The organism is Acidimicrobiales bacterium (assembly GCA_016716005.1).
GTDB lineage: Bacteria > Actinomycetota > Acidimicrobiia > Acidimicrobiales > JADJXE01 > JADJXE01.
This window is the reverse complement of the sequence record JADJXE010000001.1, coordinates 385,001-441,538: the sequence shown is the minus strand read 5'-3', so window position 1 is coordinate 441,538 and position 56,538 is coordinate 385,001. Positions and strand designations below refer to the sequence as shown.

General features: G+C 74.8%; 61 protein-coding genes and 1 riboswitch (2 of these 62 only partly in view). Of the genes, 57 read left to right on the top strand and 4 right to left on the bottom strand.

Features of this window, described 5'->3' with window-relative positions; all coding sequences use genetic code 11:
• From IPM45_02230 to pyrF, 24 genes are all read left to right on the top strand, one after another.
• On the top strand, positions 1-1,139 hold the 3' portion of the coding sequence (locus tag IPM45_02230; protein ID MBK9178386.1) for a replication-associated recombination protein A. It extends 169 nt beyond the left edge of the window; only the last 1,139 of its 1,308 coding nucleotides appear in the window; the start codon falls outside the window, past its left edge; the stop codon is at positions 1,137-1,139.
• Positions 1,136-1,492 carry a hypothetical protein gene (locus IPM45_02225; GenBank protein MBK9178385.1) on the top strand — a complete coding sequence of 119 codons (357 nt, stop codon included), beginning with the start codon at positions 1,136-1,138 and terminating at the stop codon, positions 1,490-1,492. Before IPM45_02230 ends, IPM45_02225 begins: the two co-directional genes overlap by 4 nt.
• Positions 1,492-1,779: a hypothetical protein gene (locus IPM45_02220; protein ID MBK9178384.1), complete on the top strand. Its 288-nt coding sequence runs from the start codon at positions 1,492-1,494 to the stop codon at positions 1,777-1,779. The genes IPM45_02225 and IPM45_02220 overlap by 1 nt, the downstream gene beginning before the upstream one ends.
• 34 nt (positions 1,780-1,813) lie before the next feature.
• The gene (gene alaS, locus IPM45_02215) at positions 1,814-4,411 is read left to right on the top strand and encodes an alanine--tRNA ligase (GenBank protein MBK9178383.1); all 2,598 of its coding nucleotides are present in this window, start codon (positions 1,814-1,816) and stop codon (positions 4,409-4,411) included.
• On the top strand, positions 4,408-4,878 hold the full coding sequence (gene ruvX / locus IPM45_02210; GenBank protein ID MBK9178382.1) for a Holliday junction resolvase RuvX: 471 nt from the start codon (positions 4,408-4,410) through the stop codon (positions 4,876-4,878). Before alaS ends, ruvX begins: the two co-directional genes overlap by 4 nt.
• Positions 4,879-4,928: 50 nt before the next feature.
• Complete coding sequence (gene mltG / locus IPM45_02205; GenBank protein MBK9178381.1) at positions 4,929-6,029, top strand: endolytic transglycosylase MltG; 1,101 nt, start codon at positions 4,929-4,931, stop codon at positions 6,027-6,029.
• A gap of 23 nt (positions 6,030-6,052) precedes the next feature.
• A complete protein-coding gene (locus IPM45_02200; protein MBK9178380.1) occupies positions 6,053-6,928 on the top strand; it encodes a shikimate dehydrogenase in 876 nt (291 codons plus the stop codon).
• 89 nt (positions 6,929-7,017) lie between these two features.
• Positions 7,018-8,025 carry a DUF4388 domain-containing protein gene (locus IPM45_02195; GenBank protein MBK9178379.1) on the top strand — a complete coding sequence of 336 codons (1,008 nt, stop codon included), beginning with the start codon at positions 7,018-7,020 and terminating at the stop codon, positions 8,023-8,025.
• A 13-nt stretch (positions 8,026-8,038) separates the two neighbouring features.
• Complete coding sequence (locus IPM45_02190; protein MBK9178378.1) at positions 8,039-8,725, top strand: prepilin peptidase; 687 nt, start codon at positions 8,039-8,041, stop codon at positions 8,723-8,725.
• Positions 8,726-8,757: 32 nt separating this feature from the next.
• Positions 8,758-9,927, top strand: a complete 1,170-nt coding sequence (aroC, locus tag IPM45_02185) for a chorismate synthase (GenBank protein MBK9178377.1) — start codon at positions 8,758-8,760, stop codon at positions 9,925-9,927.
• Between the two features lie 42 nt (positions 9,928-9,969).
• Entirely contained in the window at positions 9,970-10,470 is a 501-nt protein-coding gene (locus IPM45_02180; protein MBK9178376.1) for a shikimate kinase, read from the top strand.
• Positions 10,467-11,468, top strand: coding sequence for a 3-dehydroquinate synthase (locus IPM45_02175; GenBank protein MBK9178375.1), 1,002 nt, complete (start codon positions 10,467-10,469; stop codon positions 11,466-11,468). Before IPM45_02180 ends, IPM45_02175 begins: the two co-directional genes overlap by 4 nt.
• Positions 11,465-11,914: a 3-dehydroquinate dehydratase gene (locus IPM45_02170; GenBank protein MBK9178374.1), complete on the top strand. Its 450-nt coding sequence runs from the start codon at positions 11,465-11,467 to the stop codon at positions 11,912-11,914. Before IPM45_02175 ends, IPM45_02170 begins: the two co-directional genes overlap by 4 nt.
• Positions 11,915-11,943: 29 nt before the next feature.
• The gene (locus IPM45_02165; protein MBK9178373.1) at positions 11,944-13,032 is read left to right on the top strand and encodes an aminopeptidase P family protein; all 1,089 of its coding nucleotides are present in this window, start codon (positions 11,944-11,946) and stop codon (positions 13,030-13,032) included.
• Between the two features lie 32 nt (positions 13,033-13,064).
• Entirely contained in the window at positions 13,065-13,628 is a 564-nt protein-coding gene (gene efp, locus IPM45_02160) for an elongation factor P (protein ID MBK9178372.1), read from the top strand.
• On the top strand, positions 13,625-14,059 hold the full coding sequence (gene nusB, locus IPM45_02155) for a transcription antitermination factor NusB (GenBank protein MBK9178371.1): 435 nt from the start codon (positions 13,625-13,627) through the stop codon (positions 14,057-14,059). The genes efp and nusB overlap by 4 nt, the downstream gene beginning before the upstream one ends.
• The gene (locus IPM45_02150) at positions 14,059-14,604 is read left to right on the top strand and encodes a GNAT family N-acetyltransferase (protein MBK9178370.1); all 546 of its coding nucleotides are present in this window, start codon (positions 14,059-14,061) and stop codon (positions 14,602-14,604) included. Before nusB ends, IPM45_02150 begins: the two co-directional genes overlap by 1 nt.
• Before the next feature lie 113 nt (positions 14,605-14,717).
• Positions 14,718-15,236, top strand: coding sequence for a bifunctional pyr operon transcriptional regulator/uracil phosphoribosyltransferase PyrR (gene pyrR / locus IPM45_02145; protein ID MBK9178369.1), 519 nt, complete (start codon positions 14,718-14,720; stop codon positions 15,234-15,236).
• A gap of 25 nt (positions 15,237-15,261) precedes the next feature.
• Positions 15,262-16,188 (top strand): aspartate carbamoyltransferase catalytic subunit, encoded by a 927-nt coding sequence (locus tag IPM45_02140; GenBank protein ID MBK9178368.1) that lies wholly within the window; start codon positions 15,262-15,264, stop codon positions 16,186-16,188.
• A complete protein-coding gene (locus tag IPM45_02135) occupies positions 16,181-17,461 on the top strand; it encodes a dihydroorotase (protein ID MBK9178367.1) in 1,281 nt (426 codons plus the stop codon). The genes IPM45_02140 and IPM45_02135 overlap by 8 nt, the downstream gene beginning before the upstream one ends.
• 5 nt (positions 17,462-17,466) lie before the next feature.
• Positions 17,467-18,552 (top strand): glutamine-hydrolyzing carbamoyl-phosphate synthase small subunit, encoded by a 1,086-nt coding sequence (carA, locus tag IPM45_02130; protein ID MBK9178366.1) that lies wholly within the window; start codon positions 17,467-17,469, stop codon positions 18,550-18,552.
• Positions 18,553-18,554: 2 nt separating this feature from the next.
• Positions 18,555-21,845, top strand: coding sequence for a carbamoyl-phosphate synthase large subunit (gene carB, locus IPM45_02125; protein MBK9178365.1), 3,291 nt, complete (start codon positions 18,555-18,557; stop codon positions 21,843-21,845).
• Between the two features lie 70 nt (positions 21,846-21,915).
• Positions 21,916-22,779, top strand: coding sequence for a dihydroorotate dehydrogenase (locus tag IPM45_02120; protein MBK9178364.1), 864 nt, complete (start codon positions 21,916-21,918; stop codon positions 22,777-22,779).
• A 160-nt stretch (positions 22,780-22,939) separates the two neighbouring features.
• Positions 22,940-23,560: an orotidine-5'-phosphate decarboxylase gene (gene pyrF / locus IPM45_02115; GenBank protein ID MBK9178363.1), complete on the top strand. Its 621-nt coding sequence runs from the start codon at positions 22,940-22,942 to the stop codon at positions 23,558-23,560.
• Between the two features lie 9 nt (positions 23,561-23,569).
• On the opposite strand, the gene IPM45_02110 is transcribed toward pyrF, so the two are convergent.
• Positions 23,570-25,645, bottom strand: coding sequence for a GGDEF and EAL domain-containing protein (locus IPM45_02110; protein ID MBK9178362.1), 2,076 nt, complete (start codon positions 25,643-25,645; stop codon positions 23,570-23,572).
• Positions 25,646-25,731: 86 nt separating this feature from the next.
• On the opposite strand from IPM45_02110, the gene IPM45_02105 reads away from it, so the two are divergent.
• The 6 genes from IPM45_02105 to IPM45_02080 all read left to right on the top strand — a co-directional run bounded on the left by IPM45_02105 (position 25,732) and on the right by IPM45_02080 (position 31,248).
• Positions 25,732-26,046: an integration host factor gene (locus IPM45_02105; protein ID MBK9178361.1), complete on the top strand. Its 315-nt coding sequence runs from the start codon at positions 25,732-25,734 to the stop codon at positions 26,044-26,046.
• 14 nt (positions 26,047-26,060) lie between these two features.
• Positions 26,061-26,603: a guanylate kinase gene (locus IPM45_02100; protein MBK9178360.1), complete on the top strand. Its 543-nt coding sequence runs from the start codon at positions 26,061-26,063 to the stop codon at positions 26,601-26,603.
• 98 nt (positions 26,604-26,701) lie between these two features.
• On the top strand, positions 26,702-26,986 hold the full coding sequence (gene rpoZ / locus IPM45_02095) for a DNA-directed RNA polymerase subunit omega (GenBank protein MBK9178359.1): 285 nt from the start codon (positions 26,702-26,704) through the stop codon (positions 26,984-26,986).
• Positions 26,987-26,996: 10 nt separating this feature from the next.
• Positions 26,997-28,289: a bifunctional phosphopantothenoylcysteine decarboxylase/phosphopantothenate--cysteine ligase CoaBC gene (gene coaBC, locus IPM45_02090; GenBank protein ID MBK9178358.1), complete on the top strand. Its 1,293-nt coding sequence runs from the start codon at positions 26,997-26,999 to the stop codon at positions 28,287-28,289.
• The gene (locus tag IPM45_02085) at positions 28,286-29,479 is read left to right on the top strand and encodes a methionine adenosyltransferase (protein ID MBK9178357.1); all 1,194 of its coding nucleotides are present in this window, start codon (positions 28,286-28,288) and stop codon (positions 29,477-29,479) included. The genes coaBC and IPM45_02085 overlap by 4 nt, the downstream gene beginning before the upstream one ends.
• Positions 29,480-29,532: 53 nt before the next feature.
• Positions 29,533-31,248, top strand: coding sequence for a hypothetical protein (locus IPM45_02080; GenBank protein MBK9178356.1), 1,716 nt, complete (start codon positions 29,533-29,535; stop codon positions 31,246-31,248).
• Here the strand turns inward: IPM45_02080 and IPM45_02075 are convergent.
• On the bottom strand, positions 31,245-31,796 hold the full coding sequence (locus IPM45_02075; GenBank protein MBK9178355.1) for a TrmH family RNA methyltransferase: 552 nt from the start codon (positions 31,794-31,796) through the stop codon (positions 31,245-31,247). The genes IPM45_02080 and IPM45_02075 overlap by 4 nt on opposite strands.
• A complete protein-coding gene (locus tag IPM45_02070) occupies positions 31,793-32,413 on the bottom strand; it encodes a methyltransferase (GenBank protein MBK9178354.1) in 621 nt (206 codons plus the stop codon). Before IPM45_02070 ends, IPM45_02075 begins: the two co-directional genes overlap by 4 nt.
• 19 nt (positions 32,414-32,432) lie before the next feature.
• On the opposite strand from IPM45_02070, the gene def reads away from it, so the two are divergent.
• The 10 genes from def (at position 32,433) to IPM45_02020 (ending at position 40,282) form a co-directional block, all read left to right on the top strand.
• Positions 32,433-32,978: a peptide deformylase gene (gene def, locus IPM45_02065; protein ID MBK9178353.1), complete on the top strand. Its 546-nt coding sequence runs from the start codon at positions 32,433-32,435 to the stop codon at positions 32,976-32,978.
• A gap of 10 nt (positions 32,979-32,988) precedes the next feature.
• A complete protein-coding gene (locus tag IPM45_02060; GenBank protein ID MBK9178352.1) occupies positions 32,989-33,918 on the top strand; it encodes a methionyl-tRNA formyltransferase in 930 nt (309 codons plus the stop codon).
• Positions 33,915-35,117, top strand: coding sequence for an SAM-dependent methyltransferase (locus tag IPM45_02055; GenBank protein ID MBK9178351.1), 1,203 nt, complete (start codon positions 33,915-33,917; stop codon positions 35,115-35,117). Before IPM45_02060 ends, IPM45_02055 begins: the two co-directional genes overlap by 4 nt.
• A 10-nt stretch (positions 35,118-35,127) precedes the next feature.
• On the top strand, positions 35,128-35,616 hold the full coding sequence (locus IPM45_02050; protein ID MBK9178350.1) for a MogA/MoaB family molybdenum cofactor biosynthesis protein: 489 nt from the start codon (positions 35,128-35,130) through the stop codon (positions 35,614-35,616).
• A 63-nt stretch (positions 35,617-35,679) separates the two neighbouring features.
• Positions 35,680-35,809, top strand: a riboswitch (FMN riboswitch).
• Positions 35,810-35,887: 78 nt separating this feature from the next.
• On the top strand, positions 35,888-36,856 hold the full coding sequence (gene ribD, locus IPM45_02045) for a bifunctional diaminohydroxyphosphoribosylaminopyrimidine deaminase/5-amino-6-(5-phosphoribosylamino)uracil reductase RibD (protein MBK9178349.1): 969 nt from the start codon (positions 35,888-35,890) through the stop codon (positions 36,854-36,856).
• Between the two features lie 9 nt (positions 36,857-36,865).
• Positions 36,866-37,456 (top strand): riboflavin synthase, encoded by a 591-nt coding sequence (locus IPM45_02040; GenBank protein MBK9178348.1) that lies wholly within the window; start codon positions 36,866-36,868, stop codon positions 37,454-37,456.
• An 11-nt stretch (positions 37,457-37,467) separates the two neighbouring features.
• Positions 37,468-38,730 (top strand): bifunctional 3,4-dihydroxy-2-butanone-4-phosphate synthase/GTP cyclohydrolase II, encoded by a 1,263-nt coding sequence (locus IPM45_02035; protein ID MBK9178347.1) that lies wholly within the window; start codon positions 37,468-37,470, stop codon positions 38,728-38,730.
• Positions 38,727-39,200, top strand: coding sequence for a 6,7-dimethyl-8-ribityllumazine synthase (locus IPM45_02030; protein ID MBK9178346.1), 474 nt, complete (start codon positions 38,727-38,729; stop codon positions 39,198-39,200). The genes IPM45_02035 and IPM45_02030 overlap by 4 nt, the downstream gene beginning before the upstream one ends.
• The gene (locus IPM45_02025) at positions 39,201-40,076 is read left to right on the top strand and encodes an ATP phosphoribosyltransferase (GenBank protein MBK9178345.1); all 876 of its coding nucleotides are present in this window, start codon (positions 39,201-39,203) and stop codon (positions 40,074-40,076) included. It begins immediately after the preceding gene.
• A 2-nt stretch (positions 40,077-40,078) separates the two neighbouring features.
• Positions 40,079-40,282, top strand: coding sequence for a cold shock domain-containing protein (locus IPM45_02020; protein MBK9178344.1), 204 nt, complete (start codon positions 40,079-40,081; stop codon positions 40,280-40,282).
• Positions 40,283-40,298: 16 nt separating this feature from the next.
• On the opposite strand, the gene IPM45_02015 is transcribed toward IPM45_02020, so the two are convergent.
• Positions 40,299-40,727, bottom strand: a complete 429-nt coding sequence (locus tag IPM45_02015; GenBank protein MBK9178343.1) for a hypothetical protein — start codon at positions 40,725-40,727, stop codon at positions 40,299-40,301.
• Positions 40,728-41,005: 278 nt separating this feature from the next.
• On the opposite strand from IPM45_02015, the gene IPM45_02010 reads away from it, so the two are divergent.
• The 17 genes from IPM45_02010 to IPM45_01930 all read left to right on the top strand — a co-directional run.
• Positions 41,006-41,632, top strand: coding sequence for a translation initiation factor IF-3 (locus tag IPM45_02010; GenBank protein MBK9178342.1), 627 nt, complete (start codon positions 41,006-41,008; stop codon positions 41,630-41,632).
• Positions 41,633-41,650: 18 nt separating this feature from the next.
• A complete protein-coding gene (gene rpmI, locus IPM45_02005) occupies positions 41,651-41,845 on the top strand; it encodes a 50S ribosomal protein L35 (protein ID MBK9178341.1) in 195 nt (64 codons plus the stop codon).
• A gap of 39 nt (positions 41,846-41,884) precedes the next feature.
• Entirely contained in the window at positions 41,885-42,247 is a 363-nt protein-coding gene (gene rplT, locus IPM45_02000) for a 50S ribosomal protein L20 (GenBank protein ID MBK9178340.1), read from the top strand.
• Positions 42,248-42,354: 107 nt separating this feature from the next.
• Positions 42,355-43,068 carry an RNA methyltransferase gene (locus tag IPM45_01995; protein MBK9178339.1) on the top strand — a complete coding sequence of 238 codons (714 nt, stop codon included), beginning with the start codon at positions 42,355-42,357 and terminating at the stop codon, positions 43,066-43,068.
• A 33-nt stretch (positions 43,069-43,101) separates the two neighbouring features.
• Positions 43,102-44,499, top strand: coding sequence for a glutamate decarboxylase (locus IPM45_01990; protein ID MBK9178338.1), 1,398 nt, complete (start codon positions 43,102-43,104; stop codon positions 44,497-44,499).
• A 58-nt stretch (positions 44,500-44,557) separates the two neighbouring features.
• Positions 44,558-45,589: a phenylalanine--tRNA ligase subunit alpha gene (pheS, locus tag IPM45_01985; GenBank protein MBK9178337.1), complete on the top strand. Its 1,032-nt coding sequence runs from the start codon at positions 44,558-44,560 to the stop codon at positions 45,587-45,589.
• Positions 45,589-47,940 (top strand): phenylalanine--tRNA ligase subunit beta, encoded by a 2,352-nt coding sequence (locus tag IPM45_01980; GenBank protein ID MBK9178336.1) that lies wholly within the window; start codon positions 45,589-45,591, stop codon positions 47,938-47,940. The genes pheS and IPM45_01980 overlap by 1 nt, the downstream gene beginning before the upstream one ends.
• A gap of 49 nt (positions 47,941-47,989) precedes the next feature.
• On the top strand, positions 47,990-49,006 hold the full coding sequence (locus IPM45_01975; GenBank protein MBK9178335.1) for an N-acetyl-gamma-glutamyl-phosphate reductase: 1,017 nt from the start codon (positions 47,990-47,992) through the stop codon (positions 49,004-49,006).
• Positions 49,003-49,863: an acetylglutamate kinase gene (gene argB / locus IPM45_01970; GenBank protein MBK9178334.1), complete on the top strand. Its 861-nt coding sequence runs from the start codon at positions 49,003-49,005 to the stop codon at positions 49,861-49,863. Before IPM45_01975 ends, argB begins: the two co-directional genes overlap by 4 nt.
• Before the next feature lie 92 nt (positions 49,864-49,955).
• A complete protein-coding gene (locus IPM45_01965; GenBank protein ID MBK9178333.1) occupies positions 49,956-51,083 on the top strand; it encodes an acetylornithine transaminase in 1,128 nt (375 codons plus the stop codon).
• Positions 51,080-51,979: an ornithine carbamoyltransferase gene (gene argF / locus IPM45_01960; GenBank protein MBK9178332.1), complete on the top strand. Its 900-nt coding sequence runs from the start codon at positions 51,080-51,082 to the stop codon at positions 51,977-51,979. The genes IPM45_01965 and argF overlap by 4 nt, the downstream gene beginning before the upstream one ends.
• Positions 51,976-52,509 carry an arginine repressor gene (argR, locus tag IPM45_01955; protein MBK9178331.1) on the top strand — a complete coding sequence of 178 codons (534 nt, stop codon included), beginning with the start codon at positions 51,976-51,978 and terminating at the stop codon, positions 52,507-52,509. The genes argF and argR overlap by 4 nt, the downstream gene beginning before the upstream one ends.
• A gap of 39 nt (positions 52,510-52,548) precedes the next feature.
• A complete protein-coding gene (locus IPM45_01950; protein ID MBK9178330.1) occupies positions 52,549-53,754 on the top strand; it encodes an argininosuccinate synthase in 1,206 nt (401 codons plus the stop codon).
• The gene (gene argH / locus IPM45_01945; protein MBK9178329.1) at positions 53,751-55,151 is read left to right on the top strand and encodes an argininosuccinate lyase; all 1,401 of its coding nucleotides are present in this window, start codon (positions 53,751-53,753) and stop codon (positions 55,149-55,151) included. Before IPM45_01950 ends, argH begins: the two co-directional genes overlap by 4 nt.
• A gap of 4 nt (positions 55,152-55,155) precedes the next feature.
• Entirely contained in the window at positions 55,156-55,563 is a 408-nt protein-coding gene (locus IPM45_01940) for an acyl-CoA thioesterase (GenBank protein ID MBK9178328.1), read from the top strand.
• A 15-nt stretch (positions 55,564-55,578) separates the two neighbouring features.
• Positions 55,579-56,199 carry a DNA-3-methyladenine glycosylase gene (locus IPM45_01935; GenBank protein MBK9178327.1) on the top strand — a complete coding sequence of 207 codons (621 nt, stop codon included), beginning with the start codon at positions 55,579-55,581 and terminating at the stop codon, positions 56,197-56,199.
• 4 nt (positions 56,200-56,203) lie between these two features.
• On the top strand, positions 56,204-56,538 hold the start of the coding sequence (locus IPM45_01930; GenBank protein ID MBK9178326.1) for a tyrosine--tRNA ligase. Its footprint extends 943 nt past the window's final position; only the first 335 of its 1,278 coding nucleotides appear in the window; its start codon is at positions 56,204-56,206; the stop codon falls past the right edge of the window.

The window sequence follows — 56,538 nt, the reverse complement described above, 5'->3', positions numbered from 1 at the left end:
TGATCCTGTGGGGACCGCCCGGCACCGGCAAGACCACCCTCGCCCGGCTCATCGCCGACACCACGGCCAAGGCCTTCGAGCCCCTGTCGGCCGTCGCCGCCTCGGTGAAGGACGTGCGCGAGGTGGCCGAGCGGGCCCGGGTCCGCCTGGGCGAGCAGGGGCGCGGCACGATCCTGTTCCTCGACGAGGTCCACCGCTTCAACAAGGCCCAGCAGGACGCCCTGCTCCCCTCGGTCGAGGAGGGGCTCCTGGTGCTCATCGGAGCCACCACCGAGAACCCGTTCTTCGAGGTGAACCCGCCGCTGCTGTCGCGCTCGACGCTGTTCCGCCTCGAGCCGCTCGACGCCGCGGCCCTCCGCACCCTCGTGGCACGGGGTCTGTCGGCCGAGGGCGCCGAGGCCGTCCCCGAGGCCGTCGACCACCTGGTCGAGCGGGCGGCAGGCGACGGGAGGCACGTGCTCACCGCCCTGGAGGTGGCCGTGGCCCTGGCCGCCGACCGGACGTGGCCCCCGTGCGTCACCCTCGCCGACGCCGAGGCGGCGCTCGACGTCCGCGCCCTGCGGTACGGCCGTGACGACCACTACGACGTGGTGAGCGCCTTCATCAAGAGCATCCGCGGCTCCGACGTCGACGCCGGGCTCTACTGGCTGGCGCGGATGCTGGAGGCCGGGGAGGACGCCCGCTTCATCGCCCGCCGGCTCGTGATCCTGGCCTCCGAGGACGTCGGCATGGCCGACCCGCAGGGCCTGCTCGTCGCCGACGCCGCGGCCACCGCGGTGGAGCGGGTCGGGCTGCCGGAAGCCGCCCTCAACCTGGCCCACGCGGTGGTGCACCTGGCCACCGCCCCGAAGTCGAACCGGGTCACCGTGGCCCTGGGCCGGGCCCGCCGCGACGTCCGCGACGGTGCGGGCGGCGAGGTGCCGGCCCACCTCCGCGACGCGCACTACCGCGGCGCCAGATCGCTCGGCCACGGGCAGGGGTACCAGTATCCTCACGACGACCCTCGGGGGTGGGTGGCCCAGCGCTACCGGCCGCCCGAGCTGGACGAGCACCAGTACTACGAGCCGTCCGAACACGGCCACGAACAGGAGATCGCCCGCCGCATGGCCGCCCGCCCCGTCGCCCCGGACGACCCGTGAGCGCCGCCGACGTCGCCGCGATCGTGGTCACGGTGCTCGCCGCCCTGGCCGTCGCCGCCCTGGCGGTGGTCCTCGCGGCCACCGTGCGGACCCTCGGCGAGGTGCGCGACGCCCTCGTCGAGGTGCGGACCCGCACCGACGGCCTGGTCGTCGAGCTCGAGCAGGCGGTGGGGGAGGCCCGCGACGGGCTCGACCGCGTCGACCGCCTGCTCGGGACGGCCGAGGGGATCTCGGCCGCAGTCTCCTCCACGTCCCGGATCGCCCAGGCCGCGCTCTCGACGCCCGTCATCAAGACCGTCGCCCTGGCCTCCGGCACGCAGCGGGCCGCCCGGCGGCTGCGCCGGGCCCGCTGATGATCCGGCGCGCCTTCTGGTTGGGCACGGGGATCGGCGTCGGGGTCGGAGCGTCGTACTGGGTGAACCGCGCCGTGCGGCGCACCGCCGAGCGGTACACGCCCGCGAGGATCGGCGGCGACGTGGTGGAGACCGTGCGCGAGCTCGGGGCCGACCTCGTCGACGCCGTGCGCGAGGGCCGGCAGGCCATGCGCGAGCGCGAGGCAGAGCTGCGGGCCGGGCTGGTGCCCCCGGGCACGGAGGCTGCGGTGCCGCCCCGGCGGTCCGAGCCCCGCGTCGCCCCCTAGGCCCCCTCCGGCCCGCCGGTAGGCTGGGCCTGTCATGGACGCGAACCAGCTTCGCCGCGCCTTCACCGACTACTTCGTGGCGCGCGGCCACACCCACGTGCCCTCGTCGGGGTTGATCCCGCACCACCCCGCAGCGCCGCTGTTCACGGTGGCCGGCATGGTGCAGTTCATCCCGTACTTCCTCGGCGAGGAGCTCCCCCCGTACTCGCGGGCCACCAGCGTCCAGAAGAGCTTCCGCACCCCCGACATCGACATCATCGGGACGACGACCCGCCATCTCACGTTCTTCGAGATGCTCGGCAACTTCAGCTTCGGCGACTACTTCAAGCAGGAGGCGATCCCCTTCGCGTGGGAGGTCGTGACCGAGGTGTTCGGCCTCGACCCCGACCGGCTGTGGGTCACGTGCTTCACCGACGACGACGAGGCCGCCGACATCTGGCGCGACGCGGTGGGCGTGCGACCCGACCGGATCCAGCGGCTGGGCGACGACAACTGGTGGGAGATGGCCAAGGGCGGCGCCGGTCCCTGCGGGCCGTGCTCGGAGATCTACGTCGACAAGGGCGCCGAGTGGGGCGAGGCCGGCGGGCCGGCGGCCGGCGGGCCGGAGCGCTTCGTGGAGATCTGGAACCTGGTGTTCATGCAGTTCAACCGGCTCGCGGACGGGAGCCTCTCGGACCTGCCGCGCAAGAACATCGACACCGGTGCCGGGCTCGAGCGCATCGTCCCGATCCTGCAGGGCCACGCGTCGGTGTTCGAGACCGACGTCCTGCGGCCGATCATCGCCGCGGCCGAGGGCGTCACCGCCGAGCGCTACGGCCGGCACGAGCGGACCGACGTCACGCTGCGGATCCTCGCCGACCACGGTCGGGCCATGACCTTCCTGGTCAACGACGGCGTGTTCCCGTCGAACGAGGATCGCGGCTACGTGCTGCGGCGCATCATCCGCCGTGCGGTGCGGCACGCGTACCTGCTCGGCACCGAGAGGCCGGTCACGCCGGCCCTGGTCACGGCCACGGTCGACGTGATGGGCGACGCCTACCCCGAGCTCGTCAAGAACCACGACTTCATCGCCGGCGTGGTGGGTCGGGAGGAGGAGCGCTTCCGTCACTCGCTGCGCTCCGGTCTGGCGATCCTCGACGACCAGCTCGCGGGGCGCACCGGCGGTTCGGTGATCGAGGGCGAGCTGGCCTTCCGGCTGCACGACACGTTCGGCTTCCCGGTGGAGGTGACGCAGGAGATCGCCGAGGAGCGCGGCGTCGCGGTCGACATGGCCGGCTTCGAGCGGGCCATGGCCGAGCAGCGCCGGCGGGCCAAGGATGCCCGCAAGGGCGGCGCGGGCGACGCGGCGCGGGCCGACGCCTACCGTGAGCTGGTCGAGCAGTTCGGCACCACCGAGTTCACGGGCTACACCGAGGTGACGTCGCCGGCGCGGGTGCTGGCCGTGCTCGAGGCGCCCGACGCCGGGGAGGGCGGCCTGGTCGAGGTGTTCCTCGACCGCACGCCCTTCTACGCCGAGGGCGGCGGGCAGGTGGGCGACACCGGGACCATCACGACGCCGACGGGCACCGTGGAGGTGCTCGACACGCGCGCCGCCCTACCCGGCCTGCACCAGCACCTCGGCCGGGTGGTCGAGGGCGAGGTCGGGCCGGGGCAGGAGGCGGTCGCCGCCGTGGATGCCGCCCGGCGCGACGCCATCAGGCGCAACCACACGGGCACGCACCTGCTCCACTGGGCCCTGCGCGAGGTGCTCGGCGACCACGTCAAGCAGGCGGGCTCGCTGGTGGCCCCCGACCGGCTCCGCTTCGACTTCAGCCACTACGAGGCGGTCACGCCCGACGAGCTGGCCCGCATCGAGGACCTGGTCAACGCCGAGGTGCTGGCCAACCGCCCGGTGCGCGCCTTCGAGACCACCCGTGAGCACGCCGCCGACCTGGGCGCCATCGCGTTCTTCGGCGAGAAGTACGGGGAAACGGTCCGGGTGCTCGAGGCGGGCCCGCACTCGGTCGAGCTCTGCGGCGGCACCCACGTGCACGCCCTGGGCGACATCGGGCCGGTGCGGGTGGTGCACGAAGGGTCCATCGGGTCGAACCTGCGGCGGATCGAGGCCGTGACCGGCTTCGCCACGGTCGAGCGGCTCCGCGCCGCCGAGGATCGGGCGGCCCGCGCCGGCCAGCTCCTCGGCGTGCCGCCCGAGCAGCTGGTCGAGGGCGTCGAGCGCCGGCTCGAGGAGGTGCGCGCCCTGCGCGACGAGCTGAAGGCCCTGCGCCGGGCCCAGACCGGCGCGAGGGCGGCCGAGCTGGCCGGCACCGCCGTCGACGGGGTGGTCGTGGCCCGGGTCGACGGCACGGCGCGCGACGAGCTGCGCGACCTGGCGCTGGCGGTGCGCGACCACGCCGGCGTGCGCGCCGTGGTGCTGGGCGGGGAGCCCGAGGGTGGCGGGGCCGCCCTCGTCTCGGCGGTGGCGCCCGCGAGCGGGCTCCATGCCGCCGATCTGATCGCCGAGGCCGCCCGCACGGTGCAGGGTGGGGGAGGCAAGCAGCCCGATCTGGCCGTCGCCGGCGGCAAGGACCCGGCGAGGCTCGCCGAGGCCCTCGACCAGGCTCGCGCCGCAGCCGGCGTCGGCTCGCGGTGACGGGTGCGCCCCGGCGGCGGCGCCGCCGCGAACGGGGTGGCGCGGCGCGTGCCCGGCGGGTGGTGGGGGTCGACCTGGGCAGTCGCCGGATCGGCCTGGCGGTGAGCGACCCGTCCGGCACCATCGCCAGCCCGCACGCCGTGCTGGCGCGCTGCGGGGACCGGGCCCGCGACCACCAGGCGATCGCCACGCTGGTCGGCGAGGTCGGGGCCGAGCGCGTCGTGGTGGGCCTGCCGCTGTCGCTCGACGGTGGGCTCGGCCCGGCGGCCCGGGCCGCCCGCCAGGAGGCCGACGAGCTGGCGGCGGTGGTGGACGTGCCGGTCGAGACGTTCGACGAGCGGCTCACCACCGTCACCGCCGAGCGGGCCCTCGCCGAGCAGGGGCTCCGAGCCGAGCAGCGCCGACTCGTCGTCGACAAGGTCGCGGCGGCGGTGCTGCTCCAGGCGTGGCTCGACGCCCGCCGGTGACCGAGCGCGAGTACCGTCCTCCCGCCGACGCTCCCCGCGACGAAGTTCCCATGACCAGCCTGCACCCGTTCGACGACGATCTCGAGGTCTACGAGCTGAAGCCGAGGCGCTCGCGCCTCAAGCTGGTGCTCGCCCTCGTCGGCCTCGTGCTCGGGCTGGCCGCCGTGCTGGCCGTGGTCGCCGGGTGGTGGGTGCTGCGACAGGTCGATCCGCCCGGCGACCCCGGCGCCGAGGTCGTGGTCGAGATCCCCGAGGGCTACTCGACCCAGCAGATCGCCAGCCTGCTCGAGGACCAGGGCGTGATCACCGATGCCACGGTGTTCCGCTGGTACGTGCGCTCCAAGGGCGCCGGGCCCTTCGAGGCGGGCCGGTACTCGCTGCAGGAGCGGTCCGCCATGGGCGACGTGGTGGAGGCCCTCGAGGCCGGCGGCCAGTTCGTGGGCGTCCCCGTCACCGTGCCCGAGGGCCTCACCCTCGGCCAGGCCGCGGCCCGCGTGCAGGAGGAGCTGCCCCGGCTCAGCGCCGAGCGGTTCCTGGCCGCCACCACCTCGGGCCAGGTGCGTTCGGCGTTCCAGCCCTCCGAGGTCACCAGCATGGAGGGGCTCCTCTTCCCGGACACCTACGCGGTCGACGATGGCATGGACGAGACCGCCCTCCTGCAGGTGATGGTCGACCAGCTCGACGCCCTGGCGACCGAGCTCGGCTACAGCGACGCCCAGGCTCGGGTGGGGGTGTCCCCCTACGAGGCGCTGATCGTGGCCTCGCTGATCCAGCGCGAGGCCGGCGTCCCGCAGGACGCGGCCAAGATCGCACGGGTCATCTACAACCGCCTGGAGCAGGGGATGCCCCTGCAGATCGATGCCACCGTCGTGTACGCCCTGGGCGGCACGGCCGGCTCGGGTCCCAACGGCGAGGTCACCTTCGAGGACCTCGAGGTCGACTCGCCCTACAACACCTACGAGAACGCCGGGCTGCCACCCACGCCGATCGCCCTCTCCGGCCGGGCCGCCATGGAGGCCGCGCTCGACCCGGCGCCCGGGCCGTGGCTCTTCTACGTGGTCACCCAGCCCGACGGCACCCACTCGTTCGCCGAGACGTACGACGAGCACCTCGCCAACATCCGCCTCGCCGAGCAGAACGGCGTGCGGTGACACCGGGGCGCGTCCCCGGCGCGGTGAGCCCCCACCGCGGCATCGCCGGGTCCACGCGGGTCGCGGCCGTGATCGGCGACCCCGTGCGCCACTCGCTGTCACCCACGATCCACAACGCCGCGTTCGAGTCCCTGGGCCTGGACTGGGCGTTCGTCGCCTTCGAGGTGGCCGAGCAGGAGATCTCGGGGGCGCTCCAGGGTGTGCGCTCGCTGGGCATCGATGGGCTCTCGGTCACCATGCCCCACAAGTCGGTCGTCGCCCGCATGGTCGACCGATGCTCACCCGCGGCGGAGGAGCTGGGGGCCGTGAACTGCGTCGTCCGCCGGGGCGGGCGCCTCATGGGCGAGAACACCGACGGCGAGGGCTTCCTCGACGCCCTGGTCGCCGACGCCGGCTTCGACCCGGCCGGCCGCCGGTGCGTCGTGCTCGGAGCCGGGGGCGCGGCCCGGGCCGTGATCCGCGCGCTGGGCCGGGCCGGCGCCGCCGAGGTCGTGGTCGTGAACCGCACCCAGGACCGGGGCGAGCGCGCCGCGCTGCTGGCCGGCGCCGCCGGCCGCACCGGCCCGGCCGAGGCGGCCGCCGACGCCGACCTGGTGGTGAACGCCACGCCCGTGGGCATGGGGCCGCCGCCGGTGCCCATCTCGGGTGGTCCGCCCGGGCCGGTGCTCCCGGTCGATCCGGCCCTGCTCTGCGAGGGCCAGCTGGTGGCCGACCTGGTCTACGAGCCGCTCGTGACCCCGCTGATGGACGCGGCGCGCGCCGGCGGGGCCGTGGCGGTGGGCGGCGTCGGCATGCTGATCCACCAGGCCGCGCACGCCTTTCGCCTGTGGACGGGCGAGGACCCACCGCTCGAGGTGATGTCGGCAGCCGCGCTCGCCGAGCTGGCCCGGAGGGGATGACGTCCGGGCCGTTCCTCAGGCTTCCGCAACCGCTGCCGACATGGGACAATCGAGGGGTCCCTCGACGAACCGACCACGGGAGGACAGACGTGTCCCTGCAGGGGACGCTCGACACCTTTCCACTCGACGACGTCCTGCAGCTGCTGGCCGGCACGCGCAAGACCGGCCGCCTGGAGGTGAGCGGGTCACGCGTCGCGGGCAGCATCTGGACGGTCGACGGCGCCGTGGTCGCCGCGGTCAGCACCTCCCTGCCCTCGGGCGCGCCGGTCGCCGAGGCGGTCTTCGAGATCCTGTCGTACCGGGAAGGTGCCTTCGTGTTCGAGGCCGGCGTGGCGCACCCCGGCGCCGGTCCGCCCATCGCCGTCGACGCCCTCCTCACGCAGTGGGAGGACGAGCAGCGAGCCCTGGCCCGCCCGGACGCGTGGGTGACGCTCGCCCACGAGGCGCCCGCCGCGCAGGTGGATCTCAGCGCCGACGAGTGGCGGCTGGTCGCCACGATCGGTGGGGGCATCGAGGCCGGCGCGGTGGCGGCGCGCCTCGGCGCGAGCGCCATGGAGACCGCCCGGGCCCTGCGGCGCCTGCTCGACAGCGGTCTCCTGGTTATGAGCGACGGGGCCTCCCCCCCGGTGATCGTCGACGCCCGGGACGTGGCGACCCGACCGGCCGCCGCAGCTGCTCCGGCTCCGGCTCCCGCTCCCGCGGCTCCGGCTCCCGCGGCTCCGGCTCCGGCTCCCGCGGCTCCGGCTCCCGCGGCTCCGGCTCCGGCTCCCGCGGCTCCGGCTCCCGCGGCTCCGGCTCTCGCGCCGCTGCCGGCTCAGGCGCCGCCCGCCCCGTCGCCCGAGCTCGGTGGCGATCTGGGCATCGTGATCCCGGGCTTCGACTCGCTCCTCGGCGAGGCGGCGTCCGCCGCGCCCGGGTCGGGGGCGCCGCCCCCGGAGGTCGCCGCCCCGCCCGCCGGTGCTGCCGAGCCGCGCCCCGAGCCCACGCCGTCGGTCGACGCCCCGGCCGGCGAGGCCCCGGCCGGCGAGGGTGGCGGCGAGGAGGCCCCGCCCGACCGCGAGCTCCTGCTCCGCTACCTGTCGTCGGTCAAGCGCTGAACCACCCGGGTCCTTGACAGCGCTCGTCGCGGTCGCCGCCGCGCTGGCCGGGCTGGTCGCAGGACGGGCGGTGAACGCCGTGATCGCATCGTCGCGAGGCGTTGACGGGGTGGAAGCCCACGACGTGCCCGGCGTCGTGCTGCCTCCCTGGGCCTGCGTCGTCGCGACGGCCGTGCTCTTCGCGGCCGGCGGCGCCCGGTTCGGCCCCGAGCCCGAGCTGCTGGCCTACCTGTTCCTGTTCGCGGTGCTGGTGGCGGTGTCGGCGATCGACCTTGAGCAGCACCGGATCCCCAACCGGATCGTGTTCCCGGCCCTGGCGGTCTCGGTGCCGGCGGTGGTCGTCGTCTCGATCGCGCGCGACGTGCCCGGCGCCATCCGGTGGGCCCTGGTGGGTGCGGTCGTCTACGCCGGCGTGCTGCTGGTGTTCCACCTGGTGAGCCCGGCGGGGATCGGCTTCGGCGACGTGAAGCTGGGTCTGGTGCTCGGGCTCTACCTGGGCTGGCTCGACCTGTACCTCGTCCTCGTCGGGCTGGCCCTCGGCGCCCTGGTGGGGGCGGCGGTGGGGCTGGGGATCCTGGCCGCGGTCGGGTGGCGGCAGGGCCGACGGACCGGCTTCCCGTTCGGCCCGGCCCTGGCGGCCGGCACGGTGATCGCCGTGCTGTTCTCGCAGCCGATCCTGGGGGCGGTCGGGCCGGGGTGAGCCGCCGGGACCCCTGCCGGTAGATTCTCGGGATGCTCCGCTTCCTCACCGCCGGGGAGTCGCACGGCCGGGCCCTCGTCGTCATCGTCGAGGGCCTGCCCGCCGGTCTCCCCATCAGGGCCGAGGAGATCCAGGACGAGCTCGCGCGTCGCCGCCTCGGCTACGGCCGGGGCCCCCGGATGCGCTTCGAGCGTGACGAGCTCACGCTCGTCGGCGGGGTGCGGCACGGCCGCACGCTCGGTTCGCCGGTGGCGATCGAGATCGCCAACAGCGAGTGGCCGAAGTGGCAGGAGGAGATGTCGCCGGCGCCGGGGCTCACCGAGCGACCGCTGACGCAGCCCCGGCCGGGCCACGCCGACCTGGCCGGCATGCAGAAGTACGGCTTCAGCGACGCGCGCGACGTGCTCGAGCGGGCCTCGGCCCGGGAGACGGCGGCGAGGGTCGCCGCCGGGGCCGTGGCCAAGAAGCTGCTGGCCGCCGTCGGCGTGTCGATCGTCTCGCACGTGATCCAGCTGGGCCCGGTCCGGGTCACGAGCCACCGCCGCCCGGGGCCCGACGACCTGGCGAGGGTCGACGAGTCGCCGGTGCGCTGCGCGGATCCCGTGGCCGAGGAGGCCATGGTCGCCGAGGTGAAGGCCGCCGCCAAGGACGGAGACTCCCTGGGCGGCGTGGTCGAGGTGTTGGCCTACGGCGTGCCCGTCGGCCTCGGGAGCCACGTGCACTGGGACCGGCGGCTCGACGGGCTCGTGGCGCAGGCGCTGTGCAGCATCCAGGCGGTCAAGGGGGTCGAGATCGGCGACGGCTTCGAGGTCGCCGGCCGGCGAGGCTCGGGCGCCCACGATCCCATCTCGTGGGACGAGGCCGCCGGCAGGTACCGCCGCGAGTCGTCCCTCGCCGGCGGGATCGAGGGCGGCATGTCGACGGGCGAGGTGGTCGTGGCGCGCGCCGCCATGAAGCCTCTCGCCACCCTCAACCGGCCCACCCTCAAGACCGTCGACACCGTCACCAAGGAGGAGACGGTCTCGTTCAAGGAGCGCACCGACGTCACCGCCGTGCCCGCGCTGGGCGTGGTGGCCGAGACGATGGTGGCGCTCGTCCTGGCCGACGAGGCCACCCGCAAGTTCGGCGGCGACTCGGTCGACGAGCTGGTGCGGAACCACCAGGGCTACGTGGCCGCCCTGGCCGCGGCGGCCCGCGGCTGAGCGGGTCGTCGCGCCGTGACCGGGCACCTCGTGCTCGTCGGGATGATGGGCTCGGGCAAGACGACGGTCGGTGCGCGGGTGGCCGAGCGCCTCGGGTGGCCGTTCGTCGACAGCGACGCCGACGTCGAGGCCCGCACGGGCCGGACGGTGCGCGAGATCTTCGAGGCGGAGGGGGAGGCGGCGTACCGGGTGCTCGAGTCGGAGGTGCTCGCCGCCGCCCTCGCCCGGTCCGAGCCGGCGGTGATCGCCGCCGCGGGCGGGGCGGTGCTCGACCCGGCCAACCGCGACCGCATCCGCGCCGCCGGTGTGGTGGTGTGGCTGCAGGCCGATCCCGAGGTGCTGGCGGCCCGCGTGGGTGGCGCCGACCATCGCCCGCTGCTGGCCGACGACCCGGCCGGGACGCTGGCCCGTCTGGCCGAGGCCCGCCAGCCGCTCTACGGGGCGGTCGCCGACGTGGTGGTCGGCGTGGCCGGGCGCTCGGTCGACGAGATCGTCGCCGAGGTGGCCGCGCTGGCCGTCGGCGACGGGGTGAACCGCCGATGATCGTCGTGCCGGTGGAGCTGGGCGAGCGCTCGTACGACGTGGTGGTCGGGGCGGGTGCGCGTCACCGCCTGGCCGAGGTGCTGCCGCCGTCCGTCCGCCGCGCGGCCGTCGTCACCCAGGCCGGCATCGGGGTCGAGGTCGACCCCGGCCTCGAGCACCGCACCTTCGTGATCGGCGGCGGCGAGGAGGCCAAGTCGCTGGCCACCGTCGAGGAGCTCTGCCGCGGGTTCGCCCGCTGGGGTCTCACCCGGGCCGACGTGGTGGTGGGCGTGGGCGGGGGCCTGGTCACCGACGTGGCCGGCTTCGTCGCGGCCGTCTACCACCGCGGCGTGGCCGTGGTGCACGTGCCGACCACCCTGCTGGCCCAGATCGACGCCGCCATCGGCGGCAAGACCGGCGTCAACCTGCCCGAGGGCAAGAATCTGGTCGGGGCGTTCTGGCAGCCGCGGGCGGTGCTGTGCGACACGGAGGTGCTCGCCACCCTCCCGCCTCGGGAGCTGCGCAGCGGCCGCGGCGAGCTGGCGAAGTACCACTTCCTCGGCGGGGGCGACCTCGACGCCCTCCCCGTCGACGAGCAGGTGGCCGCGTGCGTGGCGATCAAGGCCGGCGTGGTCGGTGCCGACGAGCGCGAGGGCGGCCGGCGGGCGATCCTCAACTACGGGCACACCCTGGCGCACGCCCTCGAGACCGCCGGCCGGTACGACCTGCGCCACGGCGAGGCGGTGGCGATCGGCCTGGTGGGCGCAGCCGAGCTGGGGCGCCGCCTGGGCCGGATCGACGACGCCCGGGTGGGCGAGCATCGGCGGGTGGTGGCCGCCTACGATCTGCCCTCCAGGCTCCCCGCCGGCGTCGACCCGGACGAGCTCATGGCCCTGATGCGACGGGACAAGAAGGCGGTGGAGGGGCTCACGTTCGCGCTCGACGGGCCCGACGGGATCGAGATCGTGGCCGGGGTGCCCGAGGCCGACGTCCGGGCGGTGCTGGAGGGCATGGCATGAGTCCACCGATCGTGCTGCTCCTGTCGGGGCCCAACCTGGACCTGCTGGGGCAGCGGCAGCCCGAGATCTACGGCACGGCCACCCTCGACGACCACGTGGCCACCGCGCGCGCCTCGGCCGAGGCGGCAGGGCTCCGGCTGGAGCACGTGCAGAGCAACCACGAGGGCGACCTGGTCGAGGCGATCCACGGCGCGCGCGGACGCTGCGCAGCGATCGTGGTCAACGCCGGTGCGCTCACGCACTACGCCTGGTCGATCCACGACGCCCTGGCCGCGTTCGACGGCGTCGTGGTGGAGCTGCACCTGTCGAACCCCGCCGCTCGGGAGCCCTGGCGGCACACCTCGGTCGTCGCGCCGGTCGCCGACGGCGCCGTGGTCGGCTTCGGCGGGCTGGGCTACGAGCTGGCGATCGAGGCCGTGGCCCGGCTCCTCGCGTCCGGCCGGTGACGGGGGTGAGCCCCACCGGCCTCCCGCCCATGGACGTCGCCGGTCGCCTGGCCAGGCTGCGCGAGCGCGCCGCCGACGCCGGTTGCGACGCCGTGCTCGTCACCTCGCTCCTGAACGTCCGCTGGCTCACCGGCTTCACCGGATCGGCCGGCCTGCTGCTCGTGCGGCCCGACGACGCGCTGCTCGTCACCGACGGCCGCTACGCCGAGCGGGCCGCCGCGGAGCTGGCCGAGTCGGGGGCCGAGGTCCGCCTCGTGGTCGCCCGCACGCAGGCCGCCCAGCGGGACGAGGTGGTGTCGGTGGCGTCGGGCGTGCGGCGAGTCGGCCTCGAGGCCGGCGCCGTCACGTGGGCCGAGCAGCGGTCGTTCGCCGAGACCTGGTTCCCCTCGGCCGAGCTGGTGCCCACCGAGCGGCTGGCGGAGGAGCTCCGCCTGGTGAAGGACCCGGGCGAGGTGGCACGCATCGAGGCCGCGGCGGCGATCGTCGACCGGGCGCTGGCCGCGGTGCGCCCCCTCCTCGTCGAGCGGCCCACCGAGCGGACCTTCGCCCGGGCCCTCGACGACGAGATCCTCGACCTGGGCGCCGACGGCACCTCGTTCGACACGATCGTCGCCGGGGGCCCGAACGCGTCGCAGCCCCACGCCCGCCCGGGGGACCGGCCGATCGGCCCGGGCGAGCCGGTGGTGGTCGACGTGGGAGCGCGCGTCGACGGCTACTGCTCCGACATGACCCGCACGCTGGTGGTCGGCGAGCCGACGCCGACCGTGCGCCGCCTGCTCGAGGTGGTCGACGCGGCCCGGGCCGCCGGGGTGGCCGCGGTCCGCGCCGGCGTGGCCGGTGCCGACGTCGACCGGGCGTGCCGCGAGCTGATCGCCGAGGCCGGGTGGGGCGAGCAGTTCGTGCACGGCACCGGCCACGGTGTCGGCCTCGAGATCCACGAGCACCCCCGTCTGGGCGCGACGTCGCCGGATCTCCTGGCGGCCGGCCACGTGGTCACGGTCGAGCCCGGCGTGTACCTTGCCGGAGAGGCGGGTGTGCGCATCGAGGACCTGCTCGTGGTCGATCCCGACGGTTGCCGGGTGCTCACCCGCACGCCCCACGGCGCCGTGCTGGCCTGACGGTCGGCGCTCCGACGACCAACGAGGCCCCCATGCCATCGATCACGACCAACGACCTGAAGAACGGGATGACCCTCGACCTCGACGGCACCCTGTTCACGGTCGTCGGGTTCCAGCACGTCAAGCCGGGCAAGGGCGGGGCCTTCGTGCGCACCACCCTGAAGAACGCCCGCACCGGCGCGGTGATCGACCGCACGTTCCGTGCGGGGGAGAAGGTGGAGCAGGCGATCCTCGACAAGCGCGACATGCAGTTCCTGTACCGCGAGGGCGACGACGTCGTGTTCATGGACACGACGACGTACGACCAGCTCCACGTGGCCCCGGAGGCCCTGGGGGCGGCGGCCAGCTACCTGGTCGAGGGCTCCACCGCGAACCTGCAGATGTACCAGGGCGAGGTGGTCGCCACCGAGATCGCGGCCTCGGTCGAGCTGGGGGTGGCCGAGACCGAGCCCGGCGTGCAGGGCGACCGGGTGTCCGGTGCCCGCAAGCCCGCCACCCTGGAGACCGGGCTCGTGGTGCAGGTGCCGCTGTTCGTCAACATCGGCGACCGCATCAAGGTCGACACCCGAAGCGGCGAGTACATCACCCGCGTGTGAGCGCACCGGGTGATCCCCGCCCCGCGTGGGGGCGTCGAGACGCCCGGGAGCGGGCCCTCGGGCTCCTCTACGAGGCCGAGATGAAGGGCGTGGACCCTCGCGAGGTGCTCGTCGCCCTCCCCGTGCCCGCCGATCCCTACACCGCCGACGTGGTCGCGGGGGTGGGCGAGCGCCGGGCGGAGCTGGACGCCCACCTCGCCCGGCTGGCGCGGGGGTGGACCGTCGAGCGGATGCCTGCGGTCGACCGGGCGATCCTGCGGCTGGCAGCCTTCGAGCTCCTGGGCCGGCCCGACGTGCCGACGGCGGTGGTGATCGACGAGGCGGTCGAGCTGGCCAAGCGGTTCTCGACCGACGACTCGGGCCGGTTCGTGAACGGCGTCCTGGCCCGCCTGGCCACCGAGGTCCGCGACGGCGGCGAGGGGGGCTGCTGATGGGCCTCGCCCTCCCGGAGCCGCCGCTGTCGGACGGCTCGATCGCCCTCCGGCCGTGGCGGGACGGCGACGAGAAGGCCCTGGCCGAGGCGTGGGCCGACCCCGAGATCCGCCGCTGGACCGCGGTGCCCAGCCGTCGCTCGAGGAACGTGGCGTGGCGCTGGATCCGGGGCGAAGAGGCCCGGCGGGCGTCCGGGGCGGCCCTCGACCTGGTGATCGTGCCGCAGGCCGCCGCCGGGATCCTGGGGGAGGTGGGCCTGAGCCACGTCGACCTCGTCGAGCGGTGCGCGAGGATCGGCTACTGGGTGACGGCGCCGGCCCGGCGCCACGGGGTGGCCACCCGGGCGGTTCGCCTGCTCGCCGGCTGGGCCCTCGGCCCCGGGCTGGGCCTCGACCGCCTCGAGCTGGAGGCCGACGCCCGCAACGTCGCCTCGGTGCGAGTGGCCGAGCGGTGCGGGTTCCTGCGCACGGGGGAGCGTCGGCTGCGGGCCACGCCCGCGGGCCCGGTGGAGCTCGACGTGTGGGAGCGGCAGTCCCCGGCCTGACTGCTAGCGTGCGGGTCTGACCGTGAAGCGGGTCCGGCGAGACCCGCACGGACAGGAGCCGAGCCATGGCAGAACGAGAACGCCGCCAGACGCCCCCGTTCGGGGGCGTCTTCATGTCCCGGACCCGCGTGCTCGACGCTGCCGACGTCCACCGGGCCATCCTGCGCATCGCCCACGAGATCATCGAGCGCAACCGCGGGCTGGACGGGGTCGTGCTGCTCGGTCTGCAGACCGGCGGGGTGCCGCTGGCCCGGGCCCTGGCCGACGCCATCGAGCAGATCGACGGCACCCGGGTCGAGGTGGGCACCCTCGACGTGGCCCTCCACCGCGACGACGTGGGGCTCCGCCCGGTGCTCCCGGAGGCCGAGACGGACATCCCGATGGAGCTGTCCGGGCTGATCGTCGTCCTGGTCGACGACGTGCTGTTCACGGGCCGCACGGTGCGGGCCGCCCTCGACGCGCTCACGTCCTTCGGGCGGCCCCGCGCCGTGCAGCTGGCGGTGATGGTCGATCGGGGCCACCGCGAGCTGCCGATCCGTCCGGACTACGTGGGCAAGAACCTGCCGACGCGGCGCGACGAGATGGTGAACGTCACCCTCGACGGCGTCGACCTGGGCGAGGTCCGGAAGTGACCGGTGCAGCCCCGTGCGCGGGCAGGTGAGCCACCTCCTGTCGGTCGCCGACCTCGGCCGTGACGGGCTCGACGAGCTGCTGCGGCTCACCGACCGGTTCACCGAGGTGAGCGAGCGGGCCATCCCCCGGGTGCCGGCACTGCGGGGCAAGACGGTGGTCTCCCTCTTCTACGAGGACTCCACCCGCACGCGGCTCTCGTTCGAGACCGCAGCCCGCCGGCTGTCGGCCGACGTCATGAACTTCGGGGTCGGCGCCTCGTCGGTCAGCAAGGGCGAGTCGCTGCGCGACACGGTCGAGACCATCGAGGCCCTCGGCGCCGACGCCATCGTGGTCCGCCACCGCTCGGCGGGGGTGCCGTGGCAGATCACCCGCTGGGTGGACGCGGCCGTCGTCAACGCCGGCGACGGCTGGCACGAGCACCCGACCCAGGCCATCCTCGACTGCTACGCGCTCCGCGAGCGGCGGGGCGGGCTGTCGGGTCTCCGCATCGGGATCGTGGGCGACGTGAAGCACTCGCGGGTCGCGAGGTCCGACGTGTTCGCCTTCACGAGCCTCGGCGCCGAGGTGGTGCTGGTGGCGCCGCCCACGCTCCTGCCACCCAGCCTCGAGGGCTGGCCGGTGACGGTGAGCCACGACCTGGACGCCGTCCTGCCCGGGCTCGACGTGCTGTACCTGCTGCGCATCCAGCGGGAGCGCATGACGGAGGCCCTGCTGCCGTCGCTCCGCGAGTACACGGCCCGCTACGGGCTCACGCGCCGGCGGGTGGAGCGGCTCGGGGCCGACGCCCTGGTGATGCACCCCGGCCCCATGAACCGCGGCGTCGAGATCGCGGCCGAGGTCACCGAGCTCCCCTGCTCGCTCGTGACCAGCCAGGTTCGCCACGGCGTGGCCGTGCGCATGGCCGTCCTGTACCTGCTGCTGGGCTCGGGGGTGTCGCTCACCGATGGCTGATCTGCTGCTGCGAGGAGGCCGGGTGCTCGACGCCACCGGCTCGAGGGATGCCGACGTGCTGGTCGCCGAGGGCCGGGTGGCGGCGGTGGGGCCCGGGCTCGACGCGCCCGCGGGCTCGCGGGTGCTCGACGCCGGCGGGTGCGTCGTCGCCCCGGGGCTGGTCGACCTGCACACCCACCTGCGCGAGCCTGGCCGGGAGGAGGCCGAGACCGTGGAGACGGGCTCGCGTGCCGCGGCCCTCGGCGGCTACACCGCGGTCCTGGCCATGCCCAACACCGAGCCCGCGATCGACGGCGCCGCCGTGGTGCGCGAGGTCCAGGTGCTCGGCGCCGCCGCTCTGTGCCACGTGGCGGTGTCGGCCGCGATCACCGTCGGGCGGGCGGGTGAGCGGCTCACCCCCATGGCCGAGCTGGCGGCCCTGGGGGTGCGGTGGTTCACCGACGACGGCACCGGCGTGCAGGACGCCCGGCTCATGCGGCGGGCGTTCGAGTACGCGTCGGGGCTCGGCGTCGTCCTGGCCCAGCACTGCGAGGACGCGGCGCTGGCCGGCGGGGGCCACATGCACGAGGGCGAGGTGTCGAGCCGGCTCGGCGTGCCGGGGCAGCCGGCCGAGGCCGAGGAGCTGATGGTGGCGCGTGACATCGCCCTCGCCCGGCTGACGGGAGGCCGGATCCACTTCCAGCACCTGTCCACCGCCGGGTCGGTGGCGATGGTGCGGGCGGCGCGGTCGGGTGGCCTGGCCGTGACCTGCGAGGCGACCCCGCACCACCTGTGCCTCACCGACGGCTGCCTCGTCGGCTTCGACCCGGTCTTCAAGGTGAACCCGCCCCTGCGCACCGCCACCGACACCGCCGCGGTGCGGGCCGGGCTGGCCGACGGCACCATCGACGCCATCGCCACCGACCACGCCCCACACACCCAGGAGGCGAAGGAGCAGCCGCTCGACCAGGCCCCGCCCGGGATGATCGGGCTGGAGACGGCGCTGGCCGTGGCCGTCACCGAGGCCGGGCTCCGGATCGAGCGTCTCCTTGCCCTTCTCTCCTGGCAGCCGGCCCGCCTGGCCGGCTTGAGCCGCCACGGTGGCCCGATCGAGCCGGGGCGGCCCGCGAACCTCTGCGTCGTCGACCCGGCCGCGACGTGGGTCGTCGAGCCCGCCCGCTCGGCCAGCCGGAGCCGCAACACGCCCTTCGCCGGCCGCCGCCTCACCGGCCGCGTCCGGCACACGGTGTTCGAGGGCGAGGCCGTCGTGGTCGACGGGGAGGCCCGGCGGTGAGCCGGGTGCGCGACGCCCTGCTCGTGCTGGCCGACGGCGCCACCTTCGAGGGCGAGGCCGTCGGCGCCGAGGGCCCGACCAGCGGCGAGGTCGTCTTCAACACGGTCCTGTCCGGCTACCAGGAGGTGATCACCGACCCCTCCTACGCCGGGCAGATCATCACGTTCACCTACCCGCACATCGGTAACTACGGCGTGACGCCTGACGACGACGAGAGCCGGCGGGTCTTCTGCCGGGGCGTGGTCGTGCGCGAGCTGGCGCGCCGGCAGAGCAGCTGGCGGGCGACGGGAGACCTCGACACCGCCCTCAGGGCCTGGGGCGTGCCCGGCATCGCCGGGGTCGACACGCGGCGGCTGACCCGTCACATCCGCGAGGCCGGGGCCATGCCCGCCGCGTTCGGCCCGCTGGGCGAGGGCGGCACCGATCCGGAGAGCCTGCTCGCCGCGGCTCGCGCCGAGCCCGGCACCGACGGCGTCGACCTCGTGGCCACGGTGACGTGCGACGCGCCGTACACGGTGGGGGACGGTCCGTGGCGGGTGGTCGCCTACGACTTCGGCATCAAGACCACCATCCTCCGCCACCTGGCCGAGATCGCCACCGTCGAGGTCGTGCCGGCCTCCACCCCGGCCGCAGACGTGCTGGCCCGTCGCCCGCACGGGGTCTTCCTGTCGAACGGGCCGGGCGACCCGGCCGCGGTGGTCGGCGCGGTGGACCACATCGGCGGCCTGCTCGGCGAGGTGCCGGTGTTCGGCATCTGCCTCGGCCACCAGCTGCTGGCGACCGCGCTCGGCGGGAGCACCTACAAGCTCACGTTCGGGCACCACGGGGGCAACCACCCGGTGCGCCGGCTCGCCACCGGCAGGGTGGAGATCACCAGCCAGAACCACAACTACGCGGTGGCGGAGGGCTCGCTCACCGACGCCGACGTCACCCACGTCAACCTGAACGACGGGGTCATCGAGGGCATCCGGTGCCGGGAGCTCCCCGCCTTCGGCGTGCAGTACCACCCCGAGGCGGGTCCCGGCCCGCACGACGCCCGCTACCTGTTCGAGGAGTTCCGCCTGCTCATGGAATCGTTCGGGACGCGCTGACGGTGCCCAAGCGGACCGATCTCCAGACGATCCTGATCATCGGCTCCGGGCCGATCGTGATCGGCCAGGCCTGCGAGTTCGACTACTCCGGCACCCAGGCCTGCCGGGTGCTGCGGTCGGAGGGCTACCGGGTCGTGCTGGCCAACTCCAATCCGGCCACGATCATGACCGACCCCGACTTCGCCGATCGCACCTACGTCGAGCCCCTCGACGTCGACGTCCTGGCCCGCATCGTGGAGCGGGAGCGGCCCGACGCCGTGCTCCCGACCCTGGGGGGCCAGACCGCCCTGAACCTCGCCATGGCGCTGGTGGAGCGGGGCGTGCTCGACGACCTCGGGGTCGAGCTCATCGGGGCCAAGGCCGAGGCCATCGCCACCGCCGAGGATCGGGAGCGGTTCAAGGAGGCCATGGTCGAGATCGGCCTCGGGCTGCCCGAGTCGGGCTTCGCCCACGACCTCGACGAGGCCATGGACGTCGTCGACCGCATCGCCCTGCCGGTGATCGTGCGGCCGAGCTACATCCTGGGTGGCCGGGGCACCGGGATCGCCAGCACCCTCGACGAGTTCCGCCGGATCGCCTCGGCCGGCCTCGACGCCAGCCCGATCACCGAGATCCTGATCGAGCGCTCCATCGCCGGGTGGAAGGAGTACGAGCTCGAGGTGATGCGCGACCGGGCCGACAACTGTGTGGTCGTGTGCTCGATCGAGAACTTCGACCCCATGGGCGTCCACACCGGCGACTCGATCACCGTCGCCCCTGCCCAGACCCTCTCCGACGTCGAGTACCAGGTGATGCGCGACGCCGCCTTCGCGTGCATCCGCCGAGTCGGCGTGGAGACGGGGGGCTCGAACATCCAGTTCGCGGTCGACCCGGCGACCGGCGAGCAGGTCGTCATCGAGATGAACCCGAGGGTGAGCCGCTCGTCGGCGCTGGCCTCGAAGGCCACCGGCTTCCCGATCGCCAAGATCGCGGCGCGCCTGGCGGTCGGCTACACCCTCGACGAGATCCCGAACGACATCACCCGCAAGACCCCGGCCAGCTTCGAGCCGACGATCGACTACGTGGTCACCAAGGTGCCCCGGTGGGCCTTCGAGAAGCTCCCCGGCTCGAGCGGGGTGCTGGGCACGCAGATGCAATCGGTGGGCGAGGCCATGGCCATCGGCCGCACCTTCACCGAATCGTTCCAGAAGGGGATGCGCTCGCTCGAGACCGGCCGCCTCGGTCTCGGCTGCGACCCGGCCGAGCGGCTGCTCGACACCCTCGACGACGGCGAGCTGCTGGCGCAGGCCGCGGTGGCCACGCCCGACCGGGCCTTCCAGCTGGAGGCCCTCCTGCGGCGAGGGCTGTCGGTCGAGCAGGTCCACGAGGCGACGAAGGTCGACCCGTGGTTCCTCGACCAGATCTCCATGATCGTCGACGAGCGCCACCACCTGGCCGAGGTCGGCATCGCCGACATGACCCGTGGCGACTGGCGGCGAGCCAAGCGGCTGGGCTTCTCGGACGGCCAGCTGGCGTACCTGTGGGGCGTCGACGAGCTCGAGGTGCGCCGGAGCCGGGTGGCCGCCGGGGTGCGGGCCGTGTTCAAGACCGTCGACACCTGCGGCGCCGAGTTCGAGGCGGCCACCCCGTACCACTACTCCACCTACGAGGACGAGGACGAGGTCCGGCCCAGCGAGGGCTCCAAGGTGGTGATCCTCGGGAGCGGCCCCAACCGCATCGGGCAGGGCATCGAGTTCGACTACTGCTGTGTGCACGCCAGCTTCGCCCTGCGCGACGCCGGCTACGAGACGGTGATGATCAACTGCAACCCGGAGACGGTGTCGACCGACTACGACACCAGCGACCGGCTCTACTTCGAGCCGCTCACGCGCGAGGACGTCCTGAACGTGCTCGAGGCCGAGCAGCCGGTGGGCGTGGTGGTGTCGCTCGGCGGTCAGACGCCCCTCAAGCTGGCCTCGCTGCTCCCGCCGGAGCTGATCGTCGGGACCAGCCCCGAGAGCATCGACCGGGCCGAGGACCGGGAGCGGTGGAACGCGCTGTGCGCCCACCTGGAGATCCCGCAGCCGCCCGGGGGCACGGCCGCCGACATCGAGGAGGCGCTCGCGGTCGTCGACCGGGTGGGCTACCCGGTGCTGGTGCGCCCCTCCTACGTGCTCGGGGGCCGGGCCATGGAGATCGTCTACGACGAGATGAGCCTCCGGCGCGCCATGGAGGAGCTGACCCACGCCGGGAGCCTCGGCCGCGAGGGGGGGCTCTCGGCCGAGCGGCCCGTGCTGATCGACCGCTTCCTGGAGGACGCCGTCGAGGTCGACGTCGACGCCATCCGGGACGCCACCGGGGAGGTCCTCATCGGTGGCGTGATGGAGCACGTGGAGGAGGCCGGGGTGCACTCGGGCGACTCCGCCTGCGTGCTGCCGCCGCCCAGCCTGGCCCCCGAGGTGGTCGAGGTGATCGAGGGCTACACCAGGGCCATCGCGGGCGCCCTCGACGTGCGGGGCCTGATCAACGTGCAGTACGCGGTCAAGCAGGGCCAGGTGTTCGTGATCGAGGCGAACCCCCGTGCCAGCCGCACCGTCCCCTTCGTGGCCAAGGCGACCGGCGTGCCCCTGGCCAAGGTCGCGTCGCGCGTGATGCTCGGCGCCACGCTGGCGGGCCTGCGCGACGAGGGGCTCCTGCGCCCGCCGGTCGCCGGCGACCACGTGTCGGTGAAGGAGGCGGTGCTGCCCTTCAGCCGCTTCCCCGACGTCGACACCGTCCTCGGGCCGGAGATGCGCTCCACCGGGGAGGTGATGGGCATCGACCTCACCGTCGGGCTCGCCTTCGCCAAGAGCCAGATCGCCGCAGGCAACCGTCTGCCCGAATCGGGCACCGTGTTCCTCTCGCTGGCCGACCGCGACAAGGAGGCCGCCCTGCAGGCCGCCCGCGGGTTCCGCGACCTCGGCTTCGAGATCGTCGCCACCGCGGGCACGGCTGCGCACCTCGAGGCCAACGCCGTCCCCGTCGCCCAGGTCGTGGCCAAGCTCGGTGAGGGCGCACCGGATGCCGTCGCGCTCATCGCCGGCGGGCAGGTCGACCTGGTCGTGAACACGCCCCGCGGCCGGGGCTCGAGGGCCGACGGCGGCTACATCCGGATGACCGCCAACATCCACAAGGTGCCGTGCCTCACGACGGTCGCGGCGGCGGCCGCGGCCGTGAACGGCATGGCCGACTGGGCTCGTCACGAGCTCCGGGTCCGGAGCCTCCAGGAGTACCACCAGGGGGTGCAGGGCGATCAGCTGGCTCTCCCGCTCTGAGCACCGCGGCCCCCGGCCGCCCGCAGACCTCACCGCCCGGGTGGGCTCGGTGGTGCTGCCCAACCCGGTGATGACCGCCTCCGGGACGGCGGGCCACGGCGCCGAGCTCGGCGCCTACGTCGATCTGGCCTCGCTCGGCGCGGTGGTGGTGAAGTCGCTGGCCCCCTACCCGTGGCCGGGGAACCCCGCCCCGCGGGTCCACGAGACCAGCGCCGGCATGCTCAACAGCGTCGGGCTGCAGGGTCCCGGCGTCGGCGCCTGGATGGAGCACGAGCTGCCGGCCCTGTCGGCCTCGGGGGCGCGCATCGTCGTGAGCATCTGGGGTCGCACCGTGGCCGACTTCGCCGCCGCGGCCACCATGCTCGCGGCGGCGCCGCCGGAGGTGGTCGCGGTGGAGGTCAACGTGAGCTGCCCGAACCTCGAGGACCGCTCGCGGATGTTCGCTCACGCACCGGCCACCACGTTCGAGGCCGTCGCCGCGGCGGCCGCGTGCGGACGGCCCCGATGGGCCAAGCTGAGCCCGAACGTGGCCGACCTGGTCGAGATCGCCGCCTCTGCCCGCGACGCCGGAGCGGAGGCGGTCACCCTGGTGAACACCGTGCTCGGGATGGCGATCGACCCGGAGAGCCGCCGCCCCCGGCTGGGTGCCGGGCGGGGCGGGCTGTCGGGCCCCGCGATGCGCCCGGTGGCAGTCCGCGCGATCTACGACGTGCACGCCGCGCTGCCCGAGCTGCCCATCGTCGGCGTCGGGGGGATCGCGGCGGGCGAGCATGCGGTGGAGCTCCTCCTGGCGGGCGCGTCGGCGGTGCAGGTGGGGACGGCCAGCTTCGCCGATCCCCGGGCTCCCGCCCTCGTGCTCGCCGGGCTGGAACACTGGTGCCGACGCCACGGCGTGCGGCACCTCGACGAGCTGGTCGGCGGGGCCCACGGCTGAGCGACCGATCGAGGAGGACCCACATGGCATCGATGCCGCGACACCCCCGGGCCACGGGCCCCGTCGCGCCTCCGGGCGTGCGGCCGTGAGCGGGGTCGCGCAGCACCCGTGGGCCGATCGGCTGGTGCTGGCCCTCGACGTCGACGACCTCGTCGAGGCCATGCGGCTGGCCGACGACCTGCGGCCGTGGTTCGGCGTGGCCAAGGTGGGCCTCGAGCTGTTCAGCGCGGCCGGCCCCGACGTGGTCGGCAGCCTCATCGACTCCGGCTACCGGGTCTTCGTCGATCTGAAGCTCCACGACATCCCGACCACGGTCGAGCGGGCCGCCCGCGTGCTCGGTGCCCTCGGCACCAGCTACCTGACGCTCCACGGCGTGGGCGGCCCGGTCATGCTGCGCGCCGGGGTCGAGGGGCTGCTGGACGGCGCGCACCGCGCCGGGCTCCCGGAGCCCACGGCGCTGGCGGTGACGGTCCTCACGAGCGAGGAGGAGGCACCCGAGCACGTGCTCGAGCACCGGGTGATGGCCGCGGTGGAGTCGGACTGCGGCGGCATCGTCTGCGCGGTGTCCGAGGCCCACGAGGTCCGTCTGCTGGCGCCCAGGATGACGATCGTCACCCCGGGGATCCGCCCGTCGGGCGCCCCGGCACACGACCAGGCCCGCGCGGCGACGCCCACCGAAGCCGTCGCCGCGGGCGCCGACCTGCTCGTGATCGGCCGGCCCGTCACCCGGGCCGCCGACCCGGTGGCGGCCGCCCGGGCCCTGACGGCCGACCTGGCCTGACTGCGAGGATCAGGGCGGGACGGTGACCGCCGCCCGCCCGGCGAGGAGATCGTCGATCCACGGGGCGGGAGCCGGCGGGGCGAGCAGGTGGCCCTGCACGCGGTGGCAGCCCAGGCGGCGGAGCGCGTCGAGCTGGGCGGGCCGTTCGACGCCGACGGCCGTGACGTCGATCCCGAGGGCGCGGGCCGAGGTCAGCGAGCCGGCGACCACGGCCTCGTCGAAGGGGTCGCCGCCGAGGCCCAGCACCGTGCGCGGGTCCAGGACGAGCTGGCTCACCGACGAGGCGCGCAGGAAGTCGAGAGTGGCCGGCGCCGTGTCGAACCGGCTCAGGGCGATCCCCACACCCAGCGCCCGGAGGCGCCCGAGCGCCGCGAGCACGGCCGGCCCCGCCCGCGGGGCCGTGTGGCCGTCGACCTCCAGGCAGACCGAGGCCGGGTCCAGGCCAGCGGCGTCCAGCTCGGCGGCGACCAGGCTCGCCCCGTCGGGGGTGCCGAGCAGGCGACCGGACACGTTGACCCGCAGCGTCGGGGTGCCCTGGCCGGTCCGGCACCACGCGGCCGCGCGCGCGAACGCCTCGCGGAGCACCCACGCGTCGATGTCGGCGAGGCAGCCGATGTCGTCGGCCAGGTCGACGAACCCGTCGGCGGTGAGCGGTGGCTCCTCGTCGGGGCGCCACCGCACCAGGGCCTCGATCGCCACGACGGTGCCCGTGCGGAGGTCGATCTCGGGCTGGTAGTGCAGCAGCAGCTCGCCCCGCTCGAGGGCACCGGCGAGACGCTTGGCCAGCTCGTGGCGCTCGTGCAGCTGCGACTCCAGGGTGTCGTCGAACAGCTCGAGGCCGCCCGGGCCCGTCTGCTTGGCCTGGTAGAGGGCGGTGTCCGCCCGCCGGAGCAGCTCGTCGGGCCGAGTGGCGGGGCGGCGGGTCACCGCGACGCCGCAGCCGGCCGTGAGCCGCAGGTCGTGGCCGACGGCGACGACCGGCGCCGAGAGGGCCCGCTGGATCCGCCGGGCCACGTCGAGAGGCGTGGTGGGGCGCTCGAGGTCGTCGAGGAGCACCACGAACTCGTCTCCCCCCACCCGCGCCACCAGGTCGGCCGGCCGGACCGCGCCACCGATCCGCTGGGCGATCTCGGCCAGCACGCCGTCGGCCCGGGCGTGCCCGAGGGCGTCGTTCACGGCCTTGAAGGCGTCGAGGTCGACGAAGACGATCGCGACGGCCCCCTCGCGGCGCGTCAGCCGGGCCAGGCTCCGCTCCAGCGCCTCGGAGAGCAGGCGCCGGTTGGCCAGGCCGGTGAGCGGATCGCGCAGCCTGGCCTCGGCCAGCTCGGCCGTGGTGGCGTGCAGCGCGTCCTGGAGCTCGACGAGCTCGGTGACGTCGAGGGTGGTGCCCCGCACCGCGAGGAGCCGGCCGTTCGCGTCGACGACCGGCTCGCCGTGCGAGCGGGCGTGCCGGACGGAGCCGTCCGGCCGCACGACGCGGTGAGCGAACCGGAACGGCGTGCCGTGGGCGACCAGCTCGCGATGCGCGTCGAACAGGCGGCGGGCGTCCTCGGCCGGGAGGCGCTCGAGCAGGATCGCCATGGTGGGGCGCGTGCCGTCGCTCAGCCCGTAGAGGCGCGACATCTCCGCCGACCAGACCAGCTGGCCGCCGGCCTCGTCGCGGTACCAGGAGCCGAGGTGGGTGAGGGCCTCGACCTCCTCCAGGTCGGCGGCGCGCCGGGCCAGGGACCGCTCGGCCCGCTGACGCTCGGCCAGGTCGAGGGCGGCCAGCGCGATCTGGTCGCCCGCCGCCGGGGCGAGCCGGACCTCGGCCGCACGGTGATTGCCCAGCGCCACGCGGACGGTGCTCGGCCGCCCGCGCAGGGCCGACGCCAGCGCGCTCGTCCAGCTGCCCGGCTCGCCGAGCGGGGGGGCGAGCTCGGCGACCCGGCGTCCGAGCAGCTCGGCCACGGGGCGCCCGAGCAGCGCGGCCAGGGCGGCGTTGGCCGTGCGGAGGCGACCGTCGCCATCGAGCGAGCCCAGCGCGACCGGCGCCGCGTCGAGGAGGCGCGCCACGTCGGGCGCCCGAGCCGGCGAGTCGCTCACCCCGTCAGTCTGGCAGGTCGCCCTCGACTGGGTATCGGCCCCCGTGGGGCGATCCGGGGGGCGGCAGGGACGCTAGGGTGCCCGCCATGGCGAATCCTCCGTCCCTGTCCCCGGAGCAGCGCGCCGCGGCGCTGGAGAAGGCGGCCGCGGCCCGACGCGCTCGGGCCGAGCTGAAGGAGCGGCTCAAGATGGGCTCCCTCAGCCTGCGGGAGCTGCTCGACGCCGGCGAGACCGACGACGTCATCGGCAAGATGAAGGTCCTGGCGGTCCTCGAGTCGCTGCCCGGCGTGGGCAAGGTGAAGGCCCGGCGCCTCATGGAGGAGATCGGGATCGCCGAGTCCCGGCGGGTGCGGGGCCTCGGCTCGCAGCAGCGCGAGGCGTTGCTGCAGACGTTCCCCTGATCGCGGGCCGGCCCCTGATCGTCGTCGTCAGCGGCGCCGGCGGCGTCGGCAAGGGGACGCTGGTCGCCGGGCTGGTGGAGCGCGATCCCCGGCTGTGGCTGAGCCGGTCGTGGACGACGCGCCCCCGGCGGCCCGGGGAGGCGGCCGACGCCTACGCCTTCGTCGACCGAGCGGCCTTCGAGGCGCGCATCGCCGCAGGCGGGTTCCTCGAGTGGGCCGAGTTCCTGGGCAACCTGTACGGCACGCCCGTGCCGGAGGCCCCACCGGGCCGCGACGTGCTGCTCGAGATCGACGTCCAGGGGGCCGGCCAGGTGCTCGCCCAGGAGCCGGACGCGCTGGTGGTGCTGGTGGTCGCCCCTTCACGGGAGGAGCAGGCCCGCCGGCTCGAGGGTCGCGGCGACCGGGCCGACGCCGCGGCCGAGCGGCTCCGCATCGCGGAGGACGAGGAGGCCGAGGGGCGCCGGCTCGCCTCGCACGTGGTCGTCAACGACGACGTGGAGCGGGCGGTGGCGGCGCTGCAGGCGATCATCGAGGCCGAGCGGGCCGCCCGGCGCTGACGGTCCAACGTTGGGTCCGGTGACCTGCGGCTGGTAGCGTGGCAGGTCCGAGCCCTCTCCACGGAGACCAGATGCAGCAGCCCCGGCGCTACGAGACGATGGTGAACCCCCCGATCGAGGAGCTCCTCCACCGGGTCGACTCCAAGTTCAGCCTCGTCACGTTGGCGGCCCGCAGGGCCCGCCAGATCAACGTCTACTTCAACCAGCTGGGTGAGGGCCTCGGCACGGTGATCCCGCCGCAGGTGACGTCGGTGGCCCGCAAGCCCCTCTCGATCGCGTTCGAGGAGATCGCGGCCGACAAGATCGTGTTCGTGCGCCAGGAGCCGGGCGCCGCCGACGGCGACGACGAGGGCGCCGAGGGCGAGGCCGGCTCCGCCGGCTGAGCTCCTCTCGATGGCGGACGAGCGGGCGAAGGGGCATGGCGTGCTGGCCGGGCGCCGCGTGGTGCTCGGGGTCACCGGCGGCATCGCGGCCTACAAGGCGGTCGAGCTGTGCCGGCGGCTGGTCGACGCCGGCGCCCACGTGGTGCCCGTGCTCACGGCCGACGCCGGTCGCTTCGTCGGCCCCACCACCTTCTCGGCCCTCGCGTCGGAGCCGGTGAAGAGCTCGCTCTGGGACGACGCCGACCCCATCCCGCACACCCACCTCGGCCAGGCCGCCGACGTGGTCGTCGTGGCCCCGGCCACGGCGCGGCTCGTCGGCTCGTACGCGGCCGGCATCTCCGACGACCTGCTGACGGCCACGCTGCTCGCCACGCGCGCGCCCGTCGTGGTCTGCCCGGCGATGCACACCGAGATGTGGGAGCACCCGGCGGTGCAGGAGAACCTGGCGGTGCTGCGACGGCGGGGCGTTCGCATCGTCGATCCCGAAGCCGGGCGGCTGGCGGGCGGTGACGTGGGCGCCGGGCGCCTGGCCGACCCCGCCGTGATCCTCGCCGCCGTCGAGCGTGCCCTCACCCCTCCCGACCTGGCCGGGCTCCGGGTGCTCGTGACCGCCGGGGGAACCCGAGAGCCGATCGATCCGGTCCGGATGATCACGAACCGCTCGTCGGGGAAGCAGGGTCACGCCCTGGCCGACGAGGCGTCGGCACGGGCTGCCGCCGTCACCCTGGTCACCACCGTCGACCGGCCGGTGCGCGCCGGCGTCGAGGTGGTGCGGGTCGACACGGCCGCCGAGATGGAGGCGGCGGTGCTGAGCCGATCGGGGCGCGCCGACGTGGTGCTGATGGCGGCCGCGGTGGCCGACTTCCGCCCGAAGGCGGTGGCCGACACGAAGCTCAAGAAGGCGGACGGCCCGCCCGAGATCGTCCTGGAGCCCACCACCGACGTCCTCGCGGCCCTCGGCCGTGATCGCCGGCCCGGCCAGACGCTCGTCGGGTTCGCGGCCGAGACCACCGATCCCCGCGCCAACGCCCTCGACAAGCTGCGCCGCAAGGGCATCGACCTGGTCGTGGTCAACGACGTGTCGGCCCCGGCCGCCGGCTTCGAGCACGACACCAACGAGGTGCTGATCCTCGCGGCCGACGGCGTCGAGCATCACGTGCCCCTGCGCGACAAGCGCGAGGTGGCCCGAGCGGTGCTCGACGCCGTCGTCGCGACCCGGGCCCGCACGGGCGGTCAGGCCACCGCACCCATCGACCCCGCCGCCCCCGCGCCGGCCGTACCCCAGAACAGGAGCGACACGTGACCCGCTGGACCTTCACCTCGGAGTCGGTCACCGAGGGCCATCCCGACAAGATGGCCGACCAGATCTCCGATGCCGTGCTCGACGCGATCCTCGCCGCCGACCCCAACGGCCGGGTCGCCTGCGAGACCCTGCTCACCACCGGCCTGGCGATCGTCGCCGGCGAGGTCACCACCGAGGCCTACGTCGACATCCCGACGATCGTGCGGGAGACGATCCGGGGCATCGGGTACGACCGGGAGTCCTACGGGTTCGACGGCAACACCTGCGGCGTGATGGTGTCGATCGACCCGCAGTCGCCGAACATCGCCCAGGGCGTCGACACCGCGTTCGAGGTGCGCGCCGGCAAGAGCGACGAGGATCTGCTCGACGCCCAGGGCGCCGGCGACCAGGGGATGATGTTCGGCTACGCCTGCGACGAGACCGACGACCTCATGCCCCTGCCGATCTGGCTGGCGCACCGGCTCGCCCACCGCATGGCCGAGGTTCGCAAGGCGGGCGTGCTGCCGTACCTGCGGCCCGACGGCAAGACCCAGGTGACCGTCGACTACGAGGACGGCCGGCCGATCCGGCTGCGCACCGTGCTGATCTCGACCCAGCACCAGCCGGGTCTCGATCCGGAGACCCTCATCAAGCCCGATCTCGTCGAGCACGTCGTGATGCCGCTGCTCCCGGCGGCCTTCGCCGACGACCAGTTCGACATGCTGGTCAACCCCACGGGCACGTTCGAGATCGGCGGGCCGCACGCCGACACGGGGCTCACCGGTCGCAAGATCATCGTCGACACCTACGGTGGGGCCGCCCGCCACGGCGGGGGGGCCTTCTCCGGGAAGGACCCGTCGAAGGTCGACCGGTCGGCCGCCTACGCGGCCCGCTGGGTGGCCAAGCACGTGGTGGCCGCCGGCGCCGCCCGCCGGTGCGAGATCCAGGTCGCGTACGCCATCGGGGTGGCCCGGCCGGTCTCGGTGATGGTCGAGACCTTCGGCACCGAGGAGGTCGACCCGGCCAGGATCGCGCAGGCCGTGCAGGAGGTGTTCGACCTCCGCCCGGCGGCCATCATCCGCGACCTCGACCTGCGCCGTCCGATCTACCGGCGGACGGCCGCATACGGCCACTTCGGCCGGGGCGAGGCCGACTTCACGTGGGAGCACACGTCGAAGCTGGCCGACGTGACGTCCGCCCTCGGGCTCTGAGGCCGGGCGGACCCTCCCTCCCGGCCGGGCCGGCGCCCGTGGGCCCGAGGGTCGTGCGGGTCCTGCCCGACGTGCCCGGCATCGACCGGGAGTTCGACTACCTGGTCCCCGAGGCCCTCGGGGACCAGGTGCGCGTCGGGGCCGAGGTGCGGGTGCCCCTGCACGGCCGCCCGGTGGGCGGGTGGGTGACCGCGCTCGACGTCGAGCCCCCGGCCGGCGTCACCCTGCGTCCCGTGGCCAAGGTGCGGGGTGCCGGTCCGCCCGTCGGGGTGGTGGCCCTGGCGGGGTGGGCGGCGTGGCGGTGGGCCGGCGCCCGCCGCTCGCTGCTCGCCACCGCCTCGCCCCCGGTCGCCGTGCCCCGGCTGCCGCCCCGGCCGGTCCGAGCCGGCCCGGTGGCGGCGGCCGTGCCCGACGCGCTGGCCGCGGAGGCCCTGCGGACCCCGCGCACGGTGCTCCGCCTCCCGCCGGCGGCCGACCCGTTCCCGGTCGTGGCGGCCGCAGCCGCCGGGGGCGACGCCCTCGTGGTCACCCCGTCCACGGCGGCCGCCCGGGCGGTGGCCGTGCGCCTTCGCCGGGCGGGCGTCCCCGTGGCCCTGCTGCCGCGCGACTGGGCGACGGCAGCCGCGGGTGCGGTCGCGGTGGGTGCTCGGGCCGCGGCCTGGGCGCCGGTGCCCGAGCTGTCGGCCGTCGTCGTCCTCGACGAGCACGACGAGGCCCTACAGGAGGAGCGGGCCCCCACCTGGCACGCGCGCGACGTCGCCGCCGAGCGGGCCCGCCGGGCCGGCGTGCCCTGTGTGCTGGTGTCGCCCTGCCCGTCGCTGGAGGCGCTGGCCTGGGGCCGGCTGGTGACGCCGAGCCGCGCCGAGGAGCGGGCCGGCTGGCCGATCACCGAGGTGCTCGACCGCAGCCGCGACGATCCGGTCCGCGCCGGGCTGTACCCGGCGCGGACCGTGGAGCTGCTGCGGAGCGGGGCGCGGGTGGTCTGCGTCCTCAACCGCACCGGGCGGGCCCGCCTCCTGGCCTGCTCGACCTGCCGGGCCCTCGTGCGCTGCGAGCGGTGCGCCGCCGCGGTGGCGCAGGTGGACGACCGGCTGCGCTGCCGCCGCTGCGGCGAGGAGCGGCCGCTGGTGTGCACGGCATGCGGTGGTGGGCGGCTGAAGGCGCTGCGGCTGGGCACGGCCAGGGTGCGCGACGAGCTCGAGGCGCTCGCCGGTGCGCCCGTCGTCGAGGTCACCGCCAGGGCCGGGGCCGACGAGGTGCTCCCCGACGCCCGGCTGATCGTCGGCACCGAGGCGGTGCTGCACCGGGTCGACCGGGCCGACGTCGTGGTGTTCCTCGACCTCGACCAGGAGCTGCTCGCGCCGCGCGTGCGCGCCGCCGAGCAGGCCCTGGCGCTCCTGGCCCGTGCGGCCCGCCTGGTCGGCGGTCGAGCGGGAGGCGGCCGGCTGGTGCTCCAGACCCGCCTGCCGCGCCACGAGGTCGTGGAGGCCGTCGTCCACGCCGACCCCGGCCGGGTCGCCGCGGTCGAGGCCGCGCGCCGGGCCGCCCTGGGTCTCCCCCCGGCCACCGCGGTGGCCCTCGTGTCGGGTCCCGTCGCCGCCGGCTACGCCGAGGCGCTCCGGGAAGGTGGCGCCGTGGAGGTGCTCGGCCCGGACGAGGGGCGGTACCTCGTGCGGGCGCCCGGTCACGCCGGGCTGTGCGACGCCCTGGCGGCCGTGCCGCGGCCGCCGGGGCGCCTGCGGGTCGAGGTCGACCCGCCGCGGCTCTAGCCCGGATCGCCCGGATCACTGGGCTGGCCGGCCCACTCGCGGCGGCGGACCTCGTAGAGGGCGATGGAGGCGGCCACGGCGACGTTGAGCGACCCGACCCGACCGAGCTGGGGCAGGTACGCGACCGCGTCGGCGGCACGGAGCGCCCCGGCCGACAGGCCGTGGTCCTCGTGCCCCACGGCCAGGCACACCGCGTTCGGCAACGGGAGCTCGTGCAGGGGGACGGCCCCGTCGGCGAGCTCCAGGGCCACCACGAGGAACCCCGCCCGACGGGCGGCAGCCATGGCCTCCTCGGCCGAGCCGGCGGTCGTCCACTGCAGGTACCGCTCGGTGCCCAGGGCGGTCTTGCGGGCCCCCGGGGCATCGGGGGCCGGGGTGGTGCCCGTGAGCCACAGGCGCTCCACGCGGAGTGCGGCGGCGGTGCGCACGATGGAGCCGACGTTGACCGGCGTCTGCACGCCGTCGAGCAGCAGGGCCAGGCGGCCGTGGGTGCGCTGGCGCCACCCGCGATGCAGGCGCTTGAGGCCGGTGCCGTCGAGCTGTCTCATGCGCCGCCCTCGGACGGGGAGCGAGGGCGCACGGCGAGCAGCCGGTAGCCGAGGCGGGAGCAGAGGCGCTCGGTGGGATGGCCCTCGGCCTCCAGCCAGCGGGCCAGCGAGTCGGCGCCGAGGTGCTTCTGCACCACCAGGGCCGCGAGCCCGCCCGGCGCCAGACGCGCCAGCCACGTCCGGAGGAGCGCGTGCAGGGCCTGCTTGCCCACGCGGACGGGCGGGTTCGACCAGATCGTCGCGAACCGGACCTCGGGCGGCACGTCGTCGGGAGCGGCGACGGAGACGTTGGCGAGGCCGAGGGCGTCGGCGTTCAGACGGGTGAGGTCGCGGGCCCGCTCGTTCACGTCGACCGCCCACACGGCGGCGCCCGGAGACCGGCGGGCCAGGGTGACGGCGATGGCGCCGTAGCCGCAGCCCAGGTCGAGCAGCGCGCCGCCGGGCGACGGTGGCGGTGCCTCCAGGAGCAGCAGGCGCGTGCCGGGATCCACCCGATCGGCCGAGAACACGCCCCGGTCCGTCACCAGCTGGACCGTGGCGTCGGGCAGGGCGAGCGTGACGGAGCCGGGCCGCGACGGCGCCCGCGGGTGGGGGTCGAAGTAGTGGCCGCTCGACATGCCCCGGTAGCCTCTCACCGTGGGCACGTACTCGATCCGCACCTTCGGCGACCCCGTGCTCAAGCGTCGCGCCGCCGAGGTCGCCGAGATCGACGGGGCCCTCGCCCGCATCGCCGACGACATGCTCCACGCCATGTACGAGGCGCCCGGCCTCGGCCTGGCGGCACCCCAGGTCGGTGTCCAGAAGCGGCTCTTCGTGTACGACGTCGGCGACGGCCCGGCGGTCCTCGTCAACCCGGTGATCACCGAGTCCCGGGGCGAGTGGGTCTACGACGAGGGCTGCCTGTCGGTCCCAGGCGTGCACTTCGAGATCGTGCGGCCCAAGGAGGTCCACCTGACGGGCTACGACCTCCACGGCAACGAGGTGTCCCTCGAGGCCGACGAGCTGCTCGCCCGCCTGTTCCAGCACGAGCTCGACCACCTCGACGGTGTGCTGCTGCTCGAGCACCTCGACGAGGAGCAGCGGCGCGAGGCCATGCGGGCCCTGCGCGAGCAGGCCCTCCTGCTGCCGGAGCCGGAGCCGGAGCCGGAGCCCAAGCGGCGCCTCGGGCTGCGGCTGCGCTGAGATCCCGAGCATGCCGGCTGCGCCCGACCCCGGCGGGGTGACCCCGTCGCTGGCGCTCCCCCCGGAGCATCCGAGGCGTCTGGTGTTCCTGGGCTCCCCGGCCATGGCGGTGCCCCCGCTGCGCGGGCTCGTCGACGCCGGCTTCGACGTGGCCCTGGTGGTGTCGGGGGCCGACAAGCGGCGTGGCCGGGGGGGCTCCCTCACCTCCACGCCGGTCAAGGCGGCCGCGCTCGAGCTGGGCCTCCCGGTGACCGACCGGGTCGACGACGCCCTGGGCATGGGCGCCGACCTGGGTGTGGTGGTGGCCTACGGCCGCCTCGTCCGCCCGCACGTGCTGGCGGTGCTGCCGATGGTGAACCTGCACTTCTCGCTGCTGCCCCGCTGGCGGGGCGCGGCGCCGGTGGAGCGGGCGATCCTCGCCGGCGACCCCGAGACCGGCGTGTGCCTGATGCAGCTGGAGGTCACGCTCGACACGGGTCCGGTGTACCGGCGCGCCACCCTGGCGGTGGGAGAGCACGAGACCGCCGCCGACCTCCGGGCGCGCCTGGTCGAGGTGGGCACCGCCCTGCTCGTCGACGGGCTGCGGTCGGGCCTCCGGGACCCCGAGCCCCAGGTGGGCGAGGCGACGTACGCGGCCAAGCTCGAACCGGCCGAGCTGCAGCTCGACTGGTCGCGTCCGGCGTCGGAGCTCCACCGCGTCGTCCGGCTGGGCGAGGCGTGGACCACGTTCCGGGGCCACCGGCTGAAGGTGCTGGCCGCCGAGCCGGCACCGACCTCCGGCGCCTCCCTGGGGCCGGGCGAGGTGGCCGGCACCCTCGTCGGGACCGGCCACGGGGTGCTCGAGCTCGTCGAGGTCCAGCCCGAGGGTCGCGCCCGGCAGCCGGCGGCGGCGTGGCGGAACGGCGCGCGGCCGGCGGCCGGCGAGCGGATGGGTCGGTGAGGGCGTCCGGCCCGGCCCCGGCGAGCGGCCGCCGCCGGGGGCCCCCCGGACGCAGCACGGCGCGATCACCTCGCGCCGTCGCCCTCGCCGCCCTGGTCCGGATCGACACCGAGGGCGCCTACGCCAACCTGGTCGTCCCCGCCATGCTCGCCGGCAGCGGGCTCGACGCCAGGGCGAGGGCCCAGGTCACCGACCTCGTCTACGGCACCACGCGCCTGCGCCGGGCGTGCGACTGGCTCGTCGACCGCTTCCTGGTGTCGCCCCCCGAACCCGTGGCTCGCAACGCACTGCGGCTCGGCGCCTACCAGCTGGCCTTCCTCGGCACGCCACCCCACGCCGCCGTCGGCGAGACCGTGGCCGTGGCGCCGGCCCGGACCCGGGGCCTCGTGAACGCCGTGCTGCGGCGGGTGGCCGCGGCGCCGGTCGACGAGGCCGGCTGGCCGAGCGACGCGGTCCGCCTCAGCTACCCGGACTGGCTCGTCGAGCGGCTGGCGGCCGAGCTCGGGCGGGAGGACGCCCTGGCGTCCCTCGCGGCGATGGACGAGCCGGCCTCGGCGACCGAGCGGGCCGACGGGTACACCCAGGACCTGGCGTCGCAGTGGGTGGCCGAGCTGGTGGAGGCCGGGCCCGGCGAGCGGGTCGCCGACGTGTGCGCGGCGCCCGGCGGCAAGGCGACCGCCCTGGCCGGCACTGGCGCACGGGTGATTGCCGTCGACTCGCGCCCCGCTCGTGCGGGCCTGGTCGCGGCGAACGCGGCGCGCCTCGGGATCGCACCCGGCCGGCTGGCCGTCGCGGTGGCCGACGGGACGCGGCCCGCGGTCCGACCGGGATCGTGCGACCGGGTCCTCGTCGACGCGCCCTGCACGGGGCTGGGCACGCTCCGCCGGCGGCCCGACCTCCGGTGGCGGGTGGCGCCGGGCGACGAGGCCCGTCTGGCCCAGCTCCAGGTGCGCCTGGTCGACGCCGCCGCCGCGCTCCTCCGGCCCGGCGGGGTGCTGGTGTACAGCGTGTGCACCCTCACGGCGGCCGAGACCACCGGGGTGGACGTCCGCCTCGAGGGCGAGCGGCCGGATCTCGCTCCTCTCCCGCCGCCCGGCCCCCCCTGGCAGGGCCACGGGCGGGGGGCGCTGCTCCTCCCGCACCGGGCCGGCACCGACGGCATGGCCCTGTTCCGGTACGTCCGCACGGCCCGCGTCTAGCCTCCGGCCCGTGGCTCACGCCCCGGCCGACGGCCTCCTGGCCAAGGTGCTCACGGTGTCCGACGGCGTCGTGGGCGGCACGCGCGACGACGCCTCGGGCCGGAGGCTGGCCGAGCGGCTGGCCGCCGAGGGGTACGCGTTGGTGGCGCACGAGGTGGTCGCCGACGGCGTCGACGCCGTGGCGGACGCGCTGCGGCGGCTCACCGACGGCTTCGCGGGCCTGGTCGTCACCACCGGCGGCACCGGCTTCGGGCCGCGGGACCTCACCCCGGAGGGCACCCGCCTGGTGCTCGAGCGGGAGGCACCGGGGCTGGCCGAGGCCATGCGGGCGGTGAGCCCGCTGGGGCGGCTGTCCCGGGGGGTGGCCGGCACCGTGGGGAGGTCCCTGGTCCTGAACACGCCGGGCTCGCCGGCCGGGGCTCTCGAGAACCTGGGCGCGGTGATCGACGTGCTGCCGCACGCCCTGCGCCTGCTGTCCGGCTCGCCGACCGCCCACTGACGGGGACGGGCCCGCCGGCCCGTGCGGGCGAGTGGCTCTAGACTGCGTGGAGAACCGACGAACGCCCCCTCGCGGGGTAGGGGTGCAAGTCCCGACCGGCGGTCACAGCCCGCGAACCCCTGCCCGACGGGCGGGGGCCGATCCGGTGGAACCCCGGAGCCGACGGTGAGAGTCCGGATGGGAGCGAGGGTGCGGGGCCGAGCCGGCGCGTGCCACGCGCCCGGTCTGCCACGCGCCCGCACGAGGAGCGCAGGTGGACGACGAGCAGGCGATGCGCCGGGCGATCGAGCTGGCCGCCACCGTCCGCGCCCGCACGTCGCCCAACCCGTGGGTGGGCTGCGTGATCCTCACGCCCGGCGGGGGAGTGGTCGAAGGGGTGACGGCCCCGCCCGGCGGACCGCACGCCGAAGCGGCCGCCGTGGCCGGGGCGGGCGAGTCGGCGCGGGGTGCCACCCTCGTGTGCACCCTCGAGCCGTGCGCCCACCGCGGGCGGACCCCCCCGTGCGCCGATGCCATCGTGGCCGCCGGCGTCCGGCGGGTCGTGGTCGGCGTGGAGGATCCCGACCCGCAGGTCGCGGGGCGCGGCATCGCCCGCCTGCGCGAGGCCGGGCTCGAGGTGGTGGTGGGGGTGGCGGCCGACGACGTGCGCGCCCAGCTGGCCCCGTACCTGAAGCATCGGGCCACCGGGCGGCCGTGGGTGGTGCTGAAGCTGGCCGCGTCGCTCGACGGACGGACCGCGGCGCCCGACGGCACGAGCCGGTGGATCACGGGGCCGGAGGCCCGGGCCGACGCCCACCGCCTCCGGGCCGAGAGCGATGCCGTCATCGTGGGCGCGGGCACGGTGCGGGCCGACGACCCTGCGCTCACGGTGCGCCACGGTCCCGGCCGGGACCCCCGCCGGGTGGTGCTCGGCCGCGCGCCCGAGGGGGCCCGGGTCCACCCGGCCCTGGAGCTGCAGGGCGACCTCGGCTCGGTGCTCGACCGCCTGGGGGGGGAGGGGGTCGTGCAGGCCATGGTCGAGGGCGGCGCCACGGTCGCCGGGGCGTTCCACCGCGCCGGGCTGGTCGACCGCTACGTCGTGTACCTGGCCCCGGCCCTCTTCGGCGGTGACGACGCCCGGCCGCTGTTCGCGGGGCCGGGGGTGCCGACCGTGGCCGAGCTGTGGCGGGGTCGGATCGTCGGGATGCAACGGTTGGGCGAGGACGTGCGGCTCGAGCTCGAGCCGGCGCCCGGGGTGTGAGGAGGACGCGTGTTCACAGGCATCGTCGAGGAGCTCGGGCGGGTCGAGTCGCTGCGCGGGAGCCGGCTGCGGATCGCCGCGACCACGGTCCTCGCCGGGGCCGACACCGGTGCATCCATCGCCGTCAACGGCTGCTGCTTGACCCTGGTCGACCAGGGTGAGGGATGGTGGGAGGCGGACGTGAGCGACGAGACGTTCGCCCGCACCGCGCTGGGCGGGATGCGGCCCGGTGACCCCGTGAACCTGGAACGGCCGGTCCGGCTGGCCGACCGGCTCGGCGGCCACCTCGTGCAGGGACACGTCGACGCCGTGGGGGAGATCGTCGAGCCCGCCCCCGAGCTGCGCGTGCGCGTGCCCGCGCCGCTCCTCCGCTACGTCGTGGAGAAGGGGTCGATCACGGTCGACGGGGTGAGCCTCACCGTCGTCCGACCTCTGGCCGACGGGTTCACCGTGGCCGTCATCCCGCACACCGCCGCCGTCACCACGCTGGGCCACAAGGGGCCGGGCGCCAGGGTGAACGTCGAGGTGGACGTGATCGCCAAGTACGTCGAGCGCCTCCTCGCCGGGCACCTGGACGGCGAGGGCGGCGTCGCCGAGTGAGGAGCCAGCCCGTGCCCCGAGGTACCAGCCCTTTCGCCCCGATCGAGGAGGCCGTGGCCGCCATCGCCCGGGGCGACATCGTCGTCGTGGTCGACGACGAGGACCGCGAGAACGAGGGCGACCTCATCATGGCGGCCGAGTTCGCGACCCCCGAGGCGATCGCCTTCTTCGTCCGGCACACGTCCGGGGTGATCTGCGTGCCCCTGACCGGGGAGCGGTGCGAGGAGCTCGACCTGCCGTTGATGGTCGAGCACAACACCGAGGCGCAGCGAACCGCCTTCACGGACAGCGTCGACTACCGCCACGGGACGACCACCGGGATCTCGGCCGCCGACCGGGCCGCCACCATCCGCGCCCTCATCGACCCGGCCACGCGCCCCGGCGACCTGGCTCGGCCCGGACACATCTTCCCCCTGCGATACCGGCCCGGAGGGGTGCTCAAGCGAGCGGGCCACACCGAGGCGGCGGTCGACCTGGCCCGCATGGCCGGGCTCTATCCGGCCGGCGTCCTCTGCGAGATCGTCAACGAGGACGGCACGATGGCCCGGGTGCCCGACCTCGAGCGGTTCTGCGCCGAGCACGGTCTCCTGCTGATCTCCATCGCCGACCTGATCCGGCACCGGCGGCGCACCGAGAAGCTGGTGCGACGGATCGCCGAGGCCCGGGTGCCCACGATCTCGGGCACCTTCACGTGCATCGCCTACGAGTCGGTCCTCGACGGCGAGACGCACCTCGCCTTCGTGGCCGGCGAGGTCGACGGGGCCGACGACGTGCTCGTCCGGGTGCACAGCGAGTGCCTCACCGGCGACGTGTTCGGCTCGCTCAAGTGCGACTGCGGCCCCCAGCTCGAGGCGGCCATGCGCCAGGTCGCCGAGGAGGGCCAGGGCGTCGTCGTCTACCTGCGGGGCCACGAGGGCCGGGGGATCGGGATCGGGCACAAGATCCGCGCGTACAGCCTCCAGGACGCCGGTCACGACACCGTCGACGCCAACCTGGAGCTGGGGCTCCCCGTCGACAGCCGCGAGTACGGCATCGGCGCCCAGATCCTGGTCGATCTGGGCGTGACCACCATGCGGCTGATGACCAACAACCCGGCGAAGTACGGTGGCCTCGAGGGCTTCGGGCTCGAGATCGTGGGCCGGGTTCCCCTGGAGACGGCCCCCAACCCCGAGAACATCCGCTACCTGCGCACCAAGCGCGAGCGCCTCGGGCACCTGCTCGACGGCCTCGACGAGGTGCCGGAGGCCGCCGACCAGCCGAAGGGACGGCCATGACGACCTACGAGGGCAGGCTGCGCGGCGACGGCATGCGCATCGGCATCTGCTGCAGCCGCTTCAACGACCTCATCACCGAGCGCCTCCTCGTGGGCGCCCGCGACGGCCTCACCCGGCACGGCGTCGACCCCGGGTCGATCACCGTGGTGTGGGCTCCCGGCGCCTTCGAGCTCCCGCTGGTGGCCATGCGGCTGGCAGCATCCGGCCAGGTCGACGCCGTCATCGCCCTCGGTGCCGTGATCCGCGGGGCCACCGGCCACTACGAGCACGTCGCCGGCCAGGCCGCGGCCGGGCTGCAGCGAGCCCAGCTCGACACCGGCGTGCCCGTCGTGTTCGGGGTGCTCACCACCGACACGATCGAGCAGGCCATCGAGCGGGCCGGCACCAAGGCCGGCAACAAGGGGTCCGAGGCGGCGGTCACGGCCATCGAGATGGTCGACCTGCTGCGTCAGCTCCCGGGGGGGCCGTAGGTGCTCCGCCTCGTCGTCCCCAAGGGATCGCTCGAGAAGGCCACCCTCGAGCTGTTCGAGGCGGCCGATCTGGCGATCGTGCGTTCGTCGTCGGTGGACTACCGGGCCACCGTCGCCGATCCGCGCATCGCCGACGTCCGGATCCTGCGACCGCAGGAGATCCCCCGGTACGTGGCCGAGGGCCTCTTCGACCTCGGGATCACCGGCCGCGACTGGATCGAGGAGACCGCCAGCGACGTCGTCTCGCTGGGCGAGCTGCGGTACTCCAAGGCGACCAGCCGGCCCATCCGCCTGGTCGTGGCCGTGCCGGCCGACTCGCCGGTCGACCGGGTCGAGGATCTGCCCCAGGGCCTCCGGGTCTCGAGCGAGTACCCGGAGCTCACCCGCCGCTTCTTCGAGAAGAAGGGCATCAGCGCCGACATCCGGCTCTCCTACGGCGCCACCGAGGCGAAGGTGCCCGACATCGTCGACTGCATCGTGGAGATCACCGAGACCGGGCGGGCCCTCAGGGCCGCCGGGCTCAAGGAGATCGAGGTGATCCTCACCTCGTACACCGAGCTGGTCGCCAACCCGGTGTCGTACGACGACCCGGAGAAGCGCCACGCCATGCACCAGCTCCGCACCCTGCTCCAGGGTGCCCTCGAAGCCCGGGGGAAGGTGCTGGTGAAGCTGAACGTGGGCGTGGACGACCTCGACCGGGTGATCGGCCTGCTGCCCTCCATGAAGGCCCCCACCGTCTCGCAGCTCTTCGGCGAGGGCGGCTACGCGGTGGAGACCGTGGTGGAGAAGAGCCGGATCAACATCCTCATCCCCGCGCTCAAGGACGCCGGCGCCAGCGACATCCTCGAGCTCCCGCTGGCCAAGATCGTGCACTGACCGTGCGAGGCCGGGTCGTTGCGTTCGACGAGGCGAAGGGGTACGGCACCGTGCGGGCCGAGGGCGGCCAGGAGCACTTCTTCCACTGCACGCAGATCGCGGACGGCAGCCGCACCATCGAGGCGGGCGAGACCGTCGAGTTCGAGGTGGTCGCCGGCCGGCTCGGCCGCTGGGAGGCGGCGGGGCTGCGGCCGGCCGGGCGGTGACCGCCTGCCGGGGCCGTCAGTCGGTCGCGCCGGTGGCGCCCTGGATCTGCACGAAGGCCAGGCGGATCTGGGTCAGGGCATCGAGCAGCGTGGCCTCGGGCTCGCCGAGGCGGCCCCGCAGGCCCTCGACGAGGCAGCCCACCGCGTCGATCGCCAACTTCGCCTGACCCAGGCTCGGGGGGTCCTGGCTGAGGTGGATGGCGGCCAGCTCGTACAGGCCCATGGCGTGGTTCGCCACGACCACCTCGGCCGGCACCTCGGCGAGCTGCTCGCGGACCCGGGCCATCTCGGCCATGACCGCCTCCGCCGTGGCAGGGTCGAGCTCGTCGTCGGCGAGCGCGTCGTCGGCGAGCGCGTCGTCGGCCCGTGGCGGGGGAGGGGTCGCGGCCGGTGCCTGCTGCGGCCCCACCCGGTGCTCACCCTCTGGTGTCCACAGGCTGCTCATGTCGGCTACCCTACGACACCACAACAGACAGGAAGCGGGGCCACGGCCCGGGTCACACGGCCCGCGCACGGTCCCCACCCGGCCACGAGCCCTCCGAGCCCTGCTCGCGGGGTGAGGTGCGTCCGGGTCGCTCGCTGCGGCGCCAGCCCCACCCCTCCGGGTGGCGGTCGGCGGTCAGGCGTCGGCTTGCTGCCATGTCCTGCCCGCCACCAGGGAGGTTTCCCTTTGCCCCGGAGAGCACTCCGATAGCTGCGCCCACCCCCAACAACGAGCCCCGGATCAACGACCGCATCCGTGCCCGCGAGGTGCGCCTGGTCTCGCACGACGGCCAGCAGATCGGCATCAAGCCGCTGCCCGAGGCGCTCCACATGGCCCGCGAGCTCGATCTCGACCTGGTCGAGGTGGCGCCCCTGGCCAACCCTCCCGTGTGCCGGATCATGGACTACGGCAAGTACAAGTACGAGGAGGCCCAGCGGGCCAAGGAGTCCCGTCGCAAGGCCAGCCACGTCTCCATCAAGGAGATGAAGTACCGGCCCAAGATCGGCGGCGGCGACTTCGACACCAAGACCCGCAAGATCGCCGAGTTCCTGGCCGAGGGCCACAAGGTCAAGGTGACGATCATGTTCCGGGGTCGGGAGGTGTACCACCCCGAGCTGGGCATGCGGATCCTCGACCAGGTCGCCGACCAGGTCTCCGCGCTGGCGAAGGTGGAGGCCGCCCCCCGGCTCGACGGGCGCAACATGACCATGGTGCTGGCCCCCGACAAGCGGGCGCAGGCAGCGGCGGCCAAGGCCGCCAGCAAGCGGTCCGAGCCCGAGGCCACGGGCGCCGAGCCTGCCGTGGCCCCCGCCGAGGGGGCCGCGTCGGCCGACGAGGCGACCGCGGCGGGTCCGGCCCAGCCCTAGCAACCCCAGGAGACGACGATGCCGAAGATGAAGACCCACCGCGGCGCGGCCAAGCGCTTCAAGGTGACGGGCAGCGGCAAGCTGATGCGCCGCCAGGCCAACATGAACCACATGCTCGAGAAGAAGCCGAGCACGCGCACCCGACGCCTGAACCGGACCGCGGTCGTGGCCGACGCCGACACCCGCGAGGTGAAGCGGCTCCTCGGTCGCTGAGCGGCACCGTCCCCTCCTCACCTCGGAAAGGAAGCATCGATGGCCAGGGTGAAGCGCGCCGTCCACAGCAAGAAGCACCGCCGGGCCACCCTCGAGCGGGCCAAGGGCTACTACGGCAACAAGAGCCGCTCGTATCGCGCCGCGAACGAGCAGGTGATGCACTCGCTGCAGTACGCGTACCGCGATCGGCGGGCCCGCAAGGGCGACTTCCGGGCGCTCTGGATCCAGCGGATCAACGCCGCCTGCCGGCTCGAGGGCATGTCGTACAGCCGGTTCGTCAGCGGGCTGAAGGCGGCCGACGTCGAGGTCGACCGCAAGGTGCTGGCCGATCTGGCGGTCACCGATCCTGCGGCCTTCGCGGCCCTCGTGCGGGTCGCCGAGAGCGCCCGCCAGGCGTCCTAGCCCCGGACGAGGCGACCACGGCCGGCCTCTCGATCCGCAACCCCGAGGTCCAGCGGCTGCGGCGCCTCCTGAGGCGCCGCAGTGCGCGCCTGGACGAGGGTGCGTTCGTGCTGGAGGGGCCCACCCTGCTGGGTGAGGCCCTGGCCTGCGGCTGGCCCCTGCAGGCGGTGGCCCTGCCCGCGGGCGCGCCGCCCGAGCTGGCCGGGCTGGCCGATCGGGCCGTGGCCGCCGGAGCCGAGCGCCTCGAGCTGGCCGACGGCGTGCTCGAGCGCGTGGCCGACACGGTGACACCCCGAGCGGTGCTGGCCGTTGCCACCCTGCCCGCCGGTGCGCACGTGCCGGCCGCGGCCACGTTCGTGGTCGTCGCCGTCGATCTGGCCGACCCCGGCAACGCCGGCACCCTCCTGCGCACGGCCGAGGCGGCCGGCGCCGACGCCCTCGTCGTGTGCGCCGGCTCGGTCGACCCCTTCTCGCCCAAGGCGGTGCGGGCGTCGGCCGGATCGGTCCTGCGGATCCCGGTGGTGGCCGGGGGGGCGGCTCCCGCCGTCCTCGCGGCGCTTGGCACCCAGGGCCTCCGGCGGGTGGGGACGGTGGCGGGAGGCGGGTCCGACTACGACGCCGTCGACCTCACCCGCCCGGTCGCCGTCGTGCTGGGCGGCGAGGCGCGCGGGCTCGGGCCCGGGACGGTGTCGCTCCTCGACGAGGTGGTCACGATCCCCATGGGGGGGCGGGCCGAGTCGCTCAACGTGGCCGCGGCCGGCGCCGTGATGTGCTTCGAGGTCGCCCGCCAGCGTCGGGTCGCGGCGGGAGCGAGTGGCTAGGGTCCGGCCGAGGACGAGCACGAGGAGGCAGGGATGACGGGTTCGGGCGAGGTGGGGGGCACGCCGGCCCGCGACGAGCGGACCGTGGACCCGGTGTTCACACGAGCGGGCGCGCGCCACGGGCTGCCCAGGCTGCGCCTCCCCGACGGCGAGATCCTCCCTCAGACGGCCTACCAGCTGGTCCGCGACGAGGTGATGCTCGACGGCAACGCCCGGCTCAACCTGGCGACCTTCGTCACCACCTGGATGGACCCCGAGGCGGACCGGCTGATGGCCGAGACCGCCCAGAAGAACATGATCGACAAGGACGAGTACCCGCAGACGGCCGACATCGAGCGGCGCTGCGTGCGGATGCTCGCCGACCTCTGGCACTCGCCGGAGGCCGAGCACACCGCCGGGGTGTCGTGCACCGGGTCGTCCGAGGCGTGCATGCTCGGCGGGCTCGCCCTCAAGCGGCGCTGGCAGCAGCGCCGCCGGGCGGCGGGCCGGCCCGCCGACCGGCCCAACATCGTGTTCGGCTCCAACGTGCAGGTCGTGTGGGAGAAGTTCGCCAACTTCTGGGAGGTCGAGCCCCGCTTCGTGCCCGCCGAGGGCGACCTGCTCCACCTCACGCCGGAGCGGATGCTGCCGTTCGTCGACGAGAACACGATCGGCGTGGTGGCGATCCTCGGCTCCACCTTCGACGGGAGCTACGAGCCCGTCGCCGACATCTGTGCCGCCCTCGACCGGCTGGCCGCCGAGCAGGGGATCGACGTCCCGGTCCACGTCGACGCGGCGTCCGGTGGCTTCGTCGCCCCCTTCCTCGACCCCGACCTGGTGTGGGACTTCCGCCTCGAGCGGGTCGCCTCCATCTCCACGTCCGGCCACAAGTACGGCCTCGTGTACCCGGGCGTCGGCTGGGTGGTGTGGCGCGTGGCCGCCAACCTCCCCGACGAGCTCGTCTTCAAGGTGAACTACCTCGGCGGCGACATGCCCACGTTCGCGCTCAACTTCTCCCGCCCGGGCTCCCAGGTGATCGCCCAGTACTACATGTTCCTGCGGCTGGGTCGAGAGGGCTACCGGCGCATCCAGCAGACGTGCCGCGACGTCGCCCTCCACCTGTCGTCGAGCATCGAGCGGCTCGGTCCCTTCGAGCTGGTGACCCGGGGCGACGAGCTCCCGGTGTTCGCGTTCAAGGTGAAGCCCTCGATCACGACGTACACCGTGTTCGACCTGTCGCGGAAGCTCCGTGAGCGGGGCTGGCTCGTCCCCGCCTACACCATGCCGGCCAACCGTGAGGACCTGTCGGTCCTGCGGATCGTGGTTCGCAACGGTGTCAGCCCCGACCTGGCCGAGCTGTTCCTGCGCGACCTCCGCCAGGCGTGCGACTGGCTCGGCCGCCTGAGCGCGCCGATCCCCGCCGAGCTGGCCGAGCAGTCGTTCCACCACTGATCCGGGCGGCCCGAACCCGTTCCCGGGCCGTCGCCGGGGTGCCCTAGCCTTCCCGCCCGTGAGCGACGACATCCAGCAGGCCGCAGGCGCCGCGCTCGATCGGATCGAGGCGGCCGCCACGCTCGACGAGCTGCGGGCCCTGGAGCCCGACGTGCTGGGCAAGCGCTCCGAGCTCTCCAAGCTCAAGCAGCGGTTGGGCGCCCTCGGCCCGGACGAGCGCCGCGCCGAGGGCCAGGCCCTCAACCAGGCGCGGGCCCGCGTCGAGGAGGCCGTCGCGGCTCGCCGCCGTGCCCTCGAGGCGACGGCGCGCGTCCAGCGCCTCGCCGCGGAGCGCCTCGACCTGACCGAGGTCCACGCGGAACGGGGCCGGGGCCACCTGCACCTGGTGACCCAGGCCATCGAGCACCTCGAGGACGTGTTCGTCGGCATGGGCTTCCAGGTGGCCGAGGGGCCCGAGGTCGAGACCGACTGGTACAACTTCGAGGCGCTCAACATCCCCGCCGCGCACCCCTCGCGGACCATGTGGGACACGCTCTACCTCGAGCTGGGCGACGGCGAGAGCATCCTGCTCCGCACGCACACCTCCCCGGTGCAGATCCGCGTGATGCTCGAGCAGCAGCCGCCGGTCTACGCGGTGATGCCCGGTCGCGTCTACCGGCGCGACACGGCCGACGCCAGTCACATGCCGGTCTTCCACCAGATCGAGGGCCTGGTGGTCGACCGGGGCATCTCCTTCGGCGACCTGGCGGGCACCCTGGAGGAGTTCACGTCGGCGTACTTCGGGGCCTCCATCCACAGCCGGCTCCGCCCCTCGTACTTCCCGTTCACCGAGCCGTCGGCCGAGTACGACATCAGCTGCGTGTTCTGCGGCGGCAGCGGCTGCCGCAGCTGCGGCGGCACCGGGTGGCTCGAGCTGGGGGGTTGCGGGATGGTCCACCCCAACGTGTTCCGGGCCGTCGGGATCGACGCCGAGACCTGGACCGGGTTCGCCTTCGGCTTCGGCATCGACCGGATGACCGCGCAACGCCACGGTGTGGACGACATCCGCGAGCTGTTCAGCAACGACCTGCGCTTCCTGGAGCAGTTCTGATGCGCGTCCTGCTGTCGTGGCTGCGCGAGCTGGCCCCCCTGGACGGCGACCCGGCCGAGCTGGCCGAGACGATGAGCGACCTCGGGATGACGGTCGAGTCGCTCGAGCGCGTCGGCGAGGGGCTCGGCGGGATCGTGGTGGCCCGGGTCCTGTCGCTGCGGCCCCACCCCCAGGCCGACCGCATCCAGCTGGTCGAGGTCGACCGTGGCGACGGCGAGGCCCTCCAGATCTGCTGCGGCGCGTTCAACATGCGGGTCGGTGACCTGGTGCCGCTGGCGACGCTGGGCACGGTGATGCCGGGCGGCCTCGAGATCGGGCGGCGCAAGCTCCGCGGCGAGTGGTCGAACGGCATGCTGTGCTCGGCCGCCGAGCTGCAGCTCGGCTCCGACGCCGCCGGCATCCTCGTGCTCGACGGCGCGCTGGAGGTGGGTGCGCCCCTGGCCGAGGCGCTCGGCATCACGGCCGACGTGGTGTTCGACCTGGAGATCAACCCGAACCGGCCCGACGCCATGTCGGTGGCCGGGGTGGCTCGCGACCTGGCGGCGCGCTCGGGGGTGCCGTTCACGCTCCCCGAGCCGGTGCTCGTGGAGGCCGGCGACACGGCCACGTCGGCGCTGGCCTCGGTGGAGATCGTCGACCCCGACCTCTGCGGCCGGTTCGTGGCCCGGGTGCTCGAGGGGGTGTCCGTGGGGCCGTCGCCGCGCTGGCTGGCCGACCGGCTGACCCTCGCCGGCATGCGCCCGATCAACAACGTGGTCGACGTCTCGAACTACGTGATGCTCGAGCTCGGCCAGCCCAACCATCCCTACGACCTGGCCCGTGTCCCCGGCCGGGGGTTGCGGGTGCGCCGGGCGCGGCCGGGGGAGACCATGGTCACCCTCGACGACGTCGAGCGGCGCTTCGTCGGCGACGACCTGCTCATCTGCGACGCCCGCGACGCCCCGGTCGGCATCGCCGGGATCATGGGCGGCGCCTCCAGCGAGATCGCCCCCGACACCGGCTCCGTGCTGGTCGAGATGGCGTGGTTCGAGCCCATGGCGGTCGCCCGCACCTCGAAGCGCCTCGGTCTGCGCACCGAGGCGTCGGCGCGGTTCGAGCGTGGCTGCGACCCCTGGGTCATCGACCTGGCGATGGCCCGGTTCTGCCAGCTGCTCGGCGCCACGGCCGCGCCCGACCCGATCGACGAGCGGGGCGTGCTCCCCGAGCGCGGGCACGTCACGGTCCGCATGGCGCGGGTGAACGCGCTGCTCGGCGCCGAGCTCGCCGAGGAGCAGGTGGCCGGCTATCTCGACCCGATCGGGTTCACCACCGAGCGGGTCGCCGAGGGCGTGCTCTCGGTCGCCCTGCCGTCGTGGCGCCTCGACTCCAGCACCGAGACCGACGCGATCGAGGAGATCGCCCGGCACCACGGCTACGCGCGGATCGCGGCGCGCGTGCCCCGGTCCACCCAGGCAGGGAGCCTCACGCCCTTCCAGCGGGCCCGCCGACTGGTGCGCGACGTGCTGACGGGTCTCGGGCTCTCCGAGGCGATGCCGCTCCCCTTCCTCGCTCCGGGCGACCTGGAGCGCGCCGGCCTCGACCCCGCCGGCGTCCGCCTGGCGAACCCCCTCGCCGCCGAGGAGTCGGTGCTGCGCACGTCGCTCCTGCCGGGGCTGCTCCGCGCCGTGGCCCACAACGCGAACCACCGCCAGCCCGGCGCCCGCCTCTTCGAGATCGGCCACGTGTTCGGCGCCCCCCGACCCGGCGAGGAGCTGCCCGACGAGCGGGAGCGCGTGGGGGCGGTGCTGGCCGGGGCCGACGCGGCCGAGGCCAAGCGGGCCTGGGACGTGCTGGCCGCGGCCCTGCGGGTCGACGGCGTCGAGGTGCGCGCCGCCACACCGCCCGGCCTGCACCCCACCCGCTCCGCCGAGCTGGTGGCCGGCGGTGCCCCGATCGGCGAGGTCGGCGAGATCGACCCCGACGTGCTGGCCGCCCACGGGATCGTCGAGCGGGTCGGGTGGCTCGGCCTCGACCTGGGCGCGCTGTTCGCGCTGGCACGGGGGGAGCGGCCCTACCGGCCGGTGAGCCGGTTCCCCTCGAGCGACGTCGACCTGGCCTTCGTGGTGCCCGACACCGAGCCGGCGGCGGACGTCGAGGCGACGCTGCGCGCCGCCGCGGGCGAGCTGCTGAGCGCCCTCCGGCTGTTCGACGTGTACCGCGGGGCGGGTGTGGCCGAGGGCGCCCGCAGCCTGGCGTTCTCCCTGCGCCTGCAGGCGCTCGACTGCACCCTCACCGACGCCGAGGTCGGCGAGGTGCGGGCGCGCTGCATCGGCGCGGTGGAGACGGCGCACCGGGCCACGCTCCGCGGATGACCCGAGCCCCTGTTCGCATGACTATGCAGTGTGCTGTATTGTGGCGGGCGTGTTCCGGGTCGGGATCGTGGGTGCGTCGGGCTTCACGGGAGCCGAGCTGCTCCGGCTGTGCGCGGGGCACCCCGGGCTGGCCGTGCACGTGGCGACCGGGGACTCCCAGGCCGGCACACCCGTGGCCGACCTGTACCCGAGCCTGGCCGCGGCCTATCCCGGCCTGGTCTTCGACCCCTACGACCCGGACGCGCTGGACGGTCTCGACCTGGTGTTCCTCGGGCTCCCGCACGGTGCGGCCCAGGCGATCGTGCCCGGCCTCAGGCCGCGGGTCGGGGCCGTCGTCGACCTCTCGGCCGACTTCCGCCTGAAGGATCCGGCGCTCTATCCCCGGTGGTACGGGGAGGAGCACGCCTGTCCCGACCAGCTCGGCCAGTTCGTGTTCGGGCTGCCCGAGCTCTTCCGGCCCGCTCTCGACGGGGCCACGGCGGTCGCCGCGGCGGGCTGCTACGTCACCGCCGCATCGCTGGCGCTGGCCCCGCTGGTGCGGGCCGGGGTGATCGAGACGACGGGCGTGATCGTCGACGCCGCCAGCGGTGTGTCGGGGGCGGGCCGGCCGCCGAAGGCGACCACCGCCTTCTGCGCCGTCGACGAGGACTTCACCGCGTACGGGCTGCTCACGCACCGCCACACGCCGGAGATGGAGCAGGCCATCGGCGCCCAGATCCTGTTCACGCCGCACCTGGCGCCCATGAACCGGGGCATCCTCGCCACCTGCTACGCCCGGCCGACCACCGCGGTCACGTCCGCCGACGTCCTCGGCGTGCTGGCCGGCTCCTACGCGTCGGAGCCGTTCGTGCTGGTGCGCGAGGCGCCGCCCAGCACCAAGGCGACCCTCGGCTCGAACACCGCCATGCTCAGCGCCCGGGTCGACGACCGCACCGGCTGGGTGGTGGTGCTGAGCGCCCTCGACAACCTCGTCAAGGGCGCCTCGGGCCAGGCCGTGCAGTGCGCCAACGTTGTCCTCGGCCTGCCCGAGGCCGAAGGCCTGCCCGTGGCCGGGCTGTTCCCGTGATCGGCGCGGACGAGGCCCGGGAGCGGGCTGCGGTGCTGATCGACGCCCTCCCCTACATCCGCCGCTTCTGGGGGAAGGTCGTCGTCGTGAAGTACGGCGGCAACGCCATCGGCGACGACGAGAGCCTCGACCTGTTCGCGCGTGACGTCGTGCTGATGCGGTCCGTCGGCATGCTCCCGGTGGTGATCCACGGCGGTGGCCCGCAGATCAGCGACCTGATGGCGCGCCTCGGCAAGGTGCCCGAGTTCCGCGACGGCCTGCGCGTCACCGACGCCGAGACGGTCGACATCGCCCGCATGGTGCTGGTCGGGAAGGTCAACCGCGACATCGTGTCGTCGATCAACGTCCACGGTGCGCTGGCCGTCGGCCTGTCCGGCGAGGACGCCGGGCTGATCCTGGCCTCACCCCGCGACCCCTCGCTGGGGTTCGTCGGCGACGTGGCCGAGGTGCGTCCCGAGATCATCGAGCGCCTCCTGGCCGAGGAGCTGATCCCCGTGGTGGCCACGATCGGGTCGGACGAGGCCGGCCAGGCCTACAACATCAACGCCGACACGGTCGCGGGGGCCATCGCCGCCGCCCTCGGCGCCGAGAAGCTCGTGTACCTCACCAACGTCGAGGGCCTCCGGCGCGACCCCGACGACCCGGGCAGCCTCATCAGCGCCATCTGTGCCGACGAGCTCGAGGAGCTCCTCCGGTCCGGCGAGCTCACGGGGGGGATGATCCCGAAGGTCGAGGCGTGCATGCGGGCGGTGCGCCACGGCGTGGCCCAGGCGCACGTGCTCGACGGGCGCGTGCCCCACGTCGTGCTGCTCGAGGTGTTCACCCGCGAGGGCATCGGGACCATGGTGACGCCGTGACGGGCGGAGCTCCGGACACCGACCTGGCCGCGGCGCATGCCGCCGCCGTGCACGCCGACGACCTGGCTCCGGGGCACCCGCGGTGCCCGTTCATGCCGACGTACGCGCCGCCGACCGTGCTCTTCGTGCGGGGCGAGGGCACCGTGCTGTGGGACGCCGATGGTCGCCGCTACCTCGACTTCCTGTCGGGCCTCGCGGTCACGTCGCTGGGTCATGCGCACCCCGCCGTCGCGGCCGCCGTGGCCGAGCAGGCCCGCACCCTGCTGCACGTCTCCAACCTGTTCGCGACCGGACCGGCGGTCGACGTCGCCCTCACCCTCGATCGGCTCCTGGGCGGCGGGGGCCAGGTCTTCTTCTGCAACTCCGGCGCCGAGGCGAACGAGTGCGCCATCAAGCTGGCGCGTCGGTGGGGCGGCCGCGGCCGCCACGTGGTGGTGAGCGCGTACGGGTCGTTCCACGGCCGCACCCTCGCCACGCTCCACGCCACCGGTCAGCCGCAGAAGCACGAGGCCTTCCAACCCCTGCCCGAGGGGTTCCGCCACGTCGCATGGGACGACCTCGAGGCCCTCGGGGCGGCCATCGATCCCACCGTGGCGGCCGTCCTCCTCGAGGTCGTGCAGGGCGAGGGCGGGGTGAACACGGCGAGCGCCGAGTACCTCCACGGCGTGCGCCGGCTCTGCGACGAGCGGGGTCTGCTGCTGGTGTTCGACGAGGTGCAGACCGGCCTCGGCCGCACCGGCCGGTGGTTCGCCCACCAGCACCTCGGCGTGCTGCCCGACGTCGTCACCATGGCCAAGGCCCTCGGCAATGGCGTGCCCATCGGCGCCTGCTGGGCGACCGCAGAGGTGGCCGCCGCGTTCCGGCCGGGTGACCATGCCACCACCTTCGGCGGCCAGCCCCTGGCGGCGGCGGCCGCGAGGGCGGTGCTGGCGGTGATGGAGGCCGAGGACGTGCCGGCGCGGGCGGCGCGGGCCGGGGCGCGCCTCACCGCCGCCCTCGGGGCGCTGCCGGCGGTCCGCAGCGTGCGCGGCCTCGGCCTGCTGCTGGCAGCCGAGTTCGACGGCCTCGACGCCCGGGTCGTGGCGGCCGACGCCCTGCGTGCCGGGCTGGTTGTCAACGCGGTGACCCCCACGGCGCTCCGGCTGGCGCCGTCGCTGCTCGTGAGCGACGCCGAGATCGACGAGGCCGCCCGCGTCCTGGGGGAGGTGACCCGCCCATGACCCGGCACGTGCTCGAGGTCGACGACCTGAGCCCGGCCGAGCTGGCCGCGGTGCTGGACCTGGCCGCGGCGCCCCACCCTCCGCAGGCGCTGGCCGGGCGCGGCGTGGCGCTGCTGTTCGAGAAGCCATCGGCGCGCACGCGCCACTCCACCGAGATGGCCGTGGTGCAGCTGGGCGGCCACCCCATCAGCGTCCGCGGCGACGAGGTCGGCCTCGACACCCGCGAGCCGGCCGAGGACGTCGCCCGCACCCTGGCCTGCTACCACGCCGTCATCGCCGCTCGCGTGCACCACCACGGCGTCCTCGAGCGGATGGTGGCCGTGTCGCCCGTCCCGGTCGTGAACCTGCTCTCCGACCGGGCGCACCCCCTGCAGGCGATCGCCGACCTGCTCACCCTCCAGGGGGAGTGGGGCGGGCTGGCCGGCCACACGGTGGCCTACGTGGGCGACGGCAACAACGTGTGCCACTCGCTGATGATCGCCGCGGCCATGGCCGGCATGGCCGTCCGCGTCGCCTCGCCGCCCGGCTTCGCGCCGGCGGGGGAAGCGATCACGAGGGCCGAGCGGGCGGGCGGCTCGGTCGTCGTCACCCACGATCCGGCTGAGGCCGTCTGTGGTGCCGACGCCGTCTACACCGACGTGTGGGCGTCGATGGGCCAGGAGGCCGAGGCCGCCGAGCGCCGCGCCCGCTTCGCGGGCTTCACCGTCGACGAGGCGCTCCTGGCCGGAGCGGCTCCCGGCGCGGTGTTCCTGCACTGCCTCCCCGCGCACCGGGGCGAGGAGGTCACCGCAGCCGTGGTCGACGGCCCGCGCAGTCGGGTGTGGCCCCAGGCGGCGAACCGGATGCACGCCGCCCGGGGCCTGTTCGCCTGGCTGCTCGGCCGGGCGGAGGCATGACGGTGGCCCCCCGCGCCGCACGCCAGCCGGCCGACGCCGGCCTGCACGGCTCCCGCTCCGGGTCGCGGCTTGCCAAGACCCAGCGCCAGCACCGGATCGCCCGGATCCTCGCCCGCCAGAGCGTGGCGAGCCAGGCGCAGCTGGTGGAGCTCCTCGCGGCCGACGGCGTGGTGGCCACGCAGGCCACCGTCTCGCGCGACCTCGACGATCTCGGCGCGGTGAAGGTGCGGGTCCCCGGCGGCGACACGGTCTACGCCATCCCCGAGTACGAGCCCGACCGCATGGCGCCCGAGGAGCACCTCAGGAGGGTGCTCTCCGAGTGGGTCGTGGAGGTGGCCCACAGCGGTCCCGTGGTCGTGCTCCGGACGCCGCCGGGCTGCGCGCACGTGGTGGGGTCGGCGCTCGACCGCTCGGGCCTCCCCGGCCTGCTCGGGACCGTGGCCGGCGACGACACCCTGATGGTGGTGGCGGGCGAGACCGTCGGCGGCGCCAAGATGGCACGAACGTTGAGCGGCCTGGCGGGGCTGTGAACCGGACGACCTGACGACAGAAAGCGAAGGACACGAACCGTGGCGAAGCGAGTGGTGCTGGCGTACAGCGGTGGTCTGGACACCTCGGTCCTCACCAAGTGGCTGCAGGTCGACGGCGGCGTGAGCGAGGTGATCTGCATGGCCGCCGACATCGGCCAGACGAGCGAGACCGGCGAGGCCCTGCGCGAGCGGGCCCTGGCTGCCGGCGCGTCCGAGGTCGAGATCCTCGACGTGCGCAGCGAGTTCGCCGACGAGTTCCTGGCGCCGGCCCTGAAGGCCAACGCCAAGTACGAGGGGAAGTACCCGCTGGTGTCGGCCCTCTCCCGCCCGATCATCGCCAAGCACCTGGTGGCCACCGCGAGGAAGTACGCGGCCGACGCGGTGGCGCACGGCTGCACCGGCAAGGGCAACGACCAGGTGCGCTTCGAGGTGAGCGTGCGATCGCTGGCGCCCGACCTCGAGGTGCTCGCCCCGGTCCGACACTGGGGCATGACCCGAGAGGACGCCATCGTCTACGCCTACCGCCACGACGTCCCGATCAGCGCGACCAAGGAGAAGCTGTACTCGATCGACGACAACCTCTGGGGGCGGGCGATCGAGTGCGGCGAGATGGAGGATCCGTGGGCCCCCCCGCCGCCCGGCGTGTGGTCGCTCACCATCCCCAGCGCCACCGAGCCCCGCGACGTGGTGGTGGGGTTCGAGCGGGGCGTGCCCGTGTCGCTCGACGGCCGGTCGCTGCCGTTCGCCGACCTGATCGCCGAGATGAACCAGATCGTCGGTTCGTTCGGCTTCGGCCGGCTCGACATGGTCGAGAACCGGCGGGTGGGCATCAAGAGCCGCGAGACCTACGAGTGCCCGGGGTCGCTGGCGCTGCTCATGGCCCACGCCGACCTGGAGGACATCACCCTGGAGCGCGACGTGCACCACGAGAAGGCGCGCCTCGAGGGGCGCTACGCCGAGCTGGTGTACGACGGGCTGTGGTACTCGCCCCTGAAGCGGGCGCTCGACGCCTTCAACGACGAGACCCAGCGGCACGTCACCGGGGAGGTGCGGCTGCACCTGGAGACGGGGCGGTGCATCGTCAACGGCCGGCGCTCGCCCTGGTCGCTGTACGACTACGGCCTGGCCACCTACGACGCCGCCGACTCGTTCCGCCACGAGGACTCCGTCGGCTTCACCCGGCTCTGGGGCCTCGGCGTCGAGACCTGGGCCGCACGGCAGGGCCAGGGCCACGTGGCCGAATGACGCTCTGGCACGGGCGCTTCGGCGACGCGCCGGCCGAGGAGCTGCTCGCGTTCACCGTGAGCCTGCCGGTCGACCGCCGCCTCGCCCCCGACGACCTGGTGGGCTCGCGTGCCCACGTGCGGGGTCTGGGCCGGGCCGGGGTGCTGGCCCCGGACGAGGTCGACGCGGTGCTCGCCGCCCTCGACCGGGTGGGGGTCGAGCTGGAGACGGGCTCGTTCGTGTTCGCGCCCGCCGACGAGGACGTGCACACCGCGATCGAGCGGCGCGTGACCGAGCTCGCCGGTCCCGCCGGCGCCAAGCTCCACACGGGGCGGAGCCGCAACGACCAGGTGGCGACCGCTCTGCGGCTCTTCGCTCGCCGCGAGCTGGCGCACGTCGCCGGGCGGGTGCTGGCGCTCCAGGAGGTGCTGCTGGCGCGCGCCGCCGAGGCGGGCGACGCCTACCTGCCCGGCTACACCCACCTGCAGCGGGCCCAGCCGGTCCTGCTCGCCCACCACCTGCTGGCGCACGGCTGGGCGTTGGCCCGCGACGTCGATCGCCTCCTCGCCACGCGGGCTCGCCTCGACGTGTCGCCGCTGGGGGCCGGCGCCCTTGCCGGCTCGTCGCTCGGGCTCGATCCCGCCGCGACCGCCGCCGATCTCGGCTTCTCGGGCGCGTTCGAGAACTCACTGGATGCCGTGAGCGACCGCGACTTCGTGGCCGAGGCGCTGTTCGACCTGGCCCTGCTGGGCGTGCACCTGTCGCGGATCGGGGAGGAGGTGGTGCTGTGGTCCACCGACGAGTTCGGCTTCCTCGGGCTGGCCGACGCCTACGCCACCGGCAGCTCGATGCTGCCGCAGAAGAAGAACCCCGACGTGGCCGAGCTGGTCCGCGGCAAGGCCGGCCGCCTCATCGGCGGCCTCACCGGTTTCCTCGCCACCCTGAAGGGGCTGCCCCTCGCCTACAACCGAGACCTGCAGGAGGACAAGGAGCCGCTCTTCGACGCGCTCGACCAGGTGACCCTCGGCCTGTCGGCCCTGGCCGGGCTGCTCGCCACGGCCACCTTCCACCTCGACCGGATGCGGGAGGCGGCCGATGCGCCCCAGGCTGCCGCCACCGACCTGGCCGAGTGGCTGGTGATGCGCGGCATGCCGTTCCGCGAGGCCCATGCCGTGGTGGGTTCGCTCGTCCGGGCCTCGCTCGAGGGGGGACCGCCGCTGGCCGAGGCGGTGCGGGCCCACCCCGCGCTCGGCGCCGAGGCCGCGGCGCTCGTCGGGCCCGGGATGTCGGTGAGCCGTCGCACCACGCCCGGCGGGGCCGGGCCGGCGCCGGTGCGGGCGCAGCTGGCCCGCTTCCGCGCCCGTCTCTCCGACGACGCCGCCCGGGTCGGGGCTGCCGGCGGCACCGTCGGTGGCTGAGCCCGTGGGTCCCTACCGTCACGCCACCCGGATCCGCTACGGCGAGGTCGACCAGCAGGGCGTCGTGTTCAACGCGCACTACCTCGCCTACTGCGACGACGCCGTCGACACCTGGCTCCGCTCGCTCGACGCGCACTTCGAGCGCCTGGGATGGGACCTCATGCTCAAGCGCGCGGTGATCGAGTGGGCCGGGCCGGCCCGCACGGGCGAGGTGCTCGAGATCGAGCTCGGCGTCACCCGTTGGGGACGCACCTCGTTCGACGTCGGCTTCGTCGGCCGGGTGGGGGAGCGCCCCGTGTTCTCGGCCACCATCACCTACGTGGGGGTGGCGTGGGGCACCACCACCCCCACGCCTCCGCCCGACGAGGTCGTCGCCCTCCTCGGCGAGGCCGTCCGTCTGGTCACCCCATAGGTGGCGGTGGCCGGCATCCCCCTGTCGCGGGCCTTCTACCGGCGCGACGCCCGGGTGGTGGCGCCGGACCTGCTGAACAAGGTGGTCGTCCGCGACGGGCGCGCCGGGCGGATCGTGGAGGTGGAGGCCTACCTGGGGCAGGACGACCCGGGGAGCCACGCGTTCCGGGGGCCGACGCGCCGCAACGCCACCATGTTCGGTCCCCCCGGGCACCTGTACGTGTACTTCACGTACGGCATGCACTGGTGCGCGAACGCGGTGTGCGGCGAGGAGGGGGAGGGCGCGGCGGTCCTCCTTCGGGCCCTCGAGCCCATCGACGGGCTGGTGGCCATGCGGGCGGCCCGCCCCGCGGCTCGCTCCGATCGCGACCTGTGCCGCGGCCCGGCGCGGCTGTGCCAGGCGCTCGGGATCGACGGGGCCCTCGACGGCGCCGACCTGGTGGTCGGGGGCGAGGGGGTGGCGTTGCTCGACGACGGAGCGGTCCCGCCCCCGGCGGCCGCGCAGGGGGTGCGGATCGGGCTGACGGCGGGCGCGGCGCACCCGTGGCGGTGGGCGGTGCCCGGCAGCCCGTTCGTGTCCCGCCCCGTGGTGGGCGTCGCTCACGTGGACCGGGGCCTTCCCAGCCGACGAGACTGACGGGATGGACCTGCTCGCCGACCTCCGGGCCAGGGGTCTGATCCAGGACGCGACCGACCTCGAGGCGCTCCGCGCGCGGCTCGCGGCCGGCCCCGTCACGCTGTACTACGGGTGCGACCCGACCGCCGACAGCCTGCACGTGGGGAACCTGATCGGCCTGCTCGTGCTCCGGCGGTTCCAGGACGCCGGCCACCGCCCGATCGCCCTGGCCGGGGGGGCCACCGGCATGGTGGGTGATCCCAGTGGTCGGTCCGACGAGCGCAACCTGCTCGACGAGGGGGTGCTGGCCGCCAACGTGGAGGCGATCAAGGCGCAGATGGCCCGGGTGATCCACTTCGG

Bases quoted from the DNA above. Each gene is read 5' to 3' on its own strand.
- IPM45_02220 (MBK9178384.1), top strand. From the start codon at position 1,492: ATGATCCGGCGCGCCTTCTGGTTGGGCACGGGGATCGGCGTCGGGGTC.
- alaS (MBK9178383.1), top strand. From the start codon at position 1,814: ATGGACGCGAACCAGCTTCGCCGCGCCTTCACCGACTACTTCGTGGCG.
- mltG (MBK9178381.1), top strand. From the start codon at position 4,929: ATGACCAGCCTGCACCCGTTCGACGACGATCTCGAGGTCTACGAGCTG.
- aroC (MBK9178377.1), top strand. From the start codon at position 8,758: ATGCTCCGCTTCCTCACCGCCGGGGAGTCGCACGGCCGGGCCCTCGTC.
- IPM45_02180 (MBK9178376.1), top strand. From the start codon at position 9,970: ATGATGGGCTCGGGCAAGACGACGGTCGGTGCGCGGGTGGCCGAGCGC.
- IPM45_02175 (MBK9178375.1), top strand. From the start codon at position 10,467: ATGATCGTCGTGCCGGTGGAGCTGGGCGAGCGCTCGTACGACGTGGTG.
- IPM45_02170 (MBK9178374.1), top strand. From the start codon at position 11,465: ATGAGTCCACCGATCGTGCTGCTCCTGTCGGGGCCCAACCTGGACCTG.
- IPM45_02165 (MBK9178373.1), top strand. From the start codon at position 11,944: ATGGACGTCGCCGGTCGCCTGGCCAGGCTGCGCGAGCGCGCCGCCGAC.
- efp (MBK9178372.1), top strand. From the start codon at position 13,065: ATGCCATCGATCACGACCAACGACCTGAAGAACGGGATGACCCTCGAC.
- IPM45_02150 (MBK9178370.1), top strand. From the start codon at position 14,059: ATGGGCCTCGCCCTCCCGGAGCCGCCGCTGTCGGACGGCTCGATCGCC.
- pyrR (MBK9178369.1), top strand. From the start codon at position 14,718: ATGTCCCGGACCCGCGTGCTCGACGCTGCCGACGTCCACCGGGCCATC.
- IPM45_02135 (MBK9178367.1), top strand. From the start codon at position 16,181: ATGGCTGATCTGCTGCTGCGAGGAGGCCGGGTGCTCGACGCCACCGGC.
- IPM45_02120 (MBK9178364.1), top strand. From the start codon at position 21,916: ATGACCGCCTCCGGGACGGCGGGCCACGGCGCCGAGCTCGGCGCCTAC.
- pyrF (MBK9178363.1), top strand. From the start codon at position 22,940: ATGCGGCTGGCCGACGACCTGCGGCCGTGGTTCGGCGTGGCCAAGGTG.
- IPM45_02105 (MBK9178361.1), top strand. From the start codon at position 25,732: ATGGCGAATCCTCCGTCCCTGTCCCCGGAGCAGCGCGCCGCGGCGCTG.
- rpoZ (MBK9178359.1), top strand. From the start codon at position 26,702: ATGGTGAACCCCCCGATCGAGGAGCTCCTCCACCGGGTCGACTCCAAG.
- coaBC (MBK9178358.1), top strand. From the start codon at position 26,997: ATGGCGGACGAGCGGGCGAAGGGGCATGGCGTGCTGGCCGGGCGCCGC.
- IPM45_02075 (MBK9178355.1), bottom strand. From the start codon at position 31,796: ATGAGACAGCTCGACGGCACCGGCCTCAAGCGCCTGCATCGCGGGTGG.
- IPM45_02070 (MBK9178354.1), bottom strand. From the start codon at position 32,413: ATGTCGAGCGGCCACTACTTCGACCCCCACCCGCGGGCGCCGTCGCGG.
- IPM45_02060 (MBK9178352.1), top strand. From the start codon at position 32,989: ATGCCGGCTGCGCCCGACCCCGGCGGGGTGACCCCGTCGCTGGCGCTC.
- ribD (MBK9178349.1), top strand. From the start codon at position 35,888: ATGCGCCGGGCGATCGAGCTGGCCGCCACCGTCCGCGCCCGCACGTCG.
- IPM45_02030 (MBK9178346.1), top strand. From the start codon at position 38,727: ATGACGACCTACGAGGGCAGGCTGCGCGGCGACGGCATGCGCATCGGC.
- IPM45_02015 (MBK9178343.1), bottom strand. From the start codon at position 40,727: ATGAGCAGCCTGTGGACACCAGAGGGTGAGCACCGGGTGGGGCCGCAG.
- rpmI (MBK9178341.1), top strand. From the start codon at position 41,651: ATGCCGAAGATGAAGACCCACCGCGGCGCGGCCAAGCGCTTCAAGGTG.
- rplT (MBK9178340.1), top strand. From the start codon at position 41,885: ATGGCCAGGGTGAAGCGCGCCGTCCACAGCAAGAAGCACCGCCGGGCC.
- IPM45_01990 (MBK9178338.1), top strand. From the start codon at position 43,102: ATGACGGGTTCGGGCGAGGTGGGGGGCACGCCGGCCCGCGACGAGCGG.
- IPM45_01980 (MBK9178336.1), top strand. From the start codon at position 45,589: ATGCGCGTCCTGCTGTCGTGGCTGCGCGAGCTGGCCCCCCTGGACGGC.
- IPM45_01965 (MBK9178333.1), top strand. From the start codon at position 49,956: ATGCCGACGTACGCGCCGCCGACCGTGCTCTTCGTGCGGGGCGAGGGC.
- argF (MBK9178332.1), top strand. From the start codon at position 51,080: ATGACCCGGCACGTGCTCGAGGTCGACGACCTGAGCCCGGCCGAGCTG.
- argR (MBK9178331.1), top strand. From the start codon at position 51,976: ATGACGGTGGCCCCCCGCGCCGCACGCCAGCCGGCCGACGCCGGCCTG.
- argH (MBK9178329.1), top strand. From the start codon at position 53,751: ATGACGCTCTGGCACGGGCGCTTCGGCGACGCGCCGGCCGAGGAGCTG.